This window comes from Mitsuaria sp. WAJ17 (assembly GCF_014174515.1).
Classification (GTDB): Bacteria; Pseudomonadota; Gammaproteobacteria; order Burkholderiales; family Burkholderiaceae_C; genus Roseateles_B.
In genome coordinates this window covers 57,672-105,523 of the sequence record NZ_JACJUG010000018.1, presented here as the reverse complement: position 1 = coordinate 105,523, position 47,852 = coordinate 57,672, and the positions used below count along the sequence as shown (strand labels likewise).

General features: G+C 66.1%; 48 protein-coding genes and 1 pseudogene (1 of these 49 only partly in view). 19 read left to right on the top strand and 30 right to left on the bottom strand.

Annotation, left to right across the window (positions count from 1 at the left end; genetic code table 11):
• The 5 genes and pseudogenes from H5407_RS24020 to H5407_RS15600 form a co-directional block, all read right to left on the bottom strand.
• A pseudogene (locus H5407_RS24020) lies at positions 1–287 on the bottom strand (hypothetical protein); the annotation flags it as partial.
• Positions 269–2,032, bottom strand: coding sequence for a M61 family metallopeptidase (locus H5407_RS15615; RefSeq protein WP_183105389.1), 1,764 nt, complete (start codon positions 2,030–2,032; stop codon positions 269–271). The pseudogene H5407_RS24020 and the gene H5407_RS15615, both read right to left, overlap by 19 nt.
• Positions 2,033–2,070: 38 nt before the next feature.
• On the bottom strand, positions 2,071–2,517 hold the full coding sequence (locus H5407_RS15610; protein ID WP_183105388.1) for a DUF3429 domain-containing protein: 447 nt from the start codon (positions 2,515–2,517) through the stop codon (positions 2,071–2,073).
• Between the two features lie 61 nt (positions 2,518–2,578).
• Positions 2,579–3,298: a DsbC family protein gene (locus tag H5407_RS15605; protein WP_183105387.1), complete on the bottom strand. Its 720-nt coding sequence runs from the start codon at positions 3,296–3,298 to the stop codon at positions 2,579–2,581.
• 52 nt (positions 3,299–3,350) lie between these two features.
• Positions 3,351–4,475 (bottom strand): FAD-dependent monooxygenase, encoded by a 1,125-nt coding sequence (locus tag H5407_RS15600; protein ID WP_183105386.1) that lies wholly within the window; start codon positions 4,473–4,475, stop codon positions 3,351–3,353.
• A gap of 121 nt (positions 4,476–4,596) precedes the next feature.
• On the opposite strand from H5407_RS15600, the gene ychF reads away from it, so the two are divergent.
• From ychF to H5407_RS15545, 11 genes are all read left to right on the top strand, one after another.
• Positions 4,597–5,691 (top strand): redox-regulated ATPase YchF, encoded by a 1,095-nt coding sequence (ychF, locus tag H5407_RS15595; protein ID WP_183105385.1) that lies wholly within the window; start codon positions 4,597–4,599, stop codon positions 5,689–5,691.
• Positions 5,692–6,008: 317 nt separating this feature from the next.
• Positions 6,009–7,193 carry a tyrosine-type recombinase/integrase gene (locus tag H5407_RS15590; RefSeq protein WP_310737658.1) on the top strand — a complete coding sequence of 395 codons (1,185 nt, stop codon included), beginning with the start codon at positions 6,009–6,011 and terminating at the stop codon, positions 7,191–7,193.
• Between the two features lie 256 nt (positions 7,194–7,449).
• Positions 7,450–7,770, top strand: coding sequence for a transcriptional regulator (locus H5407_RS15585; RefSeq protein WP_183105384.1), 321 nt, complete (start codon positions 7,450–7,452; stop codon positions 7,768–7,770).
• 26 nt (positions 7,771–7,796) lie between these two features.
• Complete coding sequence (hsdR, locus tag H5407_RS15580; RefSeq protein ID WP_183105383.1) at positions 7,797–10,196, top strand: EcoAI/FtnUII family type I restriction enzme subunit R; 2,400 nt, start codon at positions 7,797–7,799, stop codon at positions 10,194–10,196.
• A 15-nt stretch (positions 10,197–10,211) separates the two neighbouring features.
• On the top strand, positions 10,212–12,044 hold the full coding sequence (locus H5407_RS15575) for a class I SAM-dependent DNA methyltransferase (protein WP_183105382.1): 1,833 nt from the start codon (positions 10,212–10,214) through the stop codon (positions 12,042–12,044).
• On the top strand, positions 12,041–13,231 hold the full coding sequence (locus H5407_RS15570; protein WP_183105381.1) for a YhcG family protein: 1,191 nt from the start codon (positions 12,041–12,043) through the stop codon (positions 13,229–13,231). Before H5407_RS15575 ends, H5407_RS15570 begins: the two co-directional genes overlap by 4 nt.
• Positions 13,228–14,373 (top strand): restriction endonuclease subunit S, encoded by a 1,146-nt coding sequence (locus H5407_RS15565; RefSeq protein ID WP_183105380.1) that lies wholly within the window; start codon positions 13,228–13,230, stop codon positions 14,371–14,373. Before H5407_RS15570 ends, H5407_RS15565 begins: the two co-directional genes overlap by 4 nt.
• Before the next feature lie 15 nt (positions 14,374–14,388).
• Entirely contained in the window at positions 14,389–14,832 is a 444-nt protein-coding gene (locus tag H5407_RS15560) for a DUF6978 family protein (RefSeq protein WP_183105379.1), read from the top strand.
• Positions 14,829–15,590, top strand: a complete 762-nt coding sequence (locus H5407_RS15555) for a DUF1829 domain-containing protein (RefSeq protein ID WP_183105378.1) — start codon at positions 14,829–14,831, stop codon at positions 15,588–15,590. Before H5407_RS15560 ends, H5407_RS15555 begins: the two co-directional genes overlap by 4 nt.
• 10 nt (positions 15,591–15,600) lie before the next feature.
• Positions 15,601–17,958 carry a TOTE conflict system archaeo-eukaryotic primase domain-containing protein gene (locus H5407_RS15550; RefSeq protein ID WP_183105377.1) on the top strand — a complete coding sequence of 786 codons (2,358 nt, stop codon included), beginning with the start codon at positions 15,601–15,603 and terminating at the stop codon, positions 17,956–17,958.
• 168 nt (positions 17,959–18,126) lie between these two features.
• On the top strand, positions 18,127–18,330 hold the full coding sequence (locus tag H5407_RS15545; protein ID WP_183105376.1) for a helix-turn-helix domain-containing protein: 204 nt from the start codon (positions 18,127–18,129) through the stop codon (positions 18,328–18,330).
• A gap of 437 nt (positions 18,331–18,767) precedes the next feature.
• On the opposite strand, the gene H5407_RS15540 is transcribed toward H5407_RS15545, so the two are convergent.
• Positions 18,768–19,841: an alpha/beta fold hydrolase gene (locus H5407_RS15540; RefSeq protein ID WP_183105375.1), complete on the bottom strand. Its 1,074-nt coding sequence runs from the start codon at positions 19,839–19,841 to the stop codon at positions 18,768–18,770.
• Positions 19,842–20,121: 280 nt separating this feature from the next.
• On the opposite strand from H5407_RS15540, the gene H5407_RS15535 reads away from it, so the two are divergent.
• The 4 genes from H5407_RS15535 to rpoH all read left to right on the top strand — a co-directional run bounded on the left by H5407_RS15535 (position 20,122) and on the right by rpoH (position 25,878).
• Positions 20,122–21,024 carry a LysR family transcriptional regulator gene (locus tag H5407_RS15535; RefSeq protein ID WP_183105374.1) on the top strand — a complete coding sequence of 301 codons (903 nt, stop codon included), beginning with the start codon at positions 20,122–20,124 and terminating at the stop codon, positions 21,022–21,024.
• Between the two features lie 28 nt (positions 21,025–21,052).
• Positions 21,053–24,202 carry an ATP-binding protein gene (locus H5407_RS15530; RefSeq protein ID WP_183105373.1) on the top strand — a complete coding sequence of 1,050 codons (3,150 nt, stop codon included), beginning with the start codon at positions 21,053–21,055 and terminating at the stop codon, positions 24,200–24,202.
• Between the two features lie 138 nt (positions 24,203–24,340).
• Positions 24,341–24,841, top strand: coding sequence for a chemotaxis protein CheW (locus H5407_RS15525; RefSeq protein ID WP_183105372.1), 501 nt, complete (start codon positions 24,341–24,343; stop codon positions 24,839–24,841).
• A 122-nt stretch (positions 24,842–24,963) separates the two neighbouring features.
• Complete coding sequence (gene rpoH, locus H5407_RS15520) at positions 24,964–25,878, top strand: RNA polymerase sigma factor RpoH (RefSeq protein WP_183105371.1); 915 nt, start codon at positions 24,964–24,966, stop codon at positions 25,876–25,878.
• 227 nt (positions 25,879–26,105) lie between these two features.
• Here rpoH and H5407_RS15515 read toward each other — a convergent pair whose 3' ends face one another.
• From H5407_RS15515 to H5407_RS15490, 6 genes are all read right to left on the bottom strand, one after another.
• Complete coding sequence (locus H5407_RS15515) at positions 26,106–26,558, bottom strand: ester cyclase (protein ID WP_183105370.1); 453 nt, start codon at positions 26,556–26,558, stop codon at positions 26,106–26,108.
• A 251-nt stretch (positions 26,559–26,809) separates the two neighbouring features.
• Positions 26,810–27,421, bottom strand: a complete 612-nt coding sequence (locus tag H5407_RS15510; protein ID WP_183105369.1) for an SCO family protein — start codon at positions 27,419–27,421, stop codon at positions 26,810–26,812.
• Positions 27,422–27,425: 4 nt separating this feature from the next.
• Positions 27,426–28,337 (bottom strand): heme o synthase, encoded by a 912-nt coding sequence (gene cyoE / locus H5407_RS15505; protein ID WP_183105368.1) that lies wholly within the window; start codon positions 28,335–28,337, stop codon positions 27,426–27,428.
• 1 nt (position 28,338) lies between these two features.
• On the bottom strand, positions 28,339–29,430 hold the full coding sequence (locus H5407_RS15500) for a COX15/CtaA family protein (protein WP_310737657.1): 1,092 nt from the start codon (positions 29,428–29,430) through the stop codon (positions 28,339–28,341).
• A gap of 12 nt (positions 29,431–29,442) precedes the next feature.
• A complete protein-coding gene (locus H5407_RS15495) occupies positions 29,443–30,186 on the bottom strand; it encodes a hypothetical protein (protein WP_255501266.1) in 744 nt (247 codons plus the stop codon).
• Positions 30,146–30,871, bottom strand: coding sequence for an SURF1 family protein (locus H5407_RS15490; RefSeq protein WP_183105367.1), 726 nt, complete (start codon positions 30,869–30,871; stop codon positions 30,146–30,148). Before H5407_RS15490 ends, H5407_RS15495 begins: the two co-directional genes overlap by 41 nt.
• A 54-nt stretch (positions 30,872–30,925) precedes the next feature.
• Between H5407_RS15490 and H5407_RS15485 the strand changes: the two genes are divergently transcribed.
• The gene (locus tag H5407_RS15485) at positions 30,926–31,147 is read left to right on the top strand and encodes a DUF2909 domain-containing protein (protein ID WP_183105366.1); all 222 of its coding nucleotides are present in this window, start codon (positions 30,926–30,928) and stop codon (positions 31,145–31,147) included.
• A gap of 133 nt (positions 31,148–31,280) precedes the next feature.
• On the opposite strand, the gene H5407_RS15480 is transcribed toward H5407_RS15485, so the two are convergent.
• The 7 genes from H5407_RS15480 to H5407_RS15455 form a co-directional block, all read right to left on the bottom strand.
• Positions 31,281–32,165 carry a cytochrome c oxidase subunit 3 gene (locus tag H5407_RS15480; protein WP_183105365.1) on the bottom strand — a complete coding sequence of 295 codons (885 nt, stop codon included), beginning with the start codon at positions 32,163–32,165 and terminating at the stop codon, positions 31,281–31,283.
• 43 nt (positions 32,166–32,208) lie between these two features.
• Positions 32,209–32,451, bottom strand: a complete 243-nt coding sequence (locus tag H5407_RS15475; RefSeq protein ID WP_183105364.1) for a DUF2970 domain-containing protein — start codon at positions 32,449–32,451, stop codon at positions 32,209–32,211.
• Positions 32,448–33,065, bottom strand: coding sequence for a cytochrome c oxidase assembly protein (locus H5407_RS15470; RefSeq protein WP_183105363.1), 618 nt, complete (start codon positions 33,063–33,065; stop codon positions 32,448–32,450). The genes H5407_RS15475 and H5407_RS15470 overlap by 4 nt, the downstream gene beginning before the upstream one ends.
• 7 nt (positions 33,066–33,072) lie before the next feature.
• Complete coding sequence (locus H5407_RS24015) at positions 33,073–33,189, bottom strand: cytochrome oxidase small assembly protein (RefSeq protein ID WP_220800631.1); 117 nt, start codon at positions 33,187–33,189, stop codon at positions 33,073–33,075.
• A gap of 11 nt (positions 33,190–33,200) precedes the next feature.
• Entirely contained in the window at positions 33,201–34,838 is a 1,638-nt protein-coding gene (gene ctaD, locus H5407_RS15465; RefSeq protein ID WP_183105362.1) for a cytochrome c oxidase subunit I, read from the bottom strand.
• A 32-nt stretch (positions 34,839–34,870) separates the two neighbouring features.
• The gene (gene coxB / locus H5407_RS15460) at positions 34,871–36,064 is read right to left on the bottom strand and encodes a cytochrome c oxidase subunit II (RefSeq protein ID WP_404935637.1); all 1,194 of its coding nucleotides are present in this window, start codon (positions 36,062–36,064) and stop codon (positions 34,871–34,873) included.
• A 466-nt stretch (positions 36,065–36,530) separates the two neighbouring features.
• Positions 36,531–37,424, bottom strand: a complete 894-nt coding sequence (locus H5407_RS15455) for a trans-aconitate 2-methyltransferase (protein ID WP_183105361.1) — start codon at positions 37,422–37,424, stop codon at positions 36,531–36,533.
• A 20-nt stretch (positions 37,425–37,444) separates the two neighbouring features.
• On the opposite strand from H5407_RS15455, the gene H5407_RS15450 reads away from it, so the two are divergent.
• Both H5407_RS15450 and trmL read left to right on the top strand, forming a co-directional pair.
• The gene (locus tag H5407_RS15450) at positions 37,445–38,176 is read left to right on the top strand and encodes a ComF family protein (RefSeq protein WP_183105360.1); all 732 of its coding nucleotides are present in this window, start codon (positions 37,445–37,447) and stop codon (positions 38,174–38,176) included.
• Positions 38,177–38,208: 32 nt separating this feature from the next.
• Positions 38,209–38,679 (top strand): tRNA (uridine(34)/cytosine(34)/5-carboxymethylaminomethyluridine(34)-2'-O)-methyltransferase TrmL, encoded by a 471-nt coding sequence (gene trmL, locus H5407_RS15445; RefSeq protein ID WP_183105359.1) that lies wholly within the window; start codon positions 38,209–38,211, stop codon positions 38,677–38,679.
• A 27-nt stretch (positions 38,680–38,706) separates the two neighbouring features.
• Here trmL and H5407_RS15440 read toward each other — a convergent pair whose 3' ends face one another.
• The 8 genes from H5407_RS15440 to H5407_RS15405 form a co-directional block, all read right to left on the bottom strand.
• Positions 38,707–39,675 (bottom strand): tripartite tricarboxylate transporter substrate binding protein, encoded by a 969-nt coding sequence (locus tag H5407_RS15440; protein WP_183105358.1) that lies wholly within the window; start codon positions 39,673–39,675, stop codon positions 38,707–38,709.
• A 16-nt stretch (positions 39,676–39,691) separates the two neighbouring features.
• The gene (locus H5407_RS15435; protein ID WP_183105357.1) at positions 39,692–40,708 is read right to left on the bottom strand and encodes an NAD(P)H-dependent glycerol-3-phosphate dehydrogenase; all 1,017 of its coding nucleotides are present in this window, start codon (positions 40,706–40,708) and stop codon (positions 39,692–39,694) included.
• Positions 40,709–40,828: 120 nt separating this feature from the next.
• A complete protein-coding gene (gene secB, locus H5407_RS15430; protein WP_183105356.1) occupies positions 40,829–41,290 on the bottom strand; it encodes a protein-export chaperone SecB in 462 nt (153 codons plus the stop codon).
• 154 nt (positions 41,291–41,444) lie between these two features.
• Positions 41,445–41,708, bottom strand: a complete 264-nt coding sequence (gene grxC, locus H5407_RS15425) for a glutaredoxin 3 (RefSeq protein WP_183105355.1) — start codon at positions 41,706–41,708, stop codon at positions 41,445–41,447.
• Between the two features lie 62 nt (positions 41,709–41,770).
• A complete protein-coding gene (locus H5407_RS15420; RefSeq protein ID WP_183105354.1) occupies positions 41,771–42,175 on the bottom strand; it encodes a rhodanese-like domain-containing protein in 405 nt (134 codons plus the stop codon).
• A 94-nt stretch (positions 42,176–42,269) separates the two neighbouring features.
• Complete coding sequence (locus tag H5407_RS15415) at positions 42,270–43,784, bottom strand: methyl-accepting chemotaxis protein (protein WP_183105353.1); 1,515 nt, start codon at positions 43,782–43,784, stop codon at positions 42,270–42,272.
• A 60-nt stretch (positions 43,785–43,844) separates the two neighbouring features.
• Positions 43,845–44,267 carry a hypothetical protein gene (locus tag H5407_RS15410; protein ID WP_310737656.1) on the bottom strand — a complete coding sequence of 141 codons (423 nt, stop codon included), beginning with the start codon at positions 44,265–44,267 and terminating at the stop codon, positions 43,845–43,847.
• An 11-nt stretch (positions 44,268–44,278) separates the two neighbouring features.
• Positions 44,279–45,481 carry a hypothetical protein gene (locus tag H5407_RS15405; RefSeq protein ID WP_183105352.1) on the bottom strand — a complete coding sequence of 401 codons (1,203 nt, stop codon included), beginning with the start codon at positions 45,479–45,481 and terminating at the stop codon, positions 44,279–44,281.
• A gap of 217 nt (positions 45,482–45,698) precedes the next feature.
• Between H5407_RS15405 and gpmA the strand changes: the two genes are divergently transcribed.
• On the top strand, positions 45,699–46,442 hold the full coding sequence (gpmA, locus tag H5407_RS15400; RefSeq protein WP_183105351.1) for a 2,3-diphosphoglycerate-dependent phosphoglycerate mutase: 744 nt from the start codon (positions 45,699–45,701) through the stop codon (positions 46,440–46,442).
• A gap of 104 nt (positions 46,443–46,546) precedes the next feature.
• On the opposite strand, the gene H5407_RS15395 is transcribed toward gpmA, so the two are convergent.
• From H5407_RS15395 to H5407_RS15385, 3 genes are all read right to left on the bottom strand, one after another.
• Positions 46,547–47,011, bottom strand: a complete 465-nt coding sequence (locus H5407_RS15395) for an SgcJ/EcaC family oxidoreductase (protein ID WP_183105350.1) — start codon at positions 47,009–47,011, stop codon at positions 46,547–46,549.
• Positions 47,012–47,160: 149 nt separating this feature from the next.
• Complete coding sequence (locus tag H5407_RS15390; RefSeq protein ID WP_183105349.1) at positions 47,161–47,841, bottom strand: response regulator transcription factor; 681 nt, start codon at positions 47,839–47,841, stop codon at positions 47,161–47,163.
• Positions 47,838–47,852 carry the final stretch of an ATP-binding protein gene (locus tag H5407_RS15385; RefSeq protein WP_183105348.1) on the bottom strand. The gene runs 1,638 nt beyond the window's last position, so only the last 15 of its 1,653 coding nucleotides appear in the window; its start codon lies off the right edge, out of view; the stop codon is at positions 47,838–47,840. The genes H5407_RS15390 and H5407_RS15385 overlap by 4 nt, the downstream gene beginning before the upstream one ends.

Below are 47,852 nucleotides of genomic sequence, written 5' to 3'. Positions count from 1 at the left end.
GACGCCGCGGCGGCAGGCGCTTCAGCGGCCGGCAAAGCGGCGGCCCTGCCCCCTGCAGGCCTCGCGGGCAGAGGGATGGGCACCGCCGGCTTCGCGGCGGGCGGCGCACTGGGCCTGAGCGTGCGGACAAAGGCGGCGCTGAGGCGCGGCGGCATGGGGGCCTGTTCATGCCATCCAGCCATCTCGTCTGCGAGCCGCTCCAGCACCAGGCCGTGAAGCCACAGCACAGCCAGGGCCAGTGCGGCCCCACCCCAGAGCGTGCGGCGCTTCAGCCGCCGTGCAGCCATGCCCGACGCAGGCTCTGCAGCCGGGCCGGGGCCTTGTCGGTCAGGCTCAGCAGCACGGGGGCGCCAGCCGGGCGGTCCAGAGGCAGGCGCAACGGCAGGGTCAGCACGCGCTGCTCGCGCCCCACCCAGAGCTCCAGGCGCTGGGGCGCCTTGGGGTCAAGGCTCAGCAGGGCGTCGTCCAGCTTGCGCAGGCGCCAGCCATTGCAGGCGATGAGTTCATCACCGGCCTGCAAGCCCGCGGCCTCAGCCGCGCCGCCGCTGAAGACCTGCCTGACGCTCAGCACGCCCTGGGCCTCGTTCACGCGCAGGCCCAGGCGCTGGGCGGTGCCCAGCTTGTCGGCCGACCACTGCACGCCGAACTTCTCCAGCAGGGGCGCCAGGGGCAGGTCCTTGCAGCCGTGGATCCAGTCCTTCAGCTGAGCGGCCAACTCGGCCGTGCCCAGGAACTCGACGGCCGCCAGCACCTGCGCCTCGTCGAGCAGGCGCTCCGGCGTCTCGCGCCAGAGCTTGCGCATCAGCGCATCCAGGCTGGCGCCCTTGCTGCCGCCGGCACGCAGGCTGAGGTCCAGACACAGGGCCAGCAAGGAGCCCTTGACGTAGTAGCTGACGATGCTGTTGGGGCTGTTCTCATCCTGGCGGTAGTACTTGGTCCAAGCCTCGAAACTGCTCTGCGCGACAGACTGGCGCAGGCGGCCCGGGCCGGACAGCACGGTGTTGACATTGCCCGTCAGCAGCTTGAGGTAGCGGGCTTCCTCGATGAGGCCGGCGCGCACCAGGAAGAGGTCGTCATAGTAGGAGGTGAAGCCTTCGAAGAACCACAGCAGCTCGGTGTAGTTCTCCTGCGCGTAGTCGAAGCGGGCAAAGTCGCGCGGGCGCAGACGCTTAACGTTCCAGGTATGGAAGTACTCGTGGCTGATCAGGCCCAGCAGGCGCACATAGCCGTCGCTGGTCTCGGCCTGCCCCAGGCGCGGCAGGTCGCGGCGGGCGGCGATCAGGGCGGTGCTGGCCCGGTGTTCAAGGCCACCGTAGCCGTCTTCCGTGGCATTGAGCAGGAAGACATAACGCCCGAATGGAGGCGCCTCCCGCTTGCGGCCCTGCGCATGCCAGAAGTCGATCTGGGCCTCGCAGATGCGCTGGGCATCGCGAAGCAGACGCTCGCCGTCGAAGATGGGCAGGGCGCCCGCCACCACGAACTCATGGGGCACACCCCGGGCCTGGAACTCGCCACGCCAGAAGGTGCCCAGCTCGAAGGGGTGGTCCAGCAGCTCGTCGTAGTCGGCAGCCTGGTAGAGGTGTCGCGCGCGGGCTCCGCCGGCCGCCGGCATGGCCGTGGCCACCTGCCAGGCACGGGGCAGGTCTGCCAACTGGATCTGGTGCGGCTGGTCCTGCGCGCCCTCCACCTGCAGGCACAGGCTGCCCGCGTTGAAGAAGCCTCGCTGAGCGTCGAGGAAGGCGCAGCGCACCGAGGTATCGAAGGCATAAGCCTGGTAGCTCAGCACCAGGGGCCCCTTGCCCAGGCCGTCCACCTGCCATTCGTTCTTGCTGAGCTGGCGCACGGGCAGCTCGCGGCGGCCCTGGCGTGCCGTGATCGGGCCCAGGTGGCGGGAAAACTCGCGCACCATGTAGCTGCCCGGGATCCACACCGGCAGAGAGAGGCGCTGACTTGCGCCCGGCGCCGGCACCGTCAACTGGACGTCGTAGAGATGGGTATGGGGCGCTGCAGTCGAGACGCGGTAGTGGATCATCGTGGGCGAGCGTCGGTGGCGAACATGGGGGGGCCGGCTCAGGTCGCCGCAGCACCCAGGAAGCAGCACAGGGCGGCGACGGCACTGAGCCTGAAGCGCAGGGTCAGCCAGGCGGCGGCGCCGAGGCCGGGATAGTGGCGGCGGTCCCAGAGATAGCAGGCGATGAGCATCGCGCCGTGCACGACCAGCCCGGCATAGGCCTGCATGATGGCACCCACCCAGGCCCCGGTCACCGCCACCGTGCCCCAGATGAAGGGGGCCGGCGAGGGCACGGTCTGCCGCATGCCCAGGCCCCAGTGGATGCCGCCCAGCATCGCGACGGTCAGCGCCGCATACATGGACAGACCATCCACCACATAGACATGCACATCCGCCCGCACCAGCCACACCAGCAGCACGCCCAGCACGAAAGGCAGGAGGCTCAGGTGGCCCAGGCGCACGGCGATGGGATTCAGGGGCAGCGGACGCAGGGCCGGTTCAGACATGGCGGCGTGGAGATGAGGTGGACTGGATTGGGAGGGTCAGGGGCCGCTCGGCCCCCGGGGGTCAGGACTTGCCAGCGAGGGCCTGCAGCCTGCGCTCCACCTGCTCGGCGCTGATGGCGCCCGGCACCTTGCTGCCGTCCTCGAACAGGATGGCCGGCGTGCTGTTGATGTGGTGGCGGCGGCTGAAAGCAAGGTTGCGCTCGATGGCGGAATCGTCGCACTTCCCTTCGGGCCTGGTGGGCGCTGTGCCGTCCAGCATCCAGTTGCGCCAGGCCGAGGTCTGGTCCTTGGCGCAGACGATGGAGCGAGTCTTGTCTGCAGAGTCAGGTCCGAGGATGGGGATCACGAAGGTATAGACCGTGACGTCCTTGACCTCCTGCAGGGTGCGCTCGAAGCGCTTGCAGTAGCCGCAGTTGGGATCGGCGAAGACGGCGATCCTGCGCTTGCCGGTGCCGGTCTTCCAGACCACGGCATCCTTGAGCGGCAGGTTGGCGAACTCAATGGCCGTCAGCTTGGCCACGCGCTCCTCGGTGAGGTTCTTCTTGGCGCGCAGGTCCAGCATCTCGCCCTCGATGAGGTAGTTGCCGGCGGGGTCGGTGTAGCGCAGCTCGGAGCCGGTGCGCACCTCCCAGATGCCGGGCATGGGCGTGGGCCGCACCTCGTCCACCTTGAAGCCCGGCAGGCGCTCGCCCAGGGCCTTTTTGATCACCGCCTCATTGGCCCAGCCATTCGTCGCGGCCAGGGCCAGGAGGCCGGCGGCGGCCAGGCGTGCAAAGTTCATCGCGTGCATCATCTTCCTCTTGTGGATCGGAACCCCTGGGGCCCGCTTGTGTTCATTGCCCCAAGGCTCGGGCGGTGAGCCAGCGCTTCAGCGGCGCGGCCCGGTCCAGCCATTGCAGGCCCTCGTTGCGCAGCCTGCGCAGGGGGGCTGCCTCGCTGGCAAACAGCTTGAGCAGACCATCGGTCAGCTCCCCCATGGCCAGGGTCGGCAAGGCCCGGGCGCGCTCGTAGCGGCGCAGCAGCCGGGCATCGCCCAGGCTGCGCCAGCTTTCCTTCTCGGCGATGATCTGGCTCAGCGCCAAGACATCGGCCAGCCCCAGGTTCAGGCCCTGTCCGGCCAGCGGGTGCACCAGATGAGCAGCATCGCCCAGCAGGACCCAGCCCGGGCCGGACACGGCCCCGGCGCGGGCCAGCGCCAGGGGCCAGCTCTGGCGCTGGCCGGCCAGGCGCAGCGTGCCGCCCGCGCCGCCGGTGGCCTCGGCCAGCGCAGCCTCGAAAGCGTCCACGGGCAGAGCCAGCAGCTCCTGCGCGCGGGCCTCGGGCAGGGACCACACCAGGCCGTAGGAGCTGGCCGGCTGAGGCCGCTCGAAGGGCAGCAGGGCCAGCACGTCGGGCGAGCGGAACCATTGATGGGCCACGCCCTGGTGCGGCAAGCTGCTCGTCAGGCGGGCGGCAATCGCGCGGTGACCGTAGGCCTGCGGCTCGAACGCCACACCCAGCTCGGCGCGACGGCGGGATTCCCGCCCCTCGCACAGGGCCTCCAGCGCCGCCGGCACGGCCTGGCTGACCACGTCCACCCGCGGCGCATAGCGCAGGGCCAGGGCCAGTTGGTGCTCCAGCTCGCCGGCATCGACAATGCAGGCGAGTTCGGACACCCCCTGCTGCCAGGCCGAGAAACCCAGCTGACTGCCGGCAGCGTCACCGCGGATGCACATGTCGTAGACGGGGCTGCGCGCGTCCTCGGGCAAGGCGTCCCAGACCTTCAGCTGACGCAGCAGGCCCACCGAGGCGGCATTGAGCGCATAGGCCCTCACATCCTCGCGCGGGCCCCCGTGCTCCCGCGGCCGCGCCTCGCGCTCGCCCAGCAGGGCTACGCGCAGACCTTGGCTGCCCAGCTGCAGCGCCAGGCTGCGCCCGACGATGCCGCTGCCGCGGATGAGGATGTCATAGGGATCCATGGCGCGATTGTAGGCAGCCGCGCGCCGGGCCGCCGCCGGGCGGGCGAGACACCTTAAAATCGGCCCTTTCGCGTCCACTTTTGCGTCCACGCCAGCCCTGGCGCCACTCAGAAAGCCTTCCATGAGCCTCAAATGCGGCATCGTGGGCCTGCCCAATGTCGGCAAGTCCACCCTCTTCAATGCGCTGACCAAGGCCGGCATCGCCGCCGAGAACTACCCCTTCTGCACCATCGAGCCCAATGTGGGCGTGGTGGAGCTGCCGGACCCGCGTCTGGCCCAGTTGGCCGAGGTGGTGAAGCCGGAGCGCATCGTGCCGGCCATCGTGGAATTCGTGGACATCGCCGGCCTCGTGGCAGGCGCCTCCAAGGGTGAAGGCCTGGGCAACCAGTTTCTGTCGCACATCCGCGAGACCGACGCCATCGTCAACGTGGTGCGCTGCTTCGAAGATCCGAACGTGATCCACGTCAACGGCAAGGTCGATCCCATTTCCGACATCGAGGTCATCCAGACCGAGCTGTGCCTGGCCGACCTGTCCACCGTCGAGAAGAGCCTGCAGCGCTACACCAAGGTGGCCAAGGCCGGCGGCGACAAGGACGCCCTGCGCCTGGTCGAGGTGCTGAAGAAGTGCGAAGCCGTCCTGAACGAGGGCAAGCCGGTGCGTTCCATCGACTTCAGCAAGGAGGAGCTGGTGGTGCTCAAGCCCCTGTGCCTGATCACGGCCAAGCCGGCCATGTTCGTGGGCAATGTGGCCGAGGACGGCTTCGAGAACAACCCCTTCCTGGACCGCCTCAAGGAATACGCCGCAGCCCAGAAGGGCCCGGTGGTGGCCATCTGCGCCAAGACCGAGGCTGAGCTGTCCGAGATGAGCGACGAGGACAAGACCATGTTCCTGGCCGAGATGGGCCAGGACGAGCCCGGCCTGAACCGCCTGATACGCGCCGGCTTCGGCCTGCTGGGCCTGCAAACCTACTTCACCGCCGGCGTCAAGGAAGTGCGCGCCTGGACCATCCACAAGGGCGACACGGCCCCGCAGGCCGCCGGCGTGATCCACACCGACTTCGAACGCGGCTTCATCCGCGCCCAGACCATCGCCTTTGAAGACTTCATCCAGTTCAAGGGCGAGGCCGGTGCCAAGGATGCGGGCAAGATGCGCGCCGAAGGCAAGGACTACGTGGTCAAGGATGGGGATGTGCTGAACTTCCTGTTTAACGTCTAAGCAGGAAGTGATGTTTTTGGGAGTTCGCCGCTGTTCGCAAAACGCGGCAAACCCTCAGAAATAAAGGCCAATTCGTTCGCGAATGATCTTGCATGTTCGTGAGCAGTTGAGCTTAATGGGGGCATCGGTGGGGGCACGGCAAGCATGCCCCCACTCCGCAAGGAGAAAACATGCCCAGTAGAACGGCTGAAACCCGCATGAATGCTGAGGAAACGGTCGATTTCGATGCCCCCAGCAGCCCGCCGAGGCGTGCCCCAAAGCGGGGTATCAGCGATGCTGCACTGAGAGCCGCCAAGCCGACATAGAAGACCTACAAGATCGCGGCCGGAGCAGGTCTTTATCTGGAGGTGAAGCCGAACGGCTCGAAGCTGTGGCGCTGGAAGTACCGGCTGCTCGGCAAAGAGAACCGCTACGCACTCGGAAGCTATCCCGCCCTGCCCCTCAAAGAGGCACGAGAGGCGGTCGAGGCCGCCCGCAAGCTGGTCATGAAGGGCATCCACCCGACGCAACAAAAAAAACTGGATCGACTTCAAATCGGGGTGGAGCACGCCAATACCTTTGAGGTGATCGCCCGCGAATGGGTTGGTTTCCGCGATTGGGAAGAAGTAACCAAGAAGCGCCGGTTGAACATGCTGGAACGCGTGGTCTTTCCGTACATCGGCAGCATGCCCGCCAAGCAAATCACGCCGGTCCACATCCTCGACATCCTCAAGCGCGCCGACAAGCAGAACGGCAACAGCGTTGCCTGGGAGGCCAAGCGCACCATGTCGGCCGTGTTTGAGTTCGCGGTTTCCACCCTCCGCGCCGCCGCCGATCCAGTCTATCCGGTCCGAAAGGCACTGGTCGCCAACAAGACGCAGCACAAGCGTCCCCTATCCTCAAGCGACATCGGGCAACTGCTTGCGGATGTCGATGGCCACGGCGGGAACTACCAGACTCAATGCGCCTTCAATCTGATGTGGCTGACCCTGGCGCGCCCATCGGAAGTGATTGAGGCGGAGTGGGCTGAATTCGACCTGGACGCCGCCATCTGGCGCATCCCCGCCGAGCGCATGAAGAAGCGCAAGGAGCATCTGATTCCGCTGCCCCAACAAGCCGTTGCGCTACTCAGGAGCATGCACCCTATCTCGGGCAGCCGGAAGCATGTCTTCCCGCATCGGGACGAGCGATCCAAGCCAATGGTCACCGCATCGTTCCGCCAGATGCTGAACGCTTTGAGCTGGGCCGGAAAATTCAGCCCGCATGCAACCCGCACCACGGGCAGCACCCGCCTCAACGAAATGGGCTACTCGGCAGACTGGATCGAGCGCCAGCTTGCACATGAAGAGCCCAATTCGGTCCGTCGCACCTACAACCACGCCGACTACTTCAAGGATCGTGCCGACATGATGCAGCAGTGGGCCAACCTGCTGGATCAATGGAAGCAGGCCGCGATCAAAGCGGCATCGGCCGAAAGCCCGGCCACAGCCCCCGAAGGCGGCACTTCACAACCACAGCAATAGTTACGGTTTGCTTGGTATTGGCCAGGTGCCTCAGGCGAGCTTTTTGCGGGGTTTTGCGGGCAATTTGAGGGCAGGCGCCAGGCATTGAGTCGCGATTTCAGCTTTCTCGACGGGCCAGTCACCCCCTGCACTGATCGCGCATAGGCAATTCATCCGAGCAGTTTGGAAACCGCCTCGCCCACGAAATCCTGGCTGCAGTTGTGTCACATTGATAAGATGACCGCATTATCTGGCTACGCCGATCAGGACACTCGACATGAAGCGCTGCGTTGTTGGTATTCGTCGCCCTGGTGACCCCGAGTCGCCATCCGGCAAGGATGCGCCGACCGTTTGGTTTCCTTCAATGGCCACGATGGCTGCAGTGCTGTCCGAGGACAACCAAGCCCTATTGCGACTTATTCGGGACAGGCATCCCAAGTCGCTGACGGCGCTGGCGGAGCTGACCGGGAGGCAAGTGCCCAACCTGTCGCGCTCACTGCGGATGATGGAAGGCTATGGGCTGGTGGCATTGAAGAAGAACGTGCGCGAGATCGAGCCCGTTGCGCTGGCGACCAGTTTCAAAATCCTGATCGACTGAAGAGCGACAAGATGAAGGGGGAGGCAATGCAAGAGGGCGTGATCACCGAAGCGGATACCTGCCGCGAATTCGTCACCCCCCGTTTGGTGGAGGCTGGCTGGGGTGCTGCACCGCACGCCATTGGCGAGCAGCGCACCTTCACCAATGGGCGGATCATCGTTGCAGGCGGCAAGGTACGGCGCGGCAAGCAAAAGCGGGCTGACTACCTTCTGTACTACCGCCGCGACTACCCCTTGGCTGTGGTCGAGGCCAAGGAAATCGGCCTCCCCGCCGAAACCGGTGTCCAGCAGGCGCGTGAGTACGCCGAGATTCTCGGCCTCAAGTTCGCCTACGCGACCAACGGCCACCGCATCATCGAGATCGACTACACGACCGGCACCGAACGTGAGGTGGATCGCTACGCCACGCCCGAAGAGCTGTTCGCCCGCCTGACCGCTGCCACGCAACTGCCAGCAGCGACAGCCCCTCACCTGCTGGAACCGTTCAATCTTGTTTCCGGCAAGGTGCCGCGTTACTACCAGCAGATCGCGATTAACCGGGTGATTGAATCCATTCTGCTCGGGCAGAAGCGCATCCTTGTCACGCTGGCCACTGGCACGGGCAAGACCTGTGTTGCCTTCCAGATTTGCTGGAAGCTGTGGAGCAGCCGCTGGAACCGAACGGGCGAGCACCGCCGCCCCAAGATTCTGTTTCTGGCCGACCGCAACATCCTGGTGGATGACCCGATGGCCAAGATGTTCGCGCCCTTCAGCGATGCCCGACACAAGATTGCGGGCGGGGACACCAGCCAGAGCCGGGATATGTACTTCGGCATCTACCAGGCGCTGACCACCGCCAACGCTGACGTGTTCCGTCAGTACCGCCCGGACTTCTTCGACCTCATCATCATCGACGAATGCCATCGCGGCTCCAGCCGTGACGAAAGCGCCTGGCGTGAAGTGCTCGACTACTTCGAGCCGGCTGTGCAATTCGGCATGACGGCCACGCCGCTACGCGAGGAGTCCCGCGACAGCTACGAATACTTCGGCAACCCGGTTTACACCTACAGCCTGCGTCAGGGCATCGAAGACGGCTTCCTCGCACCCTATCGCGTGCATCGGGTCATCACCACCGTCGATGCGGCCGGCTGGCGCCCAAGCAAGGACGAGCTGGATCGCTACGGCCGCGAAGTGCCCGATGAGGAATACCAGACTAAGGACTTCGAGCGCGTCGTGGCGCTGCGCTCCCGCACGCGGGCTATGGCCCGCCACCTGACCGATCTACTCAAGGGCACCGACCGTTTCGCCAAGACCCTGATGTTCTGTGTCGATCAGGAACACGCGGCCGAGATGCGACAGGAACTGCTGAATCTGAACAGTGACCTCGTCAAGCAGTATCCCGACTACGTCTGCCGTGTCACCGCCGATGAGGGTGCGATTGGCCTCACCCATTTATCGCACTTCCAGGACGTGGATAAGCCTACGCCCGTCATCCTCACCACGTCTCAGTTGCTGACTACTGGCGTCGATGCCGAGATGGTCAAGAACGTCGTGCTGGCGCGTGTGGTGGGCTCTCGCTCCGAGTTCAAGCAAATCGTCGGTCGCGGCACGCGGCTGAAGGTTGATTACGGCAAGGAATACTTCAACATCATCGACTTCACTGGCACGGCCACGCGTCACTTTGCCGACCCGGATTTCGATGGCGATCCGGCGCGAATCGAAGAGGTGACTGTCGATGAAACCGGCGAAGTGGTCGAGGCCGCCGCAGAAGAAGTCCCCGGCGTTGCAGAGCCCGAAGCCGAGTACCTGGTCGAGCCGGAACAGGACGGCGAATCGGGTGGCGGCGAAATCATCACGGAGCCACCTGCCGAGCCGCGCAAGTTCTACATCGACGGAGGAGAAGTCGAAGTCATTGGCCATCTGGTCTACGACCTCGACACCGATGGCAAGAAGCTACAGGTGGTCAAGTACACCGAATACTCCGGCCGCGCTGTCCGCACCCTGTACCCCACGCGCGAGGCATTGCAATCGGCCTGGGCCAACCCCGACACCCGCGCCGAAGTGCTGCGTGAGCTGACCGAACGCGGCATCAGCTTTGAGGAGCTGGCCTCCAGCAGCGAACAGCCGGATGCCGATCCGTTCGACCTGCTATGCCATCTGGCCTGGAACGCCCCGTTGCTCACCCGTCGCCAGCGCGCCGAGGCGGCCAAGCGCCAGGCCCAAGACCTGTTCGCCCAACACGGCGATACCGCCCGCGAAATTCTGACGCTGCTGCTCGACCGCTACATCGAGCGCGGCATCCTGCAATTCAATGCGCTGTCCGAGCTGATGAAGGTGCAACCCTTCGACCGCTTCGGCAGTCCTTCCGAGATCGCCACCCGCCACTTCGGCGGCGTGCGGGGCATGAAGGACGCCATCTCCCAGCTCCAGACCGCGCTCTACCAATAACGAGAACCTGATTCAATGGCCAAGACCACGACGCCGACCGGCGAGAAGAAGACCCGAGCACCGCGCAAAGCCAAGGCGCCGCTCACCACCCGTGAAAACCTCTCGGCGCTGATCGGCACGGCCCGCAAGATTCTGCGGAAGGACAAGGGGCTCAATGGCGACGTGGATCGCCTGCCGCTGCTTACCTGGGTGATGTTCCTCAAGTTCCTCGACGATCTCGAAATCGTGCACGAGGAAGAGGCCGAACTCGACGGCAAGCGCTATCAGCCCATCATCGAGGCGCCTTACCGCTGGCGCGACTGGGCGGCCAGGGAAGATGGCATCAACGGCGATGAGCTGCTGGCCTTTATCAGCCAGGAATTCACCGTGCGCACCGATGGCAGCACTGGCAAGGGCCTGTTCGCCTATCTGCGCGGCCTTGCAGGCGAGGGTGAGAAGGGCAGCCAGCGCGAAGTCATTGCCAATGTGTTCAAGGGCGTGCAGAACCGCATGGTCAGCGGCTATCTGCTGCGCGACATCATCAACAAGATCAACGGAATCCATTTCTCGGCCAGCGAGGAAATCCACACCCTCTCGCACCTGTATGAATCCATGCTGCGCGAGATGCGTGATGCAGCGGGCGATGCCGGCGAGTTCTACACCCCGCGCCCGGTCGTGCGCTTTATGGTGCAGGTAACCGACCCGCGCTTGGGTGAAACAGTGCTCGATCCGGCTTGTGGCACGGGCGGCTTCCTGGTCGAGGCCTACGACCATATCGCACCACAGGTGGCCACGCCGGATCAGCGTCGCGCCTTGCAGCGCGACACCCTGTATGGGCAGGAAGCCAAGCCACTGCCCTACATGCTGGCGCAGATGAACCTGTTGCTGCACGGCCTGGAAGCACCGCAGATCGCCTATGGCAACACGCTGGAGCGGCGAATCAATGAAATCGGCCACAGCGAGCGCGTGGACGTGATCCTCACCAACCCGCCCTTTGGCGGCGAGGAAGAGGTCGGCATCAAAGCCAACTTCCCGCCCAATATGCAGACTGCGGAAACCGCGCTGCTGTTCTTGCAGTACATCATGCGCAAGCTGCGCGTGGCCGGCGCTCCGGTGCCTGGCGGCAAACCGGCTACCCATGGTGGCCGTGCCGCCGTGGTTGTGCCCAATGGCACCCTGTTTGGTGATGGCGTCTGCGCCGTCATCAAGGAGGAGATGCTCAAGGAATTCAAGCTGCACACCATCGTGCGCCTGCCGCAGGGCGTGTTCGCACCCTATACCGACATCCCGGCCAACCTGCTGTTCTTCGAGCGTGGCGGCCCGACTGACACCATCTGGTACTACGAGCTGCCGCTGCCTGAAGGGCGCAAGAAGTACAGCAAGACAGCCCCCTTGCAGTTTGAGGAATTCGCGCCGGCACAGGCGTGGTGGAACGCCCGCGAGGAAGGGCCGCAAGCCTGGAAGGTGGACTTTGCTGCCAAGCGCGCCGCCGCCGTCGAGGCCGCCACGCCGCACTGGCAAAAGGCCGAGGCCGCGCGCAATGCCGCCATCGCCTTGGGCAAGCCCATCCGCGAGCTGGAGCAAACCATTCAGGCGGCCACGAATGGCAACAAGGCTGCCCTGCAAGATCAACTGCGCGCCTTGAAGGCCGAACAGCAAACCCACGAACAGACCGCCAAGGCGGCACAGGCCGAAGGCGATGCTCTGTACTGGCCTATCTACAACCTGGACCTCAAGAACCCGAACGCCAAGGCCGGGCTGGAACATGCTGACCCGAAAGACCTGATCGCTGCCATGCGTAGCCATGAGGCTGAGGTGATGCGCCTGCTGGGCGAGATCGAAGCCTTGGTTACCGAGGTGCAGGCATGACAGCACCCACCGTGCCGACCACGCCGAATCAGGCTGACTACGTCGCCGTCCACACCGACATCGTCGCGTTGCTGGAAGCGGCGCGTCATGCTGCCGCACGCAGCGTCAATGCCTTGATGACCGCCTCCTATTGGGAAATCGGCCGGCGCATCGTCGAATTCGAGCAAGGCGGCAAAGAACGAGCCGAGTACGGGCAGGCCCTGCTCAAACGCCTGTCTGCTGACCTGTCTAGCCGGTTTGGCCGAGGGTTTTCGGAGCGCAATCTGGAACAGATGCGGCTGTTCTACCTTGTCTGGCCACCAGAGCAGATTTCGCAGACAGCGTCTGCGAAATTGCCCCCCTCCCGGTTTTCGCAGACAGTGTCTGGGGAATTGGCTTCAGGCGCGATTTCCGAATCACTGAGCTGGAAATCCTTCGACCTGGCTGCACTCGCTCAAGCCTTCCCGCTGCCTTGGTCAGCCTATGTGCGCCTGCTCTCGGTCAAGAACCCGCAGGCGCGGGCCTTTTATGAAACCGAGACATTGCGTTGCGGTTGGTCGGTGCGCCAGCTCGACCGCCAGGTCAACAGCCAGTTTTACGAACGCACCGCGCTTTCGCACAACAAGGCCGCGATGCTGGAAAAGGGTGAAGTGGCTGAGCCCGGTGACGCCATCACGCCAGAGCAGGCCATCAAAGACCCCTTCGTGCTGGAGTTCCTCAACCTCAAGGATGAGTATTCCGAGTCCGACCTTGAAGACGCCTTGATCCAGCATCTGGCTGACTTCCTGCTGGAACTAGGCGACGACTTTGCCTTTGTCGGCCGCCAGCGTCGCCTACGGCTGGACGACACCTGGTTTCGGGTTGACCTGCTGTTCTTCCACCGCCGCCTCAAGTGCCTGCTGGTGATCGACCTCAAGATCGGCAAGTTCAGCCATGCCGATGCCGGGCAGATGCACCTGTACCTGAACTATGCCCGCGAGCACTGGATGAAGCCCGGCGAGAACCCGCCAGTGGGCCTGATCCTGTGTGCAAGCAAGGGCAGCAACGAAGCCCATTACGCCCTGGAAGGCCTGCCCAACAAGGTGCTGGCCGCCGAATACCAGACCGTGCTGCCGGATGAAAAACTGCTGGCAGAGGAACTGGATAAGACACGGCGGGTGTTGGAAGCGCGTAGGCCCGCACGCGGTAACGCGGAGGGCGGCGTATGAAAGCGTGGCCCAAAGTCGCCTTGGGCGAGTTGCTATATCGCTCTGACGAATCCGCTGTGCTTGATCCAGCAGCCGAATACCACGAGGTGACGATCAAGCTCTGGGGCAAAGGTATTGTCAGCCGGGGCAAAGTACGTGGCAGCGATGTCGTTTCAGTGCGCAGGGTGGTCAGAGCCAATCAGTTGATCCTGTCCAAGATCGACGCACGCAATGGCGCGATTGGTCTGGTGCCGCAAGAACTCGACGGCGCCATCGTCAGCAACGACTTCCCATCATTCGGGTTTCGTGACCTGGACCGGTGTGATGCGGCGTTCATGGGCTGGCTGGTCCGCTCATCGCCATTTGTCGAGTTGTGCAAGGCAGCCAGCGAGGGCACAACCAACCGGGTTCGTATCAAGGAAGAACGTTTTCTCGATCAGCAGATTGCACTGCCGCCGCTGGCTGAACAACAAGCCCTCGTCGCCCGCCTCGACGCGCTGGCCGAGAAAACCCGGCAAGTCGAAACGCATCTGGATGCCGTCGAGCGCGATGCCGAGCATCTGATCCGTGGCTACATATTTGGCCGCCAGGGCGAGCGGCCAGCGAAACGCCGCCTGTCGGCGCTGGTCTCGCAACGGCAGCCAGATGTGGCCGTGGACGGCACAACCCAGTACCGTTTTGCGGGCGTCTACTCCTTCGGGCGAGGAGTGTTCCCCAGTGCGATCAAGATGGGCAGCGAGTTTGCCTATCAACGGCTGTCCATCGTTCGTGCCGGCGATTTCATTTATCCCAAGCTGATGGCCTGGGAGGGTGCATTGGGCGTCGTGCCGCCAGAGTGCGACGGCATGGTGGTGTCACCCGAGTTTCCGGTATTCACGGTTAACACTGAGGCCGTGCTGCCCGAAGTGCTCGACATCTACTTCCGCACGCCGGATGTGTGGCCGACACTGGCGGAGATCAGTGGCGGCACGAATGCTCGTCGCCGCCGATTGCAGCCTGCTGCATTCCTCAGTTATGAGATGCCGGTGCCCCCGATGGTCAAGCAGCTTGAACTCCGCGCCATCTACCAGCATGTGCTGGCCCTCAGGACCAAACATGCCGCAATCCGCGAAGCCAACGCCGCACTTCTGCCCGCGACGCTGGAACGGGCGTTCAAAACATAAGCAAGGGAGAAACCAATGGCCGATGACGCACTTTCACAAGCGGATGCCGAAACCCTGCTGCGCATGCCCAAAAAGCCTGCGACGATGGACGCTTTCCAATTCCCCGACCTGGGCGGGCGCATCGAGGTGCCCTTGGTGTCACGCGATGAGCGTGAACGCTTCTCGCTGGACATCAACCGCAAACGCATTGCGCTGACCACCGGGTATCAAGCGCGCGGGCGGCAGGTCATCGTACTGGCCCGACTCGACTTCGCGGCGCCGCATCGCAACCCCGACGGCACCGAGGTCGGCGTGCCGCATTTGCACGTCTACCGGGAAGGATTCGGCGACAAATGGGCGGTGGCCATCCCCGATGGCATGCTCAGCAAGCCAGAGGACGCCTGGCAGGTGCTGCACGACTTCATGACCTACTGCGGTGTCGAGGAGCAGCCCAATATCGTGAGAGGGTTGTTTTCATGAAGACCACTCACGATCTGATCCGGAGCTATTACGACTGGCTTAAGGCCAAGACTGCATGGCGGGAGATCAATGGCTGGGTGGAGATCACGACGCCATACCTGGACCGGCACAACGACTACATCCAGATCTATCTGCGCCAACAGGGCAATGAATGGATGCTGACCGACGACGGATATACCTTGGCTGACCTTGCTCAGTCAGGTTGCGAAATCGATACGCCGCGCCGCAAGGCGCTCTTGGCCGCCACGCTGAATGGTTTCGGCGTACAGCAGAACACTGATTCGCTGGAAATCAAGGCAACTGAGGACAACTTTGCGCTGCGCAAGCACAGCCTGGTGCAGGCGATCCTGGCGGTCAACGATCTGTTCTACGTAGCACGCGCCAATGTCGAGAGCTTCTTCTTTGAAGATGTGGCGCTCTGGCTGGACGATGCCGACGTGCGTTACACACCGAGGGTGAACTTCGTGGGGCACAGTCGCTACAACCACCAGTTTGATTTCGTCGTGCCCAAGTCCAAGCATGCGCCCGAGCGGATTCTGCGGGTTATCAACAACCCGAACAAAGACAACGCCCAAAGCGCCGCATTCGCTTGGGTCGATACCAAGGACGTTCGGCCAGCCGACTCCCTGGCATTCGCCGTGCTGAATGATCGTGATCGCAAGGTCAGCGATCCCGTGCAGGAGGCCCTGCGCAGCTATGACATCACGCCGATTGCTTGGTCGAAACGAGAGGAGTTCCGCGAACGCCTAGCGGCATGACGAACGCCCGATGACCAACCCGAACGCGCTTGCCATTCTCCAGGCCGAGAACACCCGCCTGATCGCACTGCTCGAAGCCCACGGCATTGAGTGGCGGTTGCCGCAGCCTGCCGTAGCTATGGCTCAAGAACCGGAACCATCCCGGCTTTCTACTGCTGAGAAATTAGCGCTATTTCGGCGGCTGTTTCGCGGGCGCACGGATGTTTATCCCATCCGCTGGGAGAGCAAAACTTCAGGCAAGCCGGGCTACACCCCCGCGTGCGCCAACGAATGGCGCGCCGGCATCTGCGAAAAGCCACGCATCAAATGCGGCGACTGCAGCAATCGCCTGCTGATCCCGTTGTCAGATGCGGTGATCTATGACCATCTGGCTGGCGAACACACGGTGGGCATCTATCCGCTGCTGGAGGATGACACATGCTATTTTCTAGCAGTCGATTTTGACGAGGCCGACTGGCGTGATGACGCGCGAGCTTTCACACAGTCCTGCGAAGAGCTGGGGGTGCCGGCTGCGCTGGAAGTTTCGAGATCAGGCAAGGGCGCGCACGCGTGGGTGTTCTTCGCCAGCCGCGTTTCCGCCCGTGATGCCCGACGCTTGGGCACAGCGATCATCAGCCATACCTGCTCGCGCACCCGTCAACTGAAGCTGGAGTCCTACGACCGCCTGTTTCCCAACCAGGACACGATGCCCAAGGGCGGCTTCGGCAATCTGATCGCCTTGCCGCTGCAGAAGTGGCCCCGCGAAAACGGCTGCAGCGTGTTCGTCGATGCTGATCTGCGCCCCTACCCAGATCAGTGGGCATTCTTGGCCTCCATCCAACCGATGGCCGCGCACGACATCGACCGGACCATCCTGCGAGCGACGGGCGGCGTGCATCCACTGGATGTCAACTTCATCGATGAGGAGGACTTGGCCACGCCCTGGAAGCGGGAGAGCGCGCCGACAAATAAGTTGGCCGGGCAAATGCCGAAGTCGCTCACCGTGACGCTGGCCAACCTGGTCTACTTCGAGAAGGCACAACTGCCGCAGGCATTGGCTAACCGCCTGATCCGTCTGGCCGCCTTTCAGAACCCTGAGTTCTACAAGGCCCAAGCCATGCGTATGTCCGTGTGGGACAAGCCGCGAGTCATCGGCAATGCCGAGAACTATCCGCGGCACATCGCCTTGCCACGCGGCTGTCTCGATGCGGCGCTGACTCTGCTGCGGGACAACGGTATCGCCTGTGAACTGCGCGACGAGCGCTTTGGCGGCGAGCTAATTGATGTGGTTTTCGCCGGTACCTTGCGATTAGATCAGGAGGCTGCCGTTGCGGGAATGCTGCAGCACGACGCCGGCGTGCTGTGCGCACCAACAGCCTTTGGCAAGACGGTCACTGCCGCCGCAATGATCGCACGCCGAGGCGTGAACACCCTGGTACTGGTGCATCGAACCGAATTGCTCAAGCAGTGGCAAGAACGCCTTCAGAGTTTTCTTGGCGTTGGCAAAGGCGTGGTAGGCACCATCGGCGGTGGCAAGGCAAAACCCACAGGGAAGATTGACATCGCAGTGATGCAGTCCGTCTCCCGCCAGGGTGAGGTCAATCCACTGGTCGAAAACTATGGGCAGGTGATCGTGGACGAGTGCCACCACGTCGGCGCAGTGTCATTCGACGCCATCCTGAAACGGACCAGGGCTAAATTCGTGATGGGGCTGACAGCGACACCGATCCGCCGTGATGGTCAGCAGCCGATCATCTTCATGCAGTGCGGGCCAATTCGGTACACAGCAGCCAAGCCGGCCAGTGCGCCTCACGATCTTGAGGTAGTACCTCGATCTCGATTCACTCAGATCGACCTGCCGACCGATGCAGGTATCCAGGATGTGTTTCGCCATCTCGCCAGTGATCTGCCACGAACCGAAGCCATTGCGGCCGAAGCCAAGGCTGCCTATGAGCAGGGGCGCAAGGTGCTCGTTCTGACAGAACGCACGGAACACCTTGATGCGCTGAGGGCATTCCTCGACGATCTGACTCCAGCACCCTTCGTGTTGCATGGCCGCATGTCCAGAAAACAGCGGGCTGCGTTGCTGACTGACTTGGATGGGCTGCCGCCCGATGCGCCGCGTGTGCTTCTGGCAACCGGAAAATTGGTTGGTGAGGGTTTCGATCATCCACCACTCGACACGCTGGTGCTGGCCATGCCGGTTTCCTGGAAAGGCACGCTGCAGCAGTATGCCGGGCGCTTGCACCGGGAGCATGCCAGCAAGACTGACGTGCGGATCATCGACTTCATAGATACCGGTCACCCGGCATTGCTTCGGATGTGGGACAAACGGCAGCGCGGCTACCGTGCGATGGGATACAGGGTTGGTACCGATCCTTCGGAATGACAGACAGATTCTCTAAGAGGCGCCTGGGGTGCTCGCCATTTTCAGCAAACTGGACCAGTGTTCCATAGCCCTATAGAAGGCTGCACATGGAATACCGGAGCGATTAACTAGAGGCACCCAACCGCGTTTGCCTACATGCGGCACCATCAACAAGCAACGAGGTGCCGTATGCAACAGGAATCCGCGCAATTTGCCAGCGCAACTCTCTCAGTGAACGACTTCTGCCTCTGGGCCGGTATTGGCCGCACGGCCCTTTATGCAGAACTGAAGAGCGGGCGGCTGGCAGCCAAAAAACTGGGAAGGCGCACGATCATCGTCCGCAGTGAAGCCGAGCGCTGGCTTGCATCGCTCCCTCCTCAACGGCGCAACTGAGGAGATTGATGTGAATTCGGCAAAACTCTCAGCAGCACCCGGCAGTCGCACCATGACGACTGCCGAGTTTTCACAGCGGGCCGATATTTCAATCGCCGAGGCCACGACCGAAATCGACGCCGGGTACGGGGTCGCTGTTCCATGCTTCTGGCGACCTCTTCCCAATGATGGCCGGAAGATAAACCCCTTCGCAGATGGCCTACCACCGACACCCATCCCGCTGAGCACTCTTGCCCTATGAAGCATGGCCCCCATGCACCCCCAACGCGGCATCGACTCATCCAGGCGATGCCGTTTTTCATTGCCGGCGCGCTTTGTCCTGGCCGACGAAAAATTTTTGAAGATTTGCTGGAGCGCAGGCTTGTTGCGGACTGCATCAACAGCCTGATCCTGCCATCCAGCAGCACAGGGCCCTCTCGAGGGCCCTTTTTCATGGCTCATCGGCTGCCGCCTTCGCCGACCGGCCTCGGGCGCGCCAGCGCCTCCAGCACGGCCTCGCTGAAGCGCTCGGGATGGGTGTAGAACGCAAAATGGCCCGCCCCGGGAATTAGGAAGACCTGCTTGTCCGGCGCCTCCAGCGACTGCGCGTAGGCCCGCACCAGCGAGGTGGGCGTCACGCGGTCCTGCTCGCCCGCGATGAAGTAGATGGGCGTCCGGAAGCGGGGCTGTGGGCCGGGAGCCTGCAGGGACCAGAAGCCGGCCCCCTCGTTGCGCGCCAGCTGCTGCAGGGAGAAGCGACTGCCGCGCACGAAGTGGTAGAGGTCTCGCAGCGAATAGTCCGGGCTGCCCAGCATGCCCCGCACGAAGCGGCCGGGGCCGGTTTCGCCCTCTATCATGCCGCCGTAGGCCCACAGCTTTCCGTACTTGGTGCTCATGCCGCGGACGGTGTCGGCATAGGGCGGCTCGCCCAGGCCGGCGAGCTCACGCTCGGCGGTGTCGTCGTGTCGGGCGCGCGCCTGAGCCTGGGCCCAGCGGTGCGACCGCCGCTCCTGCTCGAGCAGGTCGATCAGCTGCCCGGTGCCCACGAAGGCATGCAGGTTCTCCGGGTGCCGCCAGGCCTCGTGGATGCCGAGGTAGGCGCCCCAGGAATGCCCCAGCAGGAAGAGGCGCTCGCGCTGGAAGCGCCGGCGCAGATGCAGCACCAGCTCGTGGGTGTCCGACTGGAACTGCTGCACGGTCATGGACTCCGCCGGCGTGCCGGGATAGGACTTTCCGGCGCCGCGCTGGTCCCACTGCACCACCACGAAATGCTGTTCCAGCGCCGCCTGGAACTTCTGCGCGAAGCCCATGTAGGGGCTGCCCGGACCGCCATGAAGGAAGAGCAGCAGGGGCTTGCTGCGGTCCGCCCCGCGGATCAGAAGCCACTGCCGGCTGCCGCCCAACTGCACAGCTTCCTGTAAGGCAATGGGCGCATGGTCCGGGTCGGCAGGCAGCCGCGGCACCCGACCGGTGCAGCAGGCGGCGGGGAGGAGCATCAGCAGCGGCATGGCCAGCAAACGGGCAAGGCGCATGCGCCGCCTCATAGCGCGCGGGGCGGCCGCAAAGCCGTCGCAGCGCCGTGGGCCGCCGTGGAGCCCGGCCTCCCATGTGGTGCCCGGGCCCGACCGCCCGGCCGGGTGGACGGACTGGTGGACCGGCAGGCGGGTGAGCACAGGCAAGGGTGCTGGAGGGCGGAAAGTGTGCGGGGCATCACGGGGACTCCTGAGGGCCGATGGGGCGCATGGTCCCATCCGGTTTTGAACATGACAATGCGCTAAATTCGCATGGATCCATCCATTTCTGGAAGCGCCGATGCCTAGCAGACCCCTGAGTTGGGACGATGTGCGCCTGTTCCTGGCCGTGGCGGAAGGCGGCAGCGTGAGCCAGGCCGCGCGCAGCCTGCAGCTGGGGCAGGCCACCGTCAGCCGCCGCTTGGCGGACATGGAACTCAGCGTGGGCGAGCCCCTGGTGATGCGCCGCGCACAGGGCTGCGAGCTCACAGCGGCCGGCGAGCGCCTGCTGCCGGCCGCCCAGCGCATGGCCGAGTGGGCCCAGGAAGCCGAGACCCGTCTGAAGCGGCCGACGCACCGCCTCGAGGGCAAGGTCCGCATCGCGGCGCCGCCGGGGCCCGCCTTCGAGCTGCTGGCCCCGCTGGCCGGGCGCCTGCGCCAGTCGGCACCGGGACTGCAGCTAGAGGTGCTTGCGGGGGTGGAGACCCTCTGCCTGGCGCGCGGCGAGGCCGAGCTTTCGCTGCGCCTGGAGCGCCCCAATTCCGCCGAGCTGCTGACCCTGGCCGAACTGCGCTGCCCCCTGGCCGCCTACGCCAGCCCGGACTATGCCCGCCGGTTGCCGGAGCGGCCGCGGCCCGAGCAGGTCGACTGGATCGTCTGGGCCCCGCCCTACCAGCACCTGCCGGTCAACCAGGCGCTGGCCGCCGCCATCCCTGACTTCCGCCCCGTCTTCAGCTCGGACGACTACCTGGTCCAGCTGGCCGCCTGCCGCGCGGGCGTGGGCGCCATGGTCCTGGCGGTCGCGCCGCATGCGCACGCCCTGACACAGGGACTGGTCCGGCTGGCGCTGTCGCTCGGGCCGACGGTCCAGGCCGAGCTCTTCCTCGTGGCGCATCGGCGTGCCGCCGAGCTGCCAAGAACCCGGTTCGTGGCAGATGCGCTCGGCGCCATCCTCCATGACCTTCAGCACCAGGAGGCGGGCTGAGCCTGCCCAGCGGCAGGCGGCCTCCACCATGACATCCAACGAGCGTTTCCGCGCACTGCAGCAGACCTTGTGGCGCATCCTGGCCCTCGCCCTCGGCTATGCCGGCGTCGGCCTGCTGTGTCTGAAGCTGGCCATGGCGCCGAACTACGCCATCCCCCTCTTCCCATCGGCCGGCCTGGCCCTGGCGGCCCTGCTGTGCTGGGGGCTGGGCGTGAGCCCGGGCGTGCTGCTGGGCTCCATGCTGCTCAATCTGGTGCTGGGAGAGGAGCGGGGGCAGATGTCCTGGCTGAGCTCCAGCTTGATCGGCCTGGGCGCCATGCTGCAGGCCGTGACGGGCACCTTGCTGATCCGCAGGGTGCTGCCCGGCACCCTGCTGCTGGTCGAGCCCTGGGACCTGCTGCGCTTCAACGTGCTCGGTGCCGGCGTGGCCGGGCTGGTCAGTGCCACCGTGGCAACGCTGACTCTGCGCAGCGGCGGCGCGCTGGCAGCGGAGCAGACCCTGGACAGTTGGCTGTCCTGGTGGATGGGCGATGCGCTGGGCGTGCTGATCGGCGCGCCCATCCTGCTGTGCCTGATCGGCCGGCCTCACGCGATCTGGGCGCCGCGGCGCCTCAACGTCGCCCTGCCGCTGTTGCTGGCCACGCTGCTGATGTCCTACGGCACCCAACTGGTTCAGTCCTGGAACTACGACGCGGCCCGCAATGCCTTCGAGCGCGAGGCCGATGGTCTGTTGGCCACCGCCAGGCAGGCCATCCTCCAGCCCCTGGTGCCGGTGCAGGCCCTGGCCCTGCAACTGGAGCAGGCCCCCGGCATGAGCCAGCAGACCTTCCGCCAGGTGGCCGGCCCCTGGATCGATGACACCGTGAGCGCGCTGGGCTTTGCCGCCCGCATCGAGCGCCGAGACGCCTCGCTGCTGGACCAGGCGGCCATTCAGGACGGCTTGCCGGACTTCCGCAGCCGCGACCGCCAGCGCCGCGGCGATGTCCAGCCACCAGCCGACGAAGCCATGGTGGTCATACGCCACATTGAGCCCCAGCAGACCAACCGCGCCGCGCTGGGCACCAATGTGCTGAGCATCCCCCATGCCCGCGAGGCCCTGCTCGCGGCGCTGCAGGGCCACAGGCCCGTGGCCAGCGCCGCCTTCATGCTCAGCCAGTACGAGCTGCCGACCCAGGGGGTGGTGGTCTACCGGGCCGTGCGGCCGGTCGCCATGCCCGCGATGCGCGCGCCAGCCGGCGTGGTCTTCTCCACCGTGCGCCCGGACCTGCTGCTGGCCCAGGTGCCGCAGTCGCCCAAGGGCCTTCTACTGTGCCTGCTGGACCGCAGCGACGGCGAAGCCCGCCAGCTCGCAGGGACGCCGGGCTGCATCGCGCGCCGGGCAGATCTGCCCCAGCGCGAGATTCAGATCGACTTCGCCGGCCGACACTGGGCGCTCGCCGCCTACCTGCCGCGCAACGATCTGGGCGCCATCGCCAGCGCCAGCAGCCTGCCCTTCGTGGTCGTGGCCCTCTTCAGCACGGCGTTGCTGGGCGCGCTGCTGCTGAGCGTGACCGGCCGCACCAGCAGCGTCCAGGCCCTGGTGCGCGACCGCACGGCAGCGCTGCGCCATGAGATCGCCGAGCGCGAGCGCGCCACCGCCGCGCTGAAAGACCGCGAACGCCGCTTCAGCAACATCTTCGAGCACGCGCCCATCGGCATCGTCTTCACCGAGCTGGACGGTGCCGTGCGCGAGGCCAATCCGCGCTTTTGCGAGATGGTGGACTATCCCCTGGCCTCCCTGCTGGGCCGCCGTACCCTGGACCTGACGCACCCCGATGACCGCGAGCAGGACATCCGCATGAGCCAGGCCCTGCTGCGCGGCGAGTTCAGCAGCTACCAACGCATCAAGCGCTACCTGGACCGCCGCGGCAGCGTGGTGGAAGTGCGCGCCCTGGTCAGCGTTCTGCGCGACGAGGACGGTCAGCCCTACAGCCTGCTGGGCGTGGTCGAGGACATCGGTGACCAGCGCCGGCTGCGGGACCTGGAGCGTGCCCGGGAAGCCGCGGAGGCCGCCAGCGCGGCGAAGAACGAGTTCCTCTCTCGCATGAGCCACGAGCTGCGCACGCCCCTCAACGCGATGCTCGGCTTTGCCCAGCTGCTGAGCCTGGAGGGGCAGCCGCCGCTGACCCCAAGGCAGCACGAGTGGACGCACCAGATCCAGCAGGCCGGCTGGCACCTGCTGGACATGATCAACGACATCCTGGACCTCTCCCGCATCGAGAGCGGCGCCATGCGGCTCAGCCTGGACCGGCAGGATCTGCCGGCGCTGCTGCAGGAGGTGTCGGCGCTGCTGCAGGCGCAGTGGCAGCGGCAGGAGATGCGCCTCGACCTGCACCTGGCGGAGGGAGCCCGCTGGGTGCAGGCCGACACAACCCGCCTGAAGCAGGTGCTCAGCAACCTGCTGAGCAACGCGATCAAGTACAACCGCAAGGGCGGCGAGGTGCGCGTCAGCAGCGAGGCTGTCCCATCCGGGCAAATCGAGATCCGCGTACAGGACGACGGCCCGGGGCTCACGCTCGACCAGCAGGCCCAGCTCTTCCAGCCCTTCAACCGCCTGGGCCAGGAGAACGGCGGCATCGAAGGCACGGGCATCGGCCTCGTGATCTCGCGCCGGCTGGCCGAGTTGATGGGCGGCAGCCTGGACTTCGAGCCCGCAGCCGGTTGCGGCGCCTGCTTTGTGCTGCGCCTGCCAGCCGCGGATGCGCCGCAGATCGCCGCCCATGAGCTGCCTGGCGTCGCCCGGCGCAGCTATGCCCGCAAGCACGAGCTGCTCTACATCGAGGACAACCCCGTCAATGCCGAGCTGATGATGGCCATGCTGGACCTGCGCCCCTCCCTGCACTGCGAGCTGCGGGCCGACGGTCGCAGCGGCCTGCAGGCCCTGCGCAGCAAGCGCCCCGACCTGCTCCTGCTGGACATGCAGCTGCCGGACATGGACGGCCTGGACGTGCTGCGCCAGCTTCGCCAGGAGCCTGGGCTGGCGGAGCTGCCGGTGCTGGTCGTATCGGCGAACGCGCTGCCCGAGCAGCAGGCCGCTGCCCGAGCCCTGGGCGTTCGAGCCTATCTGACCAAGCCCCTGGACCTGCCGGCCCTGCTGGCGCAGCTGGATGCCCTTTTCGAGGACGGTACAACCCACTGAGGCCCGGCATGGATGCAGCGCGGCGGAGCGCGCATTGCGTCGCACCGCAGGGCACTTCCATCAGCGGGGGCCCCGCCCGCCTGTGCACAATAGCTGGTAAAGAGCTCCCGCGCCCGCATCGTCCCGAGAACACCGTCCATGACATCGACCGCACTCGCCCCCGCCCCTGGAACCGCCCTGGTGGAAACCGACAGCTCGCCTGCCGCCCTCCAGTTCCTGACCTTCCGCATCGGCGCGGAGGAATATGGCATCGACATCCTCAAGGTCCAGGAGATCCGCTCCTACGAGGCCCCGACACGCATCGCCCATTCGCCCAGCTTCGTGAAGGGCGTGGTGAATCTGCGCGGCGTGATCGTGCCCATCGTGGACATGCGCATCCGCCTGGGCTGCGAGGCCGAGACCAATGCCTTCACCGTGGTCATCGTGCTGAACGTGGTCGGCCGGGTGGTGGGCATGGTGGTGGACTCGGTGTCCGACGTGCTGGAGATGACCCGCTCGGCCATCCGCACGGCGCCGGAGGTCGGGGCCTCCATCGACACCCGCTTCGTCACCGGCCTGGGCACGATCAATGAGCGCATGCTGATCCTCCTGGACATCGAAGCCATGATCGCCAGCCCGGACTTCGGCCTGATGGACTGAACAAACCTCATACAAATCAATCACTTAGGGATTTTTCTCGACGATTAGCACTCCTCGCATTTGAGTGCTAATATGAGTGGGGTCGAAGCCAGGAAAGGCTTCACCGAAAGCGAGAAACATCCATGTCCAACCAAGCACTGACTGTTCGCGATCCCTGGGCCCTGCTCCCGTCGCTGGGCAATCTGGACGCGTATATCTCTGCCGTGAACCGCATGCCCCTGCTCACTCCCGAGGAGGAGCAGGGTTTCGCCCGCCGCCTGCGCGAGCAGGGTGACCTGGAGGCCGCAGGGCGGCTGGTGCTCTCGCACCTGCGCCTGGTCGTCTCCATCTCCCGCCAATACCTGGGCTATGGCCTGCCCCAGGGCGACCTGATCCAGGAAGGCAATGTCGGCCTGATGAAGGCCGTCAAGCGCTACGACCCCGAGCAGGGCGTGCGCCTGGTGTCCTATGCCATGCACTGGATCAAGGCCGAGATCCACGAATACATCCTGCGCAACTGGCGCATGGTCAAGGTGGCCACCACCAAGGCCCAGCGCAAGCTTTTCTTCAACCTGCGCTCCATGAAGCACAGCCTGAAGGGCGAGGCGGCGGACGGCCAGGTGCAGCGCGCCAGCCTCAGCGAGGCCGAGATCGAGCACGTGGCGCGCGAGCTGAACGTCAAGCGCGAGGAAGTCCTGGAGATGGAAACGCGCCTGGCCGGCGGTGACGTCGCCCTGGAGCCCCAGACCGACGACGACGGCGAGAGCTTCGCCCCCATCGCCTACCTGGCCGACGACAGCCAGGAACCCACCCGCGTGCTGGAGGCCCGGGGTCGTGATTCCATGGCCGGCGACGGCATCACCCGCGCCCTCGCGGTGCTGGATGACCGCAGCCGCCGCATCGTCGAGGAGCGCTGGCTCAAGGTCAACGACGACGCCTCCGGCGGCATGACCCTGCACGAGCTGGCCGCCGAATACGGCGTCAGCGCCGAGCGCATCCGCCAGATCGAGGTGGCCGCGATGAAGAAGATGAAGAAGGCGCTGACGGAAGCGGCCTGAGCCCAAGCCCTTCCTCGCCAACGACAAGGCCCCTCACGAGGGGCCTTTTTCGTGGACGGCGTGTGGGGGCGTGAGGGCCTTGCTGCCGGGGAGAGGAGTGGCTGGAGGGCACGTCGAGACGGGTGGCGATCGACCCGGAGCGGGCGCCGGCTGCGGCAAATTCGCAGCCCTGAAGCAGTCGTTCAACGTAAGGGGCTGGCCGCTGGCCAGTCCCCTTGACCCATGGATTAGGCATCGCTGCGCGGCCGCTTCGATTGGGGCACCTTGTGAGAGAGGGACTTTCGTGCAAAGAGCAGGCGCTCTGCAAGGTCCGTGACGACCCATTCCTCAATGATGAGCGAGTTGTAGAAGCGACTGACCACCATCTCGCGCCAGACGATCGTCTGGCCTGTTGCCGGGAACCCCTTGAACGCTCCTGTGTGGGTAGCGCGCATCGTTCGCTGCCAACACACGGTATCTGCAGACTCCAGGAAGAACTGCACATCGACCACCAAGTCAGGAAAGGCGCTGCGATACAACTCGATGACTGGTCGAATCAACTTCGGTCCACTGCGCAAGTCTTGGTCCGTAATGTGAACGACGTAGTCAGGGGCGAAGTGCTTGCTGATCGCTTCGAATTGCCCATCGCGAAAGAGCGCGGAGGTGGCGCTCAGGATCAGCTCTTTGGCATGCTGGTTCATGGAGGGTGGGTGGCCTGTGACGCCGGACCTGAATCGGTAGATCGTCGGCGAATTCTGTCCAACATTTAAGCAGGCTGCCTGATCGATTCCCCGAATCATTTGTGCCGATCAGCGGACATCCGCCAATGGCAGCTCCTGGCCGCCAGCAGTCGCCCACAGCCCTGTCGGTTACATGGCCAAGCAGCCCAGCGGCCGGCCACGCTCGCGAACGTCTGCCGGGCGGTCCATGAGCGCGCCAGGCGCCTCCGGACTCAGCGCTTGGCTTCGGCCAGCAAGGTCATGATGTCCTGGCTCAGGGCCTCCGCCCCGCTGCCATAGCGCGAGAAGACGCGGACGCGGCCTTCGGTGTCGAAGAGGAAGCTGGCCGCCGTGTGGTCCATCGTGTAGGTCTCGGGCGTCTTGCCGGGAACCTTGGCGTAGTAGACCTTGAACTCCTGCGCCGCCGCCTTGAGCTGCTCGGGCGAGCCGCGCAGGGCCACGAAGCTGGGGTCGAAGCTGCCGAGGTAGGCCTTGAGCAGCTCGGGCGTGTCGCGGTCGGGGTCCACGGTCACGAAGACGCCCTGCACCCTGTCGCCGTCGGCGCCCAGCATCTTCTTCACCTGGGACAGCTCGGCCATGGTGGTCGGGCAGACGTCCGGGCACTGGGTGAAGCCGAAGAAGACCACCACCACCTTGCCCTTGAAGTCGGCCAGGCTGCGGCTGCGGCCGTCGATGTCGGGCAGCTGCAGCTCACGGGCGTACTTGGCGCCAGTGAGGTCCACGCCCTTGAAGCTGCTCTTGCTGGATTGGTAGAGGTCGCAGCCCGACAGGGCCAGGCTCAGGCCCAGCGTCCCCAGGAGCAGCAGTGCACGTTTCTTGATCATGGTGTCAGGCCATCAGAGGCAGCAGGTAGTGGTCCAGCAACAGGGCCCCGAACAGCAGGGACAGGTGCAGGATGGAGAAGCGGAAGGTCTTGCGCGCAAGGGCCTCAGAGTACTCGCGCCAGAGCTGCCAGCCATGGAGGCAGAACAAGAAACCCAGGATCAGAGCGCTGGCCAGATAGAGCCAGCCGCTCATGCCGATCAGGAAGGGCAGCAGCGTGGCCGCGAACAGGATCCAGGTGTAGAGCACGATCTGCAGGCGAGTGAACTCGCCACCGTGCGTCACCGGCAGCATGGGCAGGCCGGCACGGGCGTAGTCCTCGGCGCGGTACAGGGCCAGGGCCCAGAAATGCGGCGGCGTCCAGAGGAAGATGATCAGGCACAGCACCAGGGACTCCGGCCCGACCTCACCCGTCACCGCGGCCCAGCCCAGCACCGGCGGCATGGCGCCCGAGGCCCCGCCGATCACGATGTTCTGAGGCGTCATGGGCTTGAGGATGACCGTGTAGATGACGGCGTAGCCCACGAAGGTGGCAAAGGTCAGCCACATGGTCAGCACGTTGCAGCCCCAGGCCAGCAGAACCATGCCCAGGCCGCACAGCACGCCCGAGAACAGCAGGGTCTGAGGCCGGCTCAGCTCGCCCTTGGCGGTGGGCCGCCAGGCGGTGCGCTTCATCTTGGCATCGATGTGCTGCTCGATGAGGCAGTTGAAGGCGGCGGCGGCCCCGGCCACCAGCCAGATACCCAGGGTACCGGCCGCGATGGCACCCCATTGTGCCGGGCTGGGCCAGCCGGGGATGGCCAGGGCCATGCCGATCACGGCACAGAAGACGATCAGCTGCACCACCCGAGGCTTGGTGAGCTGGTAGAACTGCTGCCAGCGGGAGAGTGAGGCGGCGGGAGCGAGCGTTGCGGCCATGTCAGGCGTTCAGGGTCAGGGGCTGGGTGCGGGCACGCAGCAGGGTGAGGCAAAGCAGCAGCGCCGCAGCGCCACCGGTGTGCGCCAGAGCGGCCACCAGGGGCCAGTCCAGCACGACGTTGCTGAGGCCGCTGAGCAGCTGCCACAGGAGGATAAGGAGCAGGCGGCGAGCCCAGACGCCCAGGCCCGCGGCGCGCAGGCGCCAGGCCAGCGCCAGCACGGCCACGGTGGCCGCCAGCGCGAAGAGCCGGTGCGTCCAGTGGATGGCCACCAAGGCCTCGAAGGGCAGCACGCTGCCGTCGTGATGCAGACCCAGCTCGCGCCACAGGGTGAAGCCCCGGGCAAAGTCCATGGCCGGCCACCAGCCGCCCTGGCAGGTGGGGAACTCATCGCAGGCCAGCACAGCGTAGTTGGTGCTGACCCAGCCGCCCAGCGCCACCTGCAACAGCACGATCGCCAGCACCAGCACCATGGCGCGCCGCAGGCCCACGCCCACGAGCAGCTGTCGATCGCCCAGACGCTGGGCCTGCCAACCCAGCAGCATCAGCAGGCCCAGGGCCAGCAACAGGTGCAGGGTGACGATGGCGGGGAAGAGCTTCATGGTCACGGTCAGCGCGCCGAAAAGACCCTGCACCAGCACCCAGGCCAGGCTCAGCCACGACCAGGCCGGCGCCGGCATGCCGGGCTCGCGTCGCCAGCGGGTGTGCAGCACCGCGCTGACGAGGATCAGGAAGCCCACCGCGCTGGCGAAGTAGCGATGCAGCATCTCCACCCAGGCCTTGCCATGCGTGACCGGGCCGGTGGGCATGGCCGCCTGGGCCTGCTGGATGTCCCCATGGGCGCCCAGGGGCGAGGCATGGCCGTAGCAGCCGGGCCAGTCCGGGCACCCCAGGCCGGAGTCGGTCAGGCGGGTGAAGGCCCCGAAAAGGATGAGCTCGAAGGTGAGCGTCATGGCCAGCACGACCAGCAGACGCAGGCGCTCCCGGTGCGAGGCCCCACGGCCCCGGCGCCAGGCCCAGGCCAGCGGCAGACCACCCAGCAGCGTGGCCATGGCCAGCATCTGCAGCAGGGGGCTGAAGTCGAATCCGATCACGGCATCGGTCCTTCAGCGACCCGGCCGGTCCCAGCCGGCATTGGCCTTGACCAGGCGGTCCAGGTCCTTCTTGAATCGGGACGGGTCGAGCTGGGCCGGCGAGCGCATCATCCAGCGCCCCACCGGGTCGATCAGAAAGAGGTGCTCGTTGAGCTGATGCCCTTGTGCCGGCTTGAGCCAGGCTTGCAGCTGCTCGGCCGGCACGCGCAGCGCGGTGACGGGCGCGCCCTGCGAGATCAGGGCGCGCAACTCGGCAGAGACCGGCTCCTGATCGGGGATCAGCCAGAGCTTGTCGAACTTGTCTCGCTCCTTGCCCTGCATCTCGCGCAGCTGACGCTGGGCGAACATGAGGCGGTCGCATTGCGCATCGCAGCGGCTGGGCTGGACCACGGTCAGCAACCACTGGCCCTTGAGCGTCTCGGCGCTCACCGGCTTGCCGTCCAGGTCCTGCAGGCTCAGAGCGGCGGGCATGTCGATGGTGGGCGTGATGAGGTCGGAATAGGCCCGGCCCTCCAGCTTCAGAACGTAGAAGCTGAAGTAGGAGGCGATCACCGGCGCCGCGCAGACGGCCACCACGCCCAGCATGCGCAAGCGGCCCGCGCGGGTGCGCTGCTGCTGGGCAAGCGCCGCCAGCTCTGCGGGCTGCGGCTGGCTGTGCACGGTGAAGGACAGCGGGTTGTCGTCCCCGTCGCCCGCCTGCATCGCGGTGCGGATGTCAGCGGGAGCGTCGGGGGCGGAGGACTTGGAACCAGACATACAAACCCAGTTGGAGGACCGACAGCGCGGCCCATTGCGCGGCGTAGCCGTAGTGTTTATGGATATCGACAGCCGGGGCCGGCCAGTCGCGCAGCAGGCCCGGGGTCGCCCCTTCGTGCGCCGTCTGCAGCACCGTCAGGGGCAGCAGGGGCAGGTCTGTTTCACGGGCGAAGGCGGCCGGATCGAGATTCTGCCGGATGCGCCCGCCGCCTGCCTCGCCCAGCTGGTACAGCCTTGAGGGCGATGCGGCCATGCGGCCTTCGATCACGATCTCGCCGGCCTCGGCGGGCAGTGCGGGCAGGCGGCTGCGATCGGCCACATCGCGTGGTGCCCAGCCCCGCTGGACCAGCACGGCTTCGGAGCGGCCGCTCAAGCGCAGCGGTGTCACGAGAAAGAAGCCCACGCGCCCGTCCATGGGCCGGTTCTCCAGCCAGACACTGTGCTGCGCCAGCCAGTGCCCCTGCAGGCGCACGCGCCGGTGCAGGCCCTCCGCGCCCACGGCGGCAAGGCCGGCGGCGTCCAGGGTCGGCGCCTGGGCGCGCTGCGTGATGGCGGACTCCAGCGCGCGCTTCTGCCCGGCGCGGTCCAGTTGCCAGGCGCAAAGGCTGGCCGTCAGCGCCACGCCCGCCAGGGTCAACGGCAGCAGCCAGCGGCGCTTGCGGTCAACGGGGGAACTCGTGCTCATGCCGGGGTCCGGTACAGGGTGAATCGCGCGCTGCGGGTGAAATAATCGGCAACCATGAAAACCATCATCCTGCTCGGCTTCGTGGCCATTCTCGGGGCACTGGCCGCGGCCGGCCTCTTCATGCTGCGCCGCGGCGGCGACCGCAAGAAACAGGGGCCGCAGATGGCGCGCGCCCTGGCCGTGCGGGTGGGCGTGTCCATCGCCCTCTTTCTCTTCATCCTGCTGAGCTACCAGATGGGCTGGATCAAGCCCACCGGCCTGCCCATGGGGCGCTGAACTCGGCTGGCCCGGCCGGAAGCTCCGCGAAGGGCCAGGCCCCTCAAAGACAAAGCGCCGCGGCATGCGGCGCTTTTTCATGGCCGCGCATGCAGGCCATGGCACGCGGTGCCGTGGCACCGCGCAAGAACGATCACATCCAGTAGACGACGGCGTACAGCCCCAGCCACACCACGTCCACGAAGTGCCAGTACCAGGCAGCGCCTTCGAAGCCGAAGTGGCGGTCGCTGGTGAAGTGGCCCTTCTGCAGGCGCAGGGTGATGAACAGCAGCATCAGCATGCCCACGAAGACGTGGAAGCCGTGGAAGCCGGTCAGCATGAAGAAGGTCGAGCCGTAGATGCCCGAGCTGAGCTTGAGGTTCAGCTCATGGTAGGCATGCGCGTACTCATAGCCCTGCACGCACAGGAAGGTGATGCCCAGCAGCACCGTGATCCACATGAAGGCGATGGTCTTGCCGCGGTTGCCGGCAATCAGCGCGTGGTGGGCGATGGTCAGGGTCACGCCCGAGGTCAGCAGCAGGGCCGTGTTGATCGTGGGCAGGGGCCAGGGGCCCATGGTGGTGAAGGCTTCCACCGTGCCGGCCGGCGAGGCCGTGGCACCGGCGGCCATGCTGGGCCACAGGGCCTTGAAGTCCGGCCACAGCAGTTGGTTCTCCAGGCTGCCCAGGCCGGGCACCGAGTGCACGCGGGCCCAGTACAGCGCGCCGAAGAAGGCGGCGAAGAACATCACCTCCGAGAAGATGAACCAGCTCATGCTCCAGCGGAAGGAGACGTCGATGCGGTCGCTATAGAGGCCGCCTTCGCTTTCGCGGATGGCATCGCCGAACCACTGCTTCAGCACGAAGGCCCACCACAGCAGGCCGAAGGCCAGCGAGTAGGCACCCCACTGGTGATCGTTGATCCACTGGCCGGCGCCCAGGATCACGAAGAACAGGCCGATGGCGGCCATCACCGGATGCCGCGAAGGGCCCGGCACGAAGTAGTAGGGGGTGCTCCCCTGGGAGGTCGCTGCCGACATTGATGATCTCCTCGATCTTCTAACGACTCAATTCAACTCAACACTAGGAGCCAGCCACGCCGCTGCCGATCACCCACTGGACCAGCAGCACGAGACTGACCACGAATACAGCGGCCGCAATGACGCCGGCGATGATCACATGCACCGGGTTCAGTTGCGCCACATCTTTGTCATAGCCGGCACCCTTGCGGATGCCGATGAAGGACCAGGCCACCGCCTTGACGGTGCCCAGAAAGCTGCCCTTGCGGGCGGCCGCCTCTTTCAGGTCCTGGCCGGCCTCGCTCACAGCTTGCGCTCCTGGGCCGGGGCCGCGGCCTGCTTCTTTGCCGCGGCGTCCTTGCCCGTCACCTCGAAGAAGGTGTAGGACAGGGTGATGGTCTTGACGTCCTTGGGCAGCTTGGGGTCCACGTAGAAGACCACGGGCCACTGCTTCACTTCGCCGGGGGCGAGGGTGTATTCGTTGAAGCAGAAGCACTCGAGCTTCTTGAAGTGGGACGTCGCCTGCTTGGGAGCGTAGCTCGGGATGGCCTGGGCCGACATGGTCCGGTCCTGCACATTGCGGAACTCGTACATGACGGTGGTCAGCTCGCCCGGGTGCACCTTCACATGGCTGGTCGCGGGCTTGAAGTCCCAGGGGCCGCGGGCGTTGGCATCGAACTCGATCTCGATGCTGCGGCTGTAGTCCACCTGGGTGTTCTTCACGTCCTCGGCGCGGACCGCATGCGTGCCCTGCGACAGCGTGAGCACATTGATGCCCAGCGCCGTGCAGACCGCACGGTAGACCGGCACCAGGGCATAGCCGAAGCCCGACATGAGGGCGACGACGACCAGCAGCTTGCCCATCATGAGCCGGTTGTCCCGGCGCAGGAGGTCAGCGAGTTGCCAGCGTTTGTCGCTCATGGGGGCCTCAGCGTCCCAGCCAGGTCATCTTGACCATGAAGCCGACCATGAAGGCGATCGCGACCGAGGCCAGGATCAGGCCCAGGCGCCGGTTGGCCTTGCGTTGTTCAGGCGTGCTGCTCATGGCCGGGCCCTTCAGCCGATCACCTTGGTGGCGGTGGCGTCCAGCTTGGGCGGGTTCTCGAAGGTGTGGAAGGGAGCCGGCGAGGGCACTTCCCATTCCAGGCCTTCGGCGGCTTCCCAGGGCTTCTGCGGAGCCTTCTCGCCCTTGCCGCGCAGCAGGGGCAGCGCGACGGCAAAGAAGAAATACACCTGCATCAGGCCGAAACCGAAGGCGCCCACCGTGGCGATGGCGTTGAAGTCGGCGAACTGCATGGGGTAGTCGGCGTAGCGACGGGGCATGCCGGCCAGACCCAGGAAGTGCATGGGGAAGAAGGTGATGTTGAAGAAGATCAGCGAGCCCCAGAAGTGGATCTTGCCGCGCGTCTCCGAGATCATCACGCCGGACCACTTCGGGCCCCAGTAGTACACGCCAGCAAACAGGGCGTACAGCGAGCCGGCCACCAGCACGTAGTGGAAGTGGGCGACGACGTAGTAGGTGTCCTGGATCTGGATGTCGATCGGCGCCATGGCGCAGATCAGGCCGGTGAAGCCGCCCATGGTGAACACGAAGATGAAGCCCACGGCCCACAGCATCGGGGTCTCGAAGGTCATCGAACCGCGCCACATGGTGGCCAGCCAGTTGAAGATCTTCACGCCCGTGGGCACGGCGATCAGCATCGTGGCGTACATGAAGAACAGCTGACCCGTCACCGGCATGCCGGTGGCGAACATGTGGTGGGCCCACACGATGAAGGACAGGATGGCGATGGAGGCCGTGGCGTACACCATGGAGGCGTAGCCGAACAGCTTCTTGCGGGCGAAGGCCGGCACGATCTGGCTCACGATGCCGAAGGCCGGCAGGATCATGATGTAGACCTCGGGGTGACCAAAGAACCAGAAGATGTGCTGGTACATGATGGGGTCACCACCGCCGGCCGGGCTGAAGAAGCTTGTGCCGAAGTGGCGGTCCGTCAGCGTCATGGTAATGGCGCCGGCCAGCACGGGCATCACGGCGATCAGCAGATAGGCGGTGATCAGCCAGGTCCAGGCGAACATGGGCATCTTCATCAGCGTCATGCCGGGCGCGCGCATGTTCAGGATGGTCACGATGATGTTGATCGAGCCCATGATGGACGAGGCGCCCAGGATGTGCATCGCGAAGATGCCGGCATCCATGGAGGGGCCCATCTGCAGGGTCAGCGGCGCGTACAGCGTCCAGCCGGCCGCGGGAGCGCCACCGGGCATGAAGAAGGACGCGACCAGCATGATGGCGGCGGGGATCATCAGCCAGAAGCTGAAGTTGTTCATCCGCGCAAAGGCCATGTCCGAGGCGCCGATCTGCAGCGGGATCATCCAGTTCGCGAAGCCCACGAAGGCCGGCATGATCGCGCCGAACACCATGATCAGACCGTGCATGGTCGTGAACTGGTTGAACAGCTCCGGATTGAAGAACTGCAGGCCGGGCTGGAACAGCTCGGCGCGGATGCACAGGGCCAGCACGCCGCCGACCATCAGCATCGTGAAGGCGAACAACAGGTAAAGAGTCCCGATGTCCTTGTGGTTGGTGGCAAACACCCAGCGGCGCCAGCCGGTGGGCGCGTGGTGGTCGTCGTGGTGATCGTGCCCGTGGGCATGAACGTCATGACCGTGGGGGTCAAGCACTGCACTCATGTTGATTCCTCTGTTCCTTGACGTTCAAACCATCACTTGCGCGCGGCCACGATCTCGGCCGGTTGCACGATCTGACCGGTCTTGTTGGACCAGCTGTTCTTGGTGTAGGTGATGACGGCGGCGATTTCGGTGTCGCTCAGCTGCTTCCAGGCGGGCATGCCCTTGTCCAGGCGGCCGTTGAGCAGCACCTGCATCTGGTCTTCATGCTTGTCGGAGAGCACCACGGGCGAGGCGTCCAGGGCCTTGATGGGGCCGGCGCCCTTGCCGTCTGCCTTGTGGCAGGCAGCGCAATTGGCGTTGTAGACCTTTTCGCCGCGAGCGACCAGCTCTTCCAGCTTCCAGACCTTGGAAGGATCATCAGCCTTGGCGGCCAGTTCCTTCTTCTTGCCCTCGACCCACTTGCTGTAGTCCTCGGCGGACAGCACCTTCACGTGGATGGGCATGTAGGCGTGTTCCTTGCCGCACAGCTCGGCACACTGGCCATAGAAATCGCCGGTCTTCTCGGCCTTGAACCAGGTGTCGCGCACGAAGCCGGGAATGGCATCCTGCTTGATGCCAAAGGCCGGCACCATAAAGGCGTGGATCACGTCATTGGCCGTGGTGATGATGCGCACCTTCTTGCCGACGGGCACCACCAGGGGGTTGTCCACGCGCAGCAGGTAGTCATCGACGGCCTCCGGCTTGCCGGAGTCGGAAGCATTGCGCTGGTTCACGTCCAGGGTGGACAGGAAGCCGATGCCCTCGCCCTCGCCCTTCAGGTAGTCATAGCCCCACTTCCACTGGTAGCCGGTGGCCTTGATGGTGAGGTCAGCGTTGGTGGTGTCCTTCATGGCGACCACGACCTTGGTCGCCGGCAGGGCCATCAGGATCACGATGATGAAGGGCACGACGGTCCAGGCGATTTCGACCTTGACGCTCTCGTGGAAGTTCGCGGGCACGGCGCCCTTGGACTTACGGTGCTTGATGATGGAATAGAACATCACCCCGAACACGGCGATGAAGATGCCCAGGCAGATGACCAGCATCATGTTGTGCAGCCACATCTGCTCGCTGGCGATCTTGGTGACCGGCGGGTGCAGGTTCAGCTGGTTGACCGCCGGGCCGCCCGGCAGATCCTTGACGGGGTTGGCCAGGGCGGCGTGGGTGGCCAGCGTCGCGCCCAGCGCCAGGCTGAAGCGGCTGCAGGCCCGCCCCAGCTGGCACACAGCTGCGTTCATCATCTTCATGGTCGTCACTTCTGTCTCCAATCGATCCGACAAGCCGGCATGCGCCCCGATGGCGCGCACACCCGCCCTTGCGTCCTTCCCGCCAGCCCCCATGTACCGCAGCGATGCAGTCACGGCCGGACCGGCTCGACAAACCTACAGCTCCTGAAGCCAGTTTCACCGCCGTGGCAAGTCCTGACCCCGCATGGCCTCAGCTCATCAGGAAAGCACCGGTGCTGCAGCCCCCTGCTGCACCGGCCTGGCGCATGGGTGACGGCCGCAGCTGTCACGAATTGCCTCACCTGTTGACCTGACGCAAAGCGAAGGCCCAGTAAATACCCTAGGATGAAAGGGATTTGGCCTCAGAAAACCGCGGGATTTTAGCCCAGGCATCCTGAGGCCATGTGGCCTTTGTGCGTCGCAATCGTGTGCCTGTTTACCCTGTAGACAGCCCCTGCCCCGCAGCTGGCGCGGACCGGCGAGAGGGTCAGTCCTTGCCTGAGCGCCGCACCATGCTGCGCATGTCATTCAGGCTGAAGTGGGTCTCGCCGCTCATGCGCGGGCGCGGCACCGGCTTGAAGGCGTGGCCGTAGACCAGCTCCAGGCTCAGCGCAATCAGGCCGTCCGGGCCGCGCAGGCTTTCCAGCGCTGCTAGCAGGCGCTGGCGCCAGCGCGGCGTACGCAGTCCGGGGAAGCGCGCCGCCGCCACGTTCCCCCCCAGGGCCCGCAGGTCCGCCAACAGCTTCTCCGGCTCGGACCAGGTCAGGCGCAGGCGCTCCTGGTCCATCACCGGATCAGCGAAGCCGGCCTCGACCATCATGTCGCCCAGGTCGTGCATGTCCACCCAGGCCGGCAGCGGGCGGCCCCAGCCCAGGGCCTCATACAGGCGCACCAGCTCCACGAGGCTGTCCGGTCCCAGGCAGGAGAACATCAAGAAGCCATCGACCGCCAGCAGCTGGTGCCAGGTCTTGAGGAGGGCGGGCTTGTCGGGCGCCGCATGCAGGGCCATATTGGCCCACAGCATCTGCACCGGCTCGCCACCCCGGGCCAACTGCGGCCCGGCCGAGTCCAGCAGCTTGCGCCACCAGGGTTTCTGGAGGCGCCGCTCGGCTCGCAAGCGCAGAGCCGGCGTGGGCTCGATCCACCAGGCGCGGGATTCGGGATAGGCCGACTGCAGCGCGGCCAGGCTGTCACCCAGCCCCGGACCCCATTCCAGGTAGTCGGCAGGCTTGAGCTTGATGAAGTCCAGGCGCTCAGCCATGCGGCGAGCGACCTCGGCATGCAGCCAGGGGGCCTCGTCCCGGCGGGCCAGGCGGCGCAGCTGCTGCTGAAGGGCCTGGGCATCGATCTGATGGGGGACGGGACGCGGGGATTCATTCATCGCCGTCAGTATATTGAGCCATGCCTGCCGCCGCCTGGATCCGCGCCAAAGCCCTGCTGCCCCGCGGCAGCCTGGGTGGACAGTGCCTGCTGTGCCGGCAATGGAGCCAGGAGCGGCTGTGCACGGATTGCCTCTCGCAGGCCGCCCGCCGCGATCCCCGCCGATCGGCCTGCGGGCGCTGCGCGCTGCCGCTGGCCATGCCGGGCCACTCCCACTGCGCCACATGCCTGCGCCGACCGCCGCCGCTGGATCACTGCTGCGCGGCCCTCGACTACCACCACCCCTGGGACCGGCTGCTGCTGGACTTCAAGTTCAATGCCCAGCCCCAACTGGCGCGGCCGCTCGCGGCCCTGATGCTCCCGAGCCTGCAGGGTCAGGTCCAGGCCCTGGGCCGGCCGGACCTTCTGTGCTGCGTCCCCCTCTCGGCCCAGCGCCTGCGCGACCGAGGCTACAACCAGAGCCACGAGTTGGCCCGCTGCCTGGCCCGGCAACTGCAGCTCCCTTATGAGCCCCGCCTGCTGCGGCGCCTGCCCGGGGCGCCACAGTCTCGCCTGGACGCCGAGGCGCGGCGGCGCCATGTGCGCGGGGCCTTTGTGCTCGCCACGGGCATGACGGCGCGGGTCCGCGGCGCCCGCGTGGCCATCATCGACGACGTGATGACCACCGGCGCCACACTCGACGAAATCGCATCGACGCTCAAGCGCGCCGGCGCGGCCCAAGCCTGGGGCTGGGCACTGATGCGTGCCGGCTGAGCGCGGGCCGCCGCAGGCTCTAGACTGCACCCATGTTCCGCATCGTCCTGGTCCACCCCGAAATCCCGCCCAACACGGGCAATGTGATCCGCCTGGCCGCCAACACGGGCTGCGAGCTGCACCTGATCGAGCCCCTGGGCTTCTCCATGGAGGACCGCTTGCTGCAACGCGCCGGGCTGGACTACCACGAGTACACCCGGCTCAAGCGCCATGCCGACTGGCCCAGCTTCCTGGCCGCGGAGCAGCCGGCGCCGCAGCGCATGTTCGCCTTCACCACGCGTGGCAGCCACTCGCTGGCCCAGCAGTCCTGGCAGCCGGGGGACTGGCTGGTCTTCGGTTCCGAGACGGCCGGCCTGCCTCCAGCCCTGCGGGACAGCTTCCCGCCCGAACAACGCCTGCGCCTGCCCATGCGGCCCGAGCAGCGCAGCCTCAACCTCAGCAACGCGGTGGCCGTGGCCGTCTTCGATGCCTGGCGGCAGCACGGCTACGAGGGCGGCGCCTGAGCGGCAGGACCGGCGCTGCCTGCCCCGCTATTGCGGCTTGAGCCCCAAGCGGCGGATCACCTGCCCCCAGCGTTCGCGGTCCTCGCGCATCTGCAGGCGCAGGCCCTCGGGCGCGGAGCCGATGGCGTTGAAGTGCTGGGCCAGCAGGCGTTCGCGGAAGGCTGGGCTGCGCACCAGGACGCTCACCAGGGAGGCCATCCGATCGACCCAGACCTGCGGCGTGCCGGCCGGTGCCAGCAGACCCTGCCAGGACAGGGCCGAGAAGTCCTTCAGGCCCTGCTCTGCCAGCGTAGGCAGCTCAGGCCAGCTGGTGCTGCGCACGCTGCTGCTCATGCCCAGGACCTTGACCTTGCCAGCCTTCCAGGCACCCAGGGCCATGCCGGGCACCATGAAGGCCGCCTGGATCTCGCCGCCCAGCAAGGCCTGCAGCACCTGGGGGAAGCCGGCGTAGGGCACATGGTTGAGCGCCACGCCCGCACGGTCGGCCAAGTCTTCCATGGCCAGATGCGAGGCACTGCCCAGGCCCACCGAGCCGTAATTGATGCCCTCACGGCGCGAGCGCAGCAGTTGCAGGAACTCGGGCAGCGTGGCCACGCCCAGGGCCGGCGAGACCAGCAGCACGTTGGGCGACGAGGCAATCAGGCTGACGGGGGTCAGGTCTTGTCTCGGGTCGTAGCCGGGCTTGCGGCTCAGCAGGTCCGCAATGGTCAGCGGCCCCTGGATAGTCAGCAGCCAGGTGTAGCCGTCCGGCGCCGCATGGGCAGCCAGGCCGGTGCCGATCAGGCCGCCGGCCCCCGGCTTGTTCTCGACCAGCACGGTCTGGCCCAGAGAGGGCCGCAGGCCATCGGCCAGGGCGCGGGCGACGAGGTCCGGTGAACTGCCCGGAGGGAAGGGCACGATGAGCTTGAGCGGCCGCTGCGGCCAGCTGCCGGATTCGACCGCATGGCCGGCCAGCGGCAGGGCCAGCAGGCCGGACAGGGCTTGTCGGCGTCGCATGCAGGTCTCCCGAGACTCAGTGCTCGGCGCGCGCCTGGCGGCCCATCAGCAGGTCCACGCCGGCGCGCGGGCTCAGGCGGCCGTCCAGCACGGCGACCACGGCTTCGGTGATGGGCATGTCCACGCCCTTGGCCTGCGCGCGGGCCAGGACGGTCGGTGCGCTGTAGACGCCCTCGGCCACATGACCCAGCTGCTGCAGGATGTCCGGCAGGGCCAGGTCTTGCGCCAGCAACAGGCCCACGCGGCGGTTGCGAGAGAGGTCGCCAGTGGCCGTCAGCACCAGATCGCCCATGCCCGAGAGTCCCATGAAGGTCTCGGTGCGGGCCCCCAGGGCCAGGCCCAGGCGCAGCATCTCGGCCAGGCCGCGAGTGATCAGGGCCGCCCGCGCGTTGAGGCCCGGCGCCAGGCCCGGCTCACCGGCGGCCTCAGCGCGCTGGCGCAGGCCGTCGGCGATGCCCACGGCGATGGCCATCACGTTCTTGACCGCCCCCCCCACCTCCACGCCCACGGGGTCATTGGAGCTGTAGACGCGCAGGCGCTCGCCATGGAAGGCCTGCACGCCCAGTTGGGCCACTTCGGCGTCCTCGCTGGCCGAGACCAGGGCTGTGGGCTGGCCGGCGGCCACCTCCTGCGCGAAGCTGGGCCCGGAGAGGATGCCCACGCGCAGGTCCGGCCGGACCTGGCGGGCGATCTCGTGGCCCAGCAGGCCGGAGCCGGCCTCGAAGCCCTTGCACAGCCACATGACGCGGGCACCGGCGGGCATCTGCTGCAGCATGCCGCGCAGCGCGGCCATGGGCGTGGCGATGATGATCAGGCCTTCGCGCGCATGCGCCAGGGCCTCGTCAAGCCGGCTTTCCAGGCGCAAGGAGGCCGGCAGGGGCGCGCCGGGCAGGTAGCGGGCATTGCTGCCGCTGGACTGCATCTCCCGGACCTGGTCCTCGTCACGGGCCCACAGCAGCAGTTCGTGCCGCGCGGCGGCCTGGATGGCCAGTGCGGTGCCCCAGGCACCGGCTCCCAAAATGCTGATCTTCATCGCGTTGCCAGGCAAACGGCGCCCGAGGGTCGCCGGGGATCAGAAGTGACAACGCCACCTCGCGGTGGCGTGCAGAAAAGGGCACAAGCCAGGCCCGTGGGCCCGATCATGCCAGGGTCCTCAGTTCAGGGCTTCGGCTGCCGGGGCTCCGGCCTGTGCCTGCTGACGGGCCTCGAACATGGCCTGGAAGTTCACCTCGGTCAGCAGCACGGGCGGGAAGCCGGCGCGGGTGCAGACGTCAGACACCACGGCACGCAAGTAGGGGTAGATCATCTGCGGGCACACGATGCCCAGGATGCCCTCGACCTGCTCCTCGGGCAGATTGCGGATCTCGAAGATGCCGGCCTGCTTGGCCTCGATCAGGAACAGGGTGCGATCGGCGATCTTGGTCGTCACGGTGGCGGTGACGCTCACCTCGAACACGCCCTCGACCACGGGCTCGGCGGCCAGGGTCAGGTTGATATCGACCTGCGGCTGGGCCTGCTCGGTCAGGATGTGGGGGGAATTCGGCTGTTCCAGCGACAGGTCCTTCAGGTACATGCGCTGAATGTTGAACACGGGGGTCAGTTGCTCGTCGGCCATGATGGTCTCGTTCGTGTGAGTGGATGCCCGGCAAACGCACAGCCGCCAAGCAGACGGGGCGGATTATCACCCAGGCCCGCAGGGCAGACGGAAGCGGACTTGCCCGCTCTTGAATTGGCTCAATGCGGCCCCAGCACGCGCCGGGGCCGGAGGCTCAGGCGGCCTGCTGCAGCAGGGGCGTGAGCCCGCCGCGCTGATCCAGGGCGACCAGGTCGTCGCAGCCGCCCACATGGGTCTGGCCGATGAAGATCTGCGGCACGGTGCGGCGGCCGGTGAGGCTCATCATGGCCTCGCGCTGCGCGGGGTCCAGGTCCACGCGGATCTCCTCGATCTGCTCGACGCCGCGCTGCTTCAGCAAGGCCTTGGCCCGCACACAGTAGGGGCAGACCTGGGTGGTATACATCTTCACAAGGCTCATGGCCGGACTCTCTGGTACTTCTTGCTGCGCGACGGGGTGGAAAAAAGAAAAGAAGACCGGGTTCAGGCCTTCTCGATGGGCAGGTTGGCCTCGCGCCAGGCCTTCATGCCGCCAGCAAGCACCTGCACATTGGCATAGCCCGCCTTGCGAAGCATGCCAGCAGCGCGGCCGGCGCGTGCGCCGGTCTGGCACACCAGCACGAGGGGCAGGGTCTTGTTGGAGGGCAGGTCCTTGCTGGACTCGACGGTGCCGAAGGGGATGTTGCGCGCACCGCTGGCGTGGCCGGCCGCGAACTCGGCAGGCTCGCAGACGTCGATCAGCACGCCCTTCTCACGGTTGACCAGGCGCACCGCCTCGTTCGTGTTGACCTGCCCGGCGCCGCCGCCCTGCAGGGCCGAGCGCAGCAGCAAGGCGCCGGAGACCAGGGCGGCCAGGACCAGATACCAGTTGTCGATCAGGAATTTCAATTCGGAGCCTCGATGGGAAGGTGCGGGATTATAGAAAGCGGCGCCCGCAGGCGCCGTGAAATGGCCCGACCCCGCGCAAGGTCCGCGCGGATGATCAACCCAGTTTGAAGGTGGACACCGCCGTCTGTAGGGCCCGTGCCTGCTGCTCCAGACTGCTGGCCGCGGCGGCGGCCTGCTCGACCAGGGCCGCGTTCTGCTGCGTCATCTGGTCCAACTGACTCACCGACTGGTTCACCTGCGTGATGCCCTGGCTCTGCTCACTGGCCGCGGCGGTGATCTCGCCGATGATGTCCGAGACCCGCTGCACGCTGGCCACGATCTCGCTCATGGTGGAGCCCGCGTCCTGCACCAGGCGGCTGCCGGACTCGACCTTGTCCACGCTGGCACCGATCAGGGCCTTGATCTCCTTGGCCGCCTCAGCGCTGCGCTGGGCCAGGCTGCGCACCTCGCCAGCCACCACCGCGAAGCCGCGGCCCTGCTCGCCCGCACGGGCCGCTTCCACCGCGGCATTGAGCGCGAGGATATTGGTCTGGAAAGCAATGCCGTCGATCACGCCGATGATGTCGTTGATCTTCTTGGAGCTGGTGTTGATCTCGTCCATGGTGGTCACCACCTGGCTGACCACCTCGCCGCCCTTCTGGGCCACCGCCGCGGCTGAGCCCGCGAGCTGGTTGGCCTGCGAGGCCGCGTCGGCGCTCTGGCGCACGGTCTCGGTGAGCGTCTGCATGTTCGAGGAGGTCTGCTCCAGCGAGGTCGCCTGCTTCTCGGTGCGCACCGAGAGGTCATGATTGCCCACGGCGATCTCGCGCGAGGCCACGGTCATGGAGTCCGTGCCCGTGCGTACATTGGCAACGATGGCTGCCAGGCCGCGCGACATGTCGCGCACCGCCGCCAGCAGGCTGGCCTCGGCGCCGGCACTGACCTGGATGTCCTGCGAGAGGTCGCCCTCGGCCATCTGCCGCATGACGTCGCGGGCGTACTCGGGTTCGCCCCCCAACTGGCGCCAGACGCTGCCGATCACCAGGTAGGAGCCCACGCCCAGGCACAGCACCACCACGAGGCCACTGACCACGATGGCACTGAGGCTGGAAGAAACGCCGGTGCTGGCCGCCTTCAGCCCGTCATCGAAGCTCTCACGCGCCTCGGTCCGCGCCTTGCCGAGCACGGTTTCCAGCTCCTTGAGCGCGGCCTGCATCTTCGGGATGGCGCCGGCCTGATCGCCCTGCTTGATGCCCAGGAAGAGCTGGGCGGTGTCCGAGGAGGCGGCGTAATAAGTCTCGAAGCTGGAGGCCAGCTTGCCCGCCATCTCGGACCTGCCTTCGATGGCCTTGATCGTGCCCAGGGTCTTGCGCATGGCCGCGGCACGCTCGTTGGCCTCGTCCAGGCGCTTCTTCTCGCCCTCCGCCACGGCGCTTTGGATGGTGGCGCCCAAGGCCTCCAGCTGCGAGGCGAACTGGTTCGTGGCGTCCAGGTAGGGCGCGTGCACATCGCCGATGGCCTCGATGGCGCCGGAGGTGCGCGCCGAGAAGGCCAGCACGACGGCGATCCCGATCGCAAAGATCACAGCCGCCAGCACCGGCAGCAGCCAGATCCGGGTCTTCACATTCATGTCCAACTCCTTGGTCAGCGGGCGGGGCGGCGCGCGCCCCGCCCGGCTGTCTTCACGGACTCAATCCACGGTCAGCACGACCTTGACGCTGCCATCCACGGCAGACTTCTCGATGTAGCCGATGGCATCCGGGTTGCCTGCCACGAACTTCTTCACTTCGGCCGAACTGGCCACTTCCTTGGGGGGCGTGGCCTTGCCGGAAAAGACCAGGCGCGACCAGGCCGCCTTGACCTGGGCGCTGTTCTTGCCCGTGACCTTGGTGTAGAAGGTGTCGCGGATGGCCGCAGCTTCGGGCTGGTCCACGGGTGCCGCCGCCGCACCGCTGGGCAGGGCGTTGCTCTTGCCCAGGAAGATGTTGGCCACCTGCTCGGCCGTCATGCTGGCCGCCGCGCTCTTGGGGTTCACCACCACGGCCACCTGGGCCTGGGCCGCCACGCTGGCGCCGGCCAGGGCCAGCGCGATCAGGACTTGTTGCATGCGCATGGTCGGCCTCCTCAGAACACGGTGTCCACAGCGATGCTGTAGACGTTGACCGAGTTGCCCGTGCCGAAGCCGGGCTGCGTGTTGATGAAGAAGCCCGGCCCGGTCGGCTTGATCCGGTCAAACTGGGCCTTCAGCGCGGTGTTGCGCATGAAGTCCCAGCGCACGCCCAGGGCCCAGGTTTTCTGCGTGCGCACCTGGGTGGCCACGAAGCCGTCCACGGCGGCCTTCAGCTGGGCCAGGCCCGGCGTCAGGGGCTGGATGGTGTTGGTGATGTTGCTGTCCACGTTCTTGATCTGCGAGAGCGTCACGTAGGGCGTGAACTTGTCGATGCGATGCCCCACCGTGAGGAACCAGGCGTTGGTGTCGGATGCGTAGGAATCGGTGCGACGCTGCGTGTACTCGGCGGCCACCAGCCAGCTGCCGTTGTCCCAGTTCAGGCCCAGGCCGGTGAAGGAGGCCTTCTTGTCCGTGGGGTCCAGCTCGTCGGCCGTCGTGGTGAACGGCGTCTGGCGGATGGTGGCCACCAGGGCGGCCAGCGTGGTCGTGTGGGCCGTCAGCTTGCCCGCCACATGGCCGAAGCGCAGGCTCAGACCGTTGTCCATCTCCAGCGTGGTGTTGAAGCCCGTGGCCTTCTTGAGGTCCACCTTGGTGCCTGCGATCACGGTCGTGCTCTGGCCGCCAAAGACCTGGGCGCTCCAGGTCCCCAGCGCCGTGCCGGTCTGGAAGTTCAGGTCGGCACCGTCGAAGCTGCTGAAGGGCACCTGGCTGTAGACATCCAGCGGGGGGCGGATCCAGGTGTTGGCATAGCCCACGTCGCGGAAGTCGGAGACGGCGAAGAAGGGGCCGCCCATGCGCCCCAGGCGCACCGACAGCCCTGGGTTCAGCTGCGCCTTCACGAAGGCCCATTCCAGGGCCGGGTTGAAGTTGCCGTCGCCGTTCTGCTTGCTCAGCAGCTGTACCGTGGCGGAGAACATGGGGGAGAACTTGGCCGTGCCCTGCAGGCCCAGCTTGCTGTCGACCTCGCCACTCCAGGTCTTGTCAGCGCCGCGGAGCTGGCCGAAGGTGGCGTACTGGGCATCATTCGTGTTGGTGCCCACCAGGCCCAGCGTGGCAAAGCCCGAGAAGCTGAACATGGAGTTGTCCTGCGCCTGCGCCGTGGCGGCCAGGGCGGCCAGGGCCAGCGGGGCCAGTCGGCGTGTTTTCAGAGCCATCATCAAGGTCTCCTTCTTGTGTTGAAACTAAAAGCGGCCTGTCCAGCAAGGGACGGCCGCGTCAGGGGGATCCTTTGCTTTCGGCAAGCCAGCCGCGATCTTTAGGAAAGTCCCGACCCGGAACTGGCTCGATAGAATCCGGGCCGCGCGGCGACTTGCCGCACCGGCCCGGCGCCGGCTGTTCTGCAGCCAGCCGCCCTTTCACCGAACCGAATTGCCCATGTACAAGCTCGTTCTCATCCGCCATGGTGAATCCACCTGGAACCTGGAAAATCGCTTCACCGGTTGGACCGACGTCGACCTGACCGCCACGGGCGTGGAACAGGCCAAGCTGGCCGGTCGACTCATCAAGGATGCCGGGCTGGACTTCGATGTGGCTTACACATCCATGCTCAAGCGTGCAGTTTGGACGCTTTGGCATTGCCTGGATCAAATGGAGCGAACTTGGTTGCCTGTTGTCCACAGCTGGCGCCTCAATGAGCGCCACTACGGCGCCCTGCAGGGTCTCAACAAGGCCGACATGGCCAAGCAGTACGGCGACGAGCAGGTGCTGGTCTGGCGCCGCAGCTACGACACCCCGCCGCCGCCGCTGGAGGCCCAGGACCCCCGCAGCGAGCGCAGCGACGTGCGCTATGCCCGCCTGAAGCCCGAGGAAGTGCCCCTCACCGAATGCCTGAAGGACACGGTCGCCCGCGTGCTGCCCGTCTGGAATGACAGCATCGCACCCGCCATCAAGGCCGGCAAGCGTGTGGTGATTGCGGCACACGGCAACAGCATCCGCGCCCTGGTGAAGTACCTGGACAACATTGCGGACGACGCCATCGTGGGCGTGAACATCCCCAACGGCATCCCGCTGGTCTATGAGCTGGACGCCGATCTCAAGCCCATCAAGAGCTACTACCTCGGTGACGCCGAGGCCGCCGCCCGGGCCGCGGCCGCCGTGGCCAGCCAGGGCAAGGCCTGACCCAACAGGCCCGGGACGTCAAGACCCGGCCCCGTGACGGCCAATGAAAAAGGCGAGCAAGTTGCTCGCCTTTTGTTTTGCGCCTGCCTGGCTTTTGTGTTGGATCAGCGCTTCTCGGGCATGGCCGAGGAATGATGATGGGCGATCAGCCATTGCCCGTCACGGTACTCGTAGACATAGCTGTAGCGGGCGCTCACCTCGCTGCCGTCCTTGAAGCGGAAGGTGTAGAGGCCGACGTCCTGCGCAACGTTGCAGCCGATCTTGAGCACGCGGCGGTCGATGCGCCCCTGCGGCTTCTTCTCCAGGAAGTGCACGAAGTAGTCCCGGATCTCGGCGTGATTGGTCCGCGGCTTGTTCGAGACGGTGGGCAGCAGCACGGCATCCTGGGCGTAGTTGGCGACGACCTGGTCCGGATCCAGGGTCGCGAGCGAACGGTTCCAGCGGTCGAAGAGCGCGGAGATCTGGGCCGAGTCAGACTTGGCGCAGGACGCAGTCTCGGTCTGAGCCTGGCTCAGCGCGGGCAGCAAGCACAGGCTCAGGGCCAGGGCCGAACGATGGATGACGGGCATGAAGGCCTCCTCCGATGGGAATGGCGCCGGCCCCCTCGGCCGACGCAGGGCTTCAGTCTGCGATCAGTACATGAACCGCGGCGGCCCCGCACGGTGAACGGCACATGAGACACAGATGAACAATGGATGAACGCAGGGGCCGAGCCGGCTCAGCCCTCGCTGTCGATCTTGTAGCCCACGCCGCGCACGGTGCGTATCAAGACCTGACCCTGCCCCTCGCCCAGCTTCTGGCGCAGGCGGCGCACATAGACATCGACCACATTGGTCAGCGGGTCCTCGTAGGCGCCCCAGACATTGGCCAGGATGCGTTCGCGGCTGAAGACGCGGCCCGGCGCGCTCATCAGCAGCTCCAGAAAGGCCATCTCCTTGGCCGTGAGGCTGACGGGCGTCCCGGCGCGCGTCACGCGCATGCGCTCGCGGTCCAGTTGCAGATCGGCGACCTGCAGCAGGGCGGGACGGCTGCGCGTCTCGCGCGAGCGGCGCCCCAGGGCTTCCAGCCGCGCCAGCAGCTCATCGAAGGCAAAGGGTTTGGTGAGGTAGTCGTCTGCCCCCAGACGCAGGCCGGTGACCTTGTCCTCCAGCGAGCCCATGGCCGTCAGCATCAGCACCGGCACCGGCCAGCCCTCGCTACGCAAGGTCTGCAGCAGGTCCAGGCCGTTGAGCTGGGGCAGCATCACGTCCAGCACCATGAGCCCCCAGTCCCCGGCGCGCGCCAGGGCCAGGGCCTCCAGCCCGTCGCGGGCCAGGCTCACGGCATAGCCCTCGGCGCCCAGTCCGCGCAGCAGGAAGTCCGCGACGCGGGCGTCGTCCTCCACCAGCAGCAGCTTCATGCCTCGACTCC

Bases quoted from the DNA above. Each gene is read 5' to 3' on its own strand.
- H5407_RS15615 (WP_183105389.1), bottom strand. From the start codon at position 2,032: ATGATCCACTACCGCGTCTCGACTGCAGCGCCCCATACCCATCTCTAC.
- H5407_RS15610 (WP_183105388.1), bottom strand. From the start codon at position 2,517: ATGTCTGAACCGGCCCTGCGTCCGCTGCCCCTGAATCCCATCGCCGTG.
- H5407_RS15605 (WP_183105387.1), bottom strand. From the start codon at position 3,298: ATGAACTTTGCACGCCTGGCCGCCGCCGGCCTCCTGGCCCTGGCCGCG.
- H5407_RS15600 (WP_183105386.1), bottom strand. From the start codon at position 4,475: ATGGATCCCTATGACATCCTCATCCGCGGCAGCGGCATCGTCGGGCGC.
- ychF (WP_183105385.1), top strand. From the start codon at position 4,597: ATGAGCCTCAAATGCGGCATCGTGGGCCTGCCCAATGTCGGCAAGTCC.
- H5407_RS15585 (WP_183105384.1), top strand. From the start codon at position 7,450: ATGAAGCGCTGCGTTGTTGGTATTCGTCGCCCTGGTGACCCCGAGTCG.
- hsdR (WP_183105383.1), top strand. From the start codon at position 7,797: ATGCAAGAGGGCGTGATCACCGAAGCGGATACCTGCCGCGAATTCGTC.
- H5407_RS15575 (WP_183105382.1), top strand. From the start codon at position 10,212: ATGGCCAAGACCACGACGCCGACCGGCGAGAAGAAGACCCGAGCACCG.
- H5407_RS15570 (WP_183105381.1), top strand. From the start codon at position 12,041: ATGACAGCACCCACCGTGCCGACCACGCCGAATCAGGCTGACTACGTC.
- H5407_RS15565 (WP_183105380.1), top strand. From the start codon at position 13,228: ATGAAAGCGTGGCCCAAAGTCGCCTTGGGCGAGTTGCTATATCGCTCT.
- H5407_RS15560 (WP_183105379.1), top strand. From the start codon at position 14,389: ATGGCCGATGACGCACTTTCACAAGCGGATGCCGAAACCCTGCTGCGC.
- H5407_RS15555 (WP_183105378.1), top strand. From the start codon at position 14,829: ATGAAGACCACTCACGATCTGATCCGGAGCTATTACGACTGGCTTAAG.
- H5407_RS15550 (WP_183105377.1), top strand. From the start codon at position 15,601: ATGACCAACCCGAACGCGCTTGCCATTCTCCAGGCCGAGAACACCCGC.
- H5407_RS15545 (WP_183105376.1), top strand. From the start codon at position 18,127: ATGCAACAGGAATCCGCGCAATTTGCCAGCGCAACTCTCTCAGTGAAC.
- H5407_RS15540 (WP_183105375.1), bottom strand. From the start codon at position 19,841: ATGCGCCTTGCCCGTTTGCTGGCCATGCCGCTGCTGATGCTCCTCCCC.
- H5407_RS15535 (WP_183105374.1), top strand. From the start codon at position 20,122: ATGCCTAGCAGACCCCTGAGTTGGGACGATGTGCGCCTGTTCCTGGCC.
- H5407_RS15530 (WP_183105373.1), top strand. From the start codon at position 21,053: ATGACATCCAACGAGCGTTTCCGCGCACTGCAGCAGACCTTGTGGCGC.
- H5407_RS15525 (WP_183105372.1), top strand. From the start codon at position 24,341: ATGACATCGACCGCACTCGCCCCCGCCCCTGGAACCGCCCTGGTGGAA.
- rpoH (WP_183105371.1), top strand. From the start codon at position 24,964: ATGTCCAACCAAGCACTGACTGTTCGCGATCCCTGGGCCCTGCTCCCG.
- H5407_RS15515 (WP_183105370.1), bottom strand. From the start codon at position 26,558: ATGAACCAGCATGCCAAAGAGCTGATCCTGAGCGCCACCTCCGCGCTC.
- H5407_RS15510 (WP_183105369.1), bottom strand. From the start codon at position 27,421: ATGATCAAGAAACGTGCACTGCTGCTCCTGGGGACGCTGGGCCTGAGC.
- cyoE (WP_183105368.1), bottom strand. From the start codon at position 28,337: ATGGCCGCAACGCTCGCTCCCGCCGCCTCACTCTCCCGCTGGCAGCAG.
- H5407_RS15495 (WP_255501266.1), bottom strand. From the start codon at position 30,186: ATGTCTGGTTCCAAGTCCTCCGCCCCCGACGCTCCCGCTGACATCCGC.
- H5407_RS15490 (WP_183105367.1), bottom strand. From the start codon at position 30,871: ATGAGCACGAGTTCCCCCGTTGACCGCAAGCGCCGCTGGCTGCTGCCG.
- H5407_RS15485 (WP_183105366.1), top strand. From the start codon at position 30,926: ATGAAAACCATCATCCTGCTCGGCTTCGTGGCCATTCTCGGGGCACTG.
- H5407_RS15480 (WP_183105365.1), bottom strand. From the start codon at position 32,165: ATGTCGGCAGCGACCTCCCAGGGGAGCACCCCCTACTACTTCGTGCCG.
- H5407_RS15470 (WP_183105363.1), bottom strand. From the start codon at position 33,065: ATGAGCGACAAACGCTGGCAACTCGCTGACCTCCTGCGCCGGGACAAC.
- H5407_RS24015 (WP_220800631.1), bottom strand. From the start codon at position 33,189: ATGAGCAGCACGCCTGAACAACGCAAGGCCAACCGGCGCCTGGGCCTG.
- ctaD (WP_183105362.1), bottom strand. From the start codon at position 34,838: ATGAGTGCAGTGCTTGACCCCCACGGTCATGACGTTCATGCCCACGGG.
- coxB (WP_404935637.1), bottom strand. From the start codon at position 36,064: ATGAAGATGATGAACGCAGCTGTGTGCCAGCTGGGGCGGGCCTGCAGC.
- H5407_RS15455 (WP_183105361.1), bottom strand. From the start codon at position 37,424: ATGAATGAATCCCCGCGTCCCGTCCCCCATCAGATCGATGCCCAGGCC.
- H5407_RS15450 (WP_183105360.1), top strand. From the start codon at position 37,445: ATGCCTGCCGCCGCCTGGATCCGCGCCAAAGCCCTGCTGCCCCGCGGC.
- trmL (WP_183105359.1), top strand. From the start codon at position 38,209: ATGTTCCGCATCGTCCTGGTCCACCCCGAAATCCCGCCCAACACGGGC.
- H5407_RS15440 (WP_183105358.1), bottom strand. From the start codon at position 39,675: ATGCGACGCCGACAAGCCCTGTCCGGCCTGCTGGCCCTGCCGCTGGCC.
- H5407_RS15435 (WP_183105357.1), bottom strand. From the start codon at position 40,708: ATGAAGATCAGCATTTTGGGAGCCGGTGCCTGGGGCACCGCACTGGCC.
- secB (WP_183105356.1), bottom strand. From the start codon at position 41,290: ATGGCCGACGAGCAACTGACCCCCGTGTTCAACATTCAGCGCATGTAC.
- grxC (WP_183105355.1), bottom strand. From the start codon at position 41,708: ATGAGCCTTGTGAAGATGTATACCACCCAGGTCTGCCCCTACTGTGTG.
- H5407_RS15415 (WP_183105353.1), bottom strand. From the start codon at position 43,784: ATGAATGTGAAGACCCGGATCTGGCTGCTGCCGGTGCTGGCGGCTGTG.
- H5407_RS15410 (WP_310737656.1), bottom strand. From the start codon at position 44,267: ATGCGCATGCAACAAGTCCTGATCGCGCTGGCCCTGGCCGGCGCCAGC.
- H5407_RS15405 (WP_183105352.1), bottom strand. From the start codon at position 45,481: ATGATGGCTCTGAAAACACGCCGACTGGCCCCGCTGGCCCTGGCCGCC.
- gpmA (WP_183105351.1), top strand. From the start codon at position 45,699: ATGTACAAGCTCGTTCTCATCCGCCATGGTGAATCCACCTGGAACCTG.
- H5407_RS15395 (WP_183105350.1), bottom strand. From the start codon at position 47,011: ATGCCCGTCATCCATCGTTCGGCCCTGGCCCTGAGCCTGTGCTTGCTG.
- H5407_RS15390 (WP_183105349.1), bottom strand. From the start codon at position 47,841: ATGAAGCTGCTGCTGGTGGAGGACGACGCCCGCGTCGCGGACTTCCTG.